Genomic DNA, 53,037 nt, shown 5'->3' on the forward strand with positions numbered 1-53,037 from the left:
TATTTATTGGCTACCCGGGAGCCAGCCCCAAGGAGATTGAGTCGAAGATAGTGACGCCAATTGAGAAGATTGTATCCAATGTAAAAGGCGTCGAATACGTTTACTCACAGTCATTATCAGAGCAAGCCATGCTGATTGTGCAGTTTTATGTTGGCGAAGATATCGAACGAAGCCTCGTGAAATTGTACAACGAGATAATGAAGAACATGGATAAGATGCCGGCAGGTGTCACCATGCCTTTGGTTAAAACCCGCTCGATAGACGATGTGCCCGTTATGGGCTTAACGCTATGGAGTGAAAATTACGATGATTACCAGTTGAGGCGCGTGGCGCAGGAACTTTCTTCAGAGATTGAGAAGATTACTGATATTTCTGAAACAAAGGTCATAGGCGGACGCAACCGTGAGATACAGGTGGTTTTAGATCGCGATAAGATGGCAGCCTTTCAGGTAGATCCATTGATTATTACCCAGCAGTTGCAGGCCGCTAATCAACAGGTGTCGGCTGGCAGTTTTAGCAGCAATAACACTGAGTATGCGGTCAGGACTGGTGAGTTTTTTACCAATGCCGATGAAGTAGCCAATGTGGTGGTGGGTATTTATCAAAACTCACCTGTGTACCTGCATCAGGTCGCGCATGTTGAAGATGGAGCAGCTTTGCCTAGTTCATATGTGGCTTTTGGCTATGGTCAGGCCAGCGAAAGCAAGCAGGTTTACCAAAGTGAATATCCGGCTGTAACTATTTCGGTGGCTAAGCGCCGGGGAGCTGATGCTATGCGCTTGGCTGATCGTATTACTGAAAAGATTGACGTGTTGCGTGAAGAGCTCTTACCAGCTGATATCAATGTGGAGGTGACTCGTAATTATGGTGAGACCGCTTCTGATAAAGTAGGAGAGCTGCTGATGCACCTGCTGGGAGCAATTATTGCCGTTACATTGGTGGTGATGCTGGCTATGGGATGGCGTGGTGGTTTGGTGGTATTTATTTCTGTACCCATCACCTTTGCCCTAACGATGTTTAGTTACTACTTCCTTGATTATACGCTCAACCGTATCACTCTGTTTGCACTGGTATTTGTAACAGGTATTGTGGTGGATGACTCCATCATTATTGCCGAGAATATGCATCGTCATTTCAAGATGAAGCAATTGCCTTTCTGGCAAGCGGCCTTGCGTTCCATTGATGAGGTGGGTAATCCAACAATATTGGCCACATTCACTGTGATTGCAGCCGTAATACCGATGGTGTTTGTATCTGGTATGATGGGGCCATACATGAGTCCGATGCCAATTGGCGCATCAATTGCTATGATTTTCTCCTTGTTTGTAGCACTTATGATAACGCCTTGGCTGGCTTACCGCCTGCTGAAGCACGATGATGGTGATGACAAGGAGAAGGATTACTCGTTGGAGAAAACTTTAATCTACAGATTATATAATAAAACCATGCGCCCAATGATTGAAAGTCCGATGAAGCGTTGGGTATTCATCATAGGCGTTACGGTTTTATTGATTGGTTCAGCTAGTTTATTTTTATTTAAAGTAGTAACTGTTAAAATTTTGCCATTTGACAACAAGAATGAGTTTCAGGTGGTGGTGGATATGCCCGAAGGCAGCACCTTAGAGGAGACAGCCAATGTGATCAAGGAGCTGGCGGCCTATTTGCGTAATCACGAGTTGGTGACGAACTACCAGACTTATGTGGGGACATCGGCACCTATCAATTTTAACGGATTAGTGCGCCATTACGATTTACGTCGTGGTTCTAATGTGGCTGATATCCAGGTTAACCTGGTTTCGAAAAAAGAGCGCGACCTGCAATCGCATGATATTGCTAAGGAATTGCGTCCTGGATTACAGAAAATAGGGGCGAGGTTTAATGCCAATGTGAAGGTGGTTGAAGTGCCGCCGGGACCTCCGGTAATGTCAACCTTAGTGGCAGAAATTTATGGACCTGATTATGAGTCGCAGAAAGAAGTGGCTCAACAAGTGAAGGAGCTTTTTGCAACTACCGAAAGTGTGGTGGATATCGACTGGATGATGGAGGATGAGCAGACAGAATATACCTTTGATGTTGATAAAGAAAAAGCCATGCTGGCAGGTATTGCTCCCCAACAAATTATTCAGGCCATGAACATGGCCCTGCGTGGAGCTAATGTATCATACCTGTATGCCGAAAATGATCATCGTCAGGTGGGCATAAAACTACGTCTGGACGAAAGTAATCGCACTGGAATTGAAGACCTGAAAAAGATAACGCTAAAATCGCAGCTGGGAGATATGGTGGCCATTGGCGACCTTGTGAATATCAATGAGCAGCAAAAAGAGAAGAGCATCTACCGGAAGAATCAAAAACAAGTTGTGTATGTGACGGCTGATGTGGCCGGAAGGCTCGAAAGTCCGGTGTATGCTATCCTTGATATGAGTGAACGCATGGATGAGATTCAACTGCCTGAAGGTTATGATATTGAGGAGTTTTATAACGGTCAGCCTTTTGTGGAGAATAACTATGGCCTCAAGTGGGATGGCGAATGGCAAATCACCTATGAAGTATTTCGCGACCTGGGAACAGCCTTTGCTGTTGTACTGGTGATTATCTACATGTTGATTGTAGGCTGGTTCCAAAACCTGAAAGTGCCGTTTGTAATGATGGTAGCTATTCCCCTGTCGTTGGTTGGTATTGTACTGGGACACTTTATGATGAATGCCTTCTTTACGGCCACTTCAATGATTGGTATGATTGCCCTGGCGGGTATTATGGTGCGGAATTCTATTCTGCTCATCGATTTTGTCAATATCCGGCTGAATGAAGGAGTGGCCTTACGTGAAGCTGTCATAGAAGCTGGTGCTGTGCGTACAACTCCTATCTTACTAACTGCCGGAACAGTAGTGATTGGTGCAGTGGTGATTCTTTTCGACCCTATTTTCCAGGGATTGGCTATTTCGTTGATGGGGGGTACAATTGCATCAACCGTATTAACTCTGTTGATTGTGCCGCTGATCTACTACATGACTGAGCGAAAGAGATATGAAGGTAAAGCAGCTGTTAATGAGCTTTCTGAGGAGAAAACGGATCACTCAGAAGTGCTTGAAGAAGTTGTTGAATCAAGCAATTAATTAAACAGGATGTGAAGTGTGCAAATTTAAGTCGAATGTGTGTTGCACACTTTACATCATTTATAAAGTGTAACTATGAAACTATTAATAGCTATAGCGGTAGCTGAATATAGAGAACGCCTTCAGGAGTTTTTTAGTGAGCATCAGGTATCGTATTATAATGAAATTGAAATGATGGGGATGCGCAAGCTGGAAAAGCAGCATCGCCTTGGTAATTGGTTTGGGCAAAAGTCGATGGGAGTAGATAATATAGCTTTTATCTCCTTTGTAGGTAATGAGCAGGCTGACAGTTTGTTGGAGAACCTTTTGCAATGTAAGGCTGAGATGCCGCATTGTAATATAAGAGCTTTTGTTGTTGATGTTGAAAAAGGAGTTTAAGAATATCTAATATTTACAATTATGCAAGAAAGAATTATTAGAGCAATCGCCGGAACGCTTATTCTGCTTAGTATTTTACTAGCCATATATGTTCATGTTAACTGGCTGTTTTTGGCAGGGTTTGTTGCTGTTAATCTAATTCAGTCGTCAATTACCAGATGGTGCCTGATGAATGATATTTTAACAAAACTTGGAGTACCAAAATAGTTGTGAGTTCACGCTTTATCGGAAGGTGAAGTGTGCGTTAGGTTTCCATATTTTTTGTTTGTGAATGAGAAAGGCCTTGGTTGCATGGAGCAATCGAGGCCTTTCGTTATGCATAATTAGTTGTTTAGCTTGAAATAGTTAATAAGTGCATTCAACTGGGTTGCTTGTGAATTAAGTTCCTCGGCATTGGCCGCAATTTCTTCACTGCTCGAAGCGTTGAGCTGAGTTGTATGATTCAGCCTCTGAATAGAAGCGTTTATCTGCTGCACGGCATCGCGTTGCTCGCTGGTGGCAGCCGATATTTCTTTAATTAAGCTATATGAGCTGTCAAGTGTTGGCAGCATGTTGTTGAGTTGTTGGTTGGAGTTGGACGAGAGATTGTTGCTTTCCTCTGCGAATTTTACAATCTCAGCGGCTGCATCCTGACTGCGTTCTGCCAGCTTGCGTACTTCACCAGCTACTACTGAAAAACCGCGGCCATGCTCGCCAGCCCTGGCTGCTTCAACCGATGCATTCAAGGCCAGTATATTTGTTTGCATGGCTATCTCCTCAATAATTGATATTTTATTGGTAATAAGCTTATTGGCCTGGCTGGCTTTTGCCGATTCGTGTGCGGTTAATCTGATACCTTCAAGAGCCTGGCTTGAATGCGATTCAGTCGTACCGGCATTGGCATTGCTTTGTTCGATATTAGCTACCATTTCTTCCATGGTCGTGGAAACCTCTTCGAGCGATGCAGCTTGTTCACTGGCACCTTGTGTTAGCTCCTGAGAGCTTTGGTTGAGCTGTTCGCTTGCAAGGTTTAGTTGCTCGGCACCATTCATTATTTCAGCAACTACTTCCCGCAATTTGTTATTCATTTGTTTCATGGCTTGCATCAAGCGACTGATTTCATCGTTACCAGTTGTTTCAAAAGAATGATACAGTTCACCCTTTGCCAGTGATTCGGCGAGGTGAAGCCCTTTGTTAACAGGTTTGATGATGCTTACCGATGTTATGCGGCTAATGATGATAGCGATTAGTATGGCAACAATTAGTATGGAACTGCCCCACAACGATGCAGAGCGCATTACATCTTGCTCTTCTGTGTGGATTTTGTCAACAATTGAATCGCTCAATTGCGCTACCTGGGCACCAGCTATCTGCATTGCCTTAATCTGCAAACCTTGTTCTTTGTTTTCACTAACAAATGATTCAAAAGCTTTCTCATATTCTCTGTAGCTATCATAAATCTTATTCAGCGATGCAATTGTTTTAGTGTTGTGGTTTAGTTTGGCAGCGTCCAAAACAGAGTAAAGCTTATTTAAGCGGCCTTTTACCTTTGTTACCAGGTTATTATTGATATCACCATTTGCATTAAGCGGGTTTGACACAAATTCCCAGGCAGCCATTCTAACCTGGCTGTGTGCATATAGCACATCTTTTGATAGCTTACTGGATTTGTTGAGTTGTTGGTCATAGCTAATAATCGCCCCGACTTTTGTGCCGGTTTTAGACCAGTTGGCTTTGGTGGTTTGTTTGTTGTTTTCAACCGTAACGTAATTGTTAAACGCTTTCAAGTAGCTGCTGATGGCCAGTCTAAGCGAATCTGTATTTAAATCTTTAACAGTGTTTAGGCTGTCTGTTGTTTCAATTTCCAATAATGCATTGTTAAGATTGTTAATGGTTGATTCAACTTTGGTTTCATCGGTAAATTTCATAAAGTAGAGGACGCCTATTCGGGCATTCATCAGGTGGGTTTGTGCATTTTTAAGATGGTTTGCCAATTCAACAACTTTGCTTGTTTTATTGATGCTATTACGCCCTATTAAACCTACCAGGGCTACGCAGATAATCATAATGGTGAAACCCATCATTAATCGATAACGAATGGATAGGTTTCTGATGTTAGAGATTTTCATTATTTATTTTTTGGTCTTTAGATGTACTTGTGTGCTGGGGAGCAAAAATAATTTTCTGATTGATATGTTTAAAAAGTTGGAAAAATGCCTAATGTCCATTAGTACAGGTGAGTGAGGTGTTTGGCTGTCGTGAATCACGTAAAATATTCCATCAATCGGTTGAAATAATTGACGAAATAATTCAGTAATTAAGTGCATATAAGGCATTTTTTCTTGTTCATCAGATTTTGTGTTACTGCTGAGCCGTATGTGGATGTTAATTGTTTTACAATCTTTCCATGTTGTGTTTTTGTCTTTGTGTTTATCGGTTGATTATCAGCCTAAAAGTCTTCAGGTTAAATAGAGGTTTTATAGTTGTTTTTGGATTTTAATTAAAAACATATACATTTGTCAAAATCATAAAGTGTAAAAATAACACTAAGTATAATGAGGCAAATTTCACAATATTTATCAGTCGACTGTGTTTTATTCGGTTATAATGGTTCAGAGTTAGAAGTGTTAATTGTTGATAGGACACTAAATGATGAAAAGAGTGGTGAGCTGGTTATTAATGATTGTACACTAACGGGTAATCATGTTTACGAAGATGAACCTATTGAAGAAGCGGCCAACCGTGTTTTGTTTGACTTAACGGGCTTAGACAATGTATTTCTGGAGCAGTTTAAAACATTTGCACATCCTAATCGCCTTAAAAGGCCCAACGATCAGCTTTGGTTAAAAAGTACAGGCCGAAACCCTGAGGCGCGTATTATTACGGTAGGCTTCTATTCGTTAGTGGCTACTGATAAAGTTAAGTTACAGTGGAAAGGACGTAATGTAAGGTGGGTACCTGTATCAGAAGTTGGGGAGTTGGCTTTTGACCATAATCTGATTCTGGAAGAGGCGCTCAGGACATTGCAGACGCGTATTAAGTATGAACCCATCACTTTTGAGCTGCTGCCCGATAAGTTTACCCTCACGCAACTGCAAAATGTATATGAAGCTATTTGGGGTATTGAGCTCGATAAGCGCAACTTCAGGAAAAAGGTGGCACGCATGAAATACCTCATTCAGCTGGATGAGAAACAGACCGGCGTAGCTCATAAGCCGGCTCGCTTATATGTTTTCAGCCGCGATGTGTATGACAAAACCAAAAAAGAACTATTTGATTTCACTATCTAAATCAGGAAAATGCTAAATCAGGAAAAGATCTCAATTAAAGAAAAGATAGGATATGCACTGGGAGATGGTGCTGCCAATATTGCATGGCGAGGTGTGGCCACCTTTTTACTTATCTTTTATACAGATGTGTTTGGAATAGCACCTGCCGCAGCAGGCGTTCTGTTGCTTGTGGCTCGTTCAAGCGATGGCATTAGTGATGTTGTAATGGGGGTCATTGGCGATCGAACAAAATCTAAGTACGGCAATTTTCGCCCATGGATATTATGGACGGCTATACCTTTAGCCGTTATTCTATCTCTGCTTTTTACAACTCCTGATTTAGGACCGACAGGCAAAATTATATACGCCTACGTAACCTACATTCTTTTTACACTGATATATACAGCCAATAATATTCCATATGGAGCTTTAATGGCTGTAATGACAGGGGATGATAAGGTGCGAACCAGTTTGGGCTCATATCGTATGGTTGGTGCATTTGGTGGAGGAATGCTGGTACAGGGAGCATTGCTTTATCTGGTTGCTCATTTCGGAAATGTGGATCCGCAAATTCAGGTATCACAGCTTAATGCAGATAAGTATGAAGTAACTGTTTCGTCGCCATACGAAGTGCCCAATGCAAATATCAAAACAGAGAATGGTATCGCTACTTTTACCTGGAAAGATGAGTTGCTTGGTGATAAACCTACTAAGGATAAAAGCTTTGCCATGGAGCAGGATAGCCAATACACATTTGTGGTGGAGGGTGAAGGTGATCTGAAAGCAGAAAGTTTTAGAGTCATTAATCAGAAGAAAGGATATAGCTATTCAATTTATCTGTTATCGGTGTTTCTGGCCGGCTTTATGATACTTACTTTCTTAACTACGAAAGAACGCATAAAACCTTCAGCCAGGCAGAAAGATAACCTTTGGAAGGATTTAAAGGATTTGTTAAAAAATAAGCCCTGGTTGATTTTACTGGTCGTTGGCCTATTGTTTAATGTATATAATGCTACTAAACAGGGTATTACTGTCATTTATTTTAAACATTACCTGCATGATGAGTTGATGGCCGCTTCCTATTTGGTTGCTTTAATGATTATTTCAATCGGCGGAGCAATGGCCACGGCACCATTAGCACGGGCGGTTGGGAAGCGAATGCTGTTTATATATGCACTTATCTTTTCCGGAATTGTTAATGCGCTCATTGTTTTCTGCGGACCAGATAATACTGTCGCCATCTTTACTTTGGGAATAGCGTCGGAGTTTGCAGCAGCCATTTTTCCCACCTTATTTTTTGCGATGCTGGGTGATGCTGCCGATTACTCAGAATGGAAGAATGGCCGCAGAGCGACTGGCTTAATCTATTCAGCTGGTTCGTTTGCTACAAAGTTTGGGGGTGGTATTGCCGGAGCCATTATAGGGTTTGTATTGGCCATGTTCAAGTACAATGGGCAAGATTCAGTGGCCATCCAGGGAGCTGTACCGGGAATCATTATGCTGATGAGCTGGATTCCGGCGATTGTGGCCATCATCGCCGCAGGGGTAATGGTGCTATACCCGCTGAATCAAACTAAAATGACCCAAATAACACATGAGCTTAACGAAAAAAGAAACAACGAATTGACTTTAGAGAATCAGGGATAAAAGGATAGGACGAACAGGAAGATTACATCTTAGTATTCTGAAGGCGCGCGTGTGGATGATTAAGATGAATCAGGAGTTCCATCTGGCAAATGAAGATAAAACTAAAAAAGGATGAAGTACGGATATTTTGACGACGAGAGAAGAGAGTATGTGATTACCAACCCACAAACACCGTGGCCTTGGATCAACTATTTGGGCAATGAGGACTTTTTTTCATTGGTCTCAAACTCTGCTGGTGGTTATGCATTTTATAAAGATGCTAAGTTCAGACGCTTAACACGTTACCGGTACAATAATGTGCCTATGGATAATGGCGGGCGTTATTTTTATATCAATGATGGTGGAACAGTTTGGTCACCAGGCTGGAAACCATGTAAAACCGAACTGGATAAGTATGAGTGTCGCCACGGCATGAGCTACACGCAAATAACTGGTGCTAAAAATGGCATTGAAGCTGAAACATTGTTCTTTATTCCGCTAAAAACGTGGGCTGAAGTGCAAAAGGTGAAGTTGACCAATACCACCTCCGGCGTAAAAAAGATTAAGCTGTTCTCGTTTATGGAGTGGTGCTTATGGAATGCTGAAGATGATCAGAATAACCTGCAGCGAAACCTCTCAACCGGCGAGGTAGAAGTGAAAGGTTCAACTATCTACCATAAAACAGAGTATAAGGAAAGGCGTAATCACTATGCTTTCTACCATGTTAATACGGCCATTGATGGTTATGACACCGATCGTGAATCGTTCGTAGGTTTATACAACGAGTTCTCCGAGCCAAAAGCGGTTATTGAAGGGCGGGCAACCAATTCAGAAGCGCATGGTTGGTCCCCGGTGGCTTCGCATTACATTGAAGTGGAGCTGCAGCCAGGCGAGTCGAAGGACTTTATATTTGTACTTGGTTACATCGAAAATAAGGAAGAGGACAAGTGGGAAGCCAAGAATGTGATTAACAAACAACCCGCTGAAGCCGTAATTGAACGCTTCAACACGGTTGAGAAAGTAGAAGCAGCTCTGAATGAGTTGCGCTTGTATTGGGATAAGCTTTTAGGTAAGATTGTGTTGCAAAGTGGTGATGATAAGCTTAACCGAATGGTGAACATCTGGAATCAGTACCAATGCATGGTCACCTTCAATATGTCACGTTCCGCTTCATTCTTCGAAGTGGGTATTGGCAGGGGCATGGGCTTCCGTGATTCCAACCAGGATTTAATTGGCTTCGTTCATCAGGTGCCGGAACGTGCCCGCCAGCGCATTATTGATATTGCATCTACCCAGTTTCCTGACGGGGGCTGCTACCATCAGTATCAGCCATTGACCAAACGCGGTAACGATGCCATCGGGGGTGGATTTAACGATGATCCAATGTGGTTGATTCTGGGTGTTGTTAGCTATATTAAAGAAACAGGCGATTTCAGTATATTGGATGAAATGGTGCCATTCGATAATGATATGAGCATTGCGCAAACGCTGTATGATCACCTGACGATATCCTTTAATCATGTGGTGAATAATTTGGGACCTAACGGATTGCCATTAATTGGTCGGGCCGACTGGAATGATTGTTTAAATCTGAACTGTTTCTCAAGCGATCCAAACGAGTCGTTCCAGACAACAGAAAATAATACAGAAGGCTCAAAGGCAGAGTCGGTGATGATAGCCGGATTGTTTGTGGTTTACGGACAGGAGTATGTGGAGCTGAGCAAGCGAATTGGTAGAGCGGATGAGGCTCAACGTGCACAAAAAGAGGTGAATAAAATGATTGAGGCCGTTAAAACAAAGGGCTGGGATGGCGAGTGGTTCTTACGTGCTTATGACTTCTACGGTAACAAGGTGGGTAGTGATGAAAACGAGGAAGGTAAAATCTTTATTGAATCACAGGGCTGGTGCACCATGGCTGGTATTGGAAAAGAGGAAGGATTGTGTGAGAAGGCATTGGATTCGGTTAAAGAACGCCTGGACTGCGATTACGGTATTGTACTGAATAATCCTGCATTCACTAAATATGTGATTGAGTATGGTGAAATATCTACTTATCCGGCCGGATATAAGGAAAACGCGGGCATCTTCTGTCATAACAACCCATGGATAATGATTGGTGAAACGGTGATTGGTCGCGGAGAGAAAGCCTGGGAATATTATAAAAAAATATGTCCGGCTTACCTTGAGGATATAAGTGACTTGCATAAAACTGAACCGTATGTATATGCACAAATGATTGCGGGTAAGGATGCTTACAAGCCTGGTGAGGCCAAAAATTCGTGGCTGACAGGTACGGCAGCGTGGAATTTTTATGCAGTTACCCAATACATTCTGGGTATCCAGCCCGATTACGATGGTTTAAAGATTGAGCCTTGTATTCCTGCCGAATGGACAGAGTTTACGGTAAAACGACAGTTCAGAGGTGCAGAGTACAATATTCGTATAGTTAATTCAGCAGGCGTTAATAAAGGTATTGCAAGCCTTGAAGTTGACGGAGTGAAGCAGAAAGGAAATACAGTACCGTTATTTGAAGCAGGTACACATGAGGTGCTTGTAACAATGGGATAATATGCTTTGCTAGGTATCCTTTTAAAAGGGTATCTGGCTTAATAGTACCGATTAATATTTGCTATTTAAACAGATAAGTTTATACCTTTAAACATCTTTATCCATCATCATGAAAGCAAATAAGGCATTGGTTAATAAGCTTGCCAAAGGCGATATCAAAGCATTTGATCTGTTGTTTGAGCAATACAGTCAACGCTTGTATGCATTTGCTTTTAAGTACCTGAAATCGGAGGTGGAGGCAGAAGGGCTGGTGCAGGAAGTTTTCATTAAAATATGGAATAAGCGTCAACAGCTGAACGCTGACAAATCTTTCCATTCCTATTTGTTTACCATCGCTTTTAACCAGATAAAAAAGCACTTTGAGAAAAGGCAGGTAATTCATAATATGGTAGATGTGCTCGCACCCGAAATTGCTGATGAGTCCACCGAGAAAGGGATTCTTTATCGTTCCATTCTGCATCAGGTGATTGACTTATTGAATGAGCTCCCCGAGAAAAAGCGAAAAATATTTGAGATGAGTCGCTTTCAGGGATTGCCATCGAAAGAGATTGCCAGGAGCATTGGTCTGGCACCTAAAACAGTGGATAATCAAATTTCAGAGGTGATTCATTACCTGAAAGAACGGGTAGATATTAATGATATAGCAGTTGTTTTAATGATTTTCATGATGTTCTAATGGTCACAAATAGAATTGATTAATGAAAAATATTTAAAAAATCTCCTTTTTCGAAGGGAGATTTTTTGTTTTACAGGATATAACTAATAAAGGCTGATTAATCCAATACTAAACAAGTAGTATTACAATTAGCAATTTGAATAACAGAATGACAGAGATTAAGAAAGACATACTAAAACGATATACATCGGGTAATTGCACTGTGAATGATGAGCGCTATGTAACCAGGCTGTTTAATGATGATAAGGCTGAAGATGAATTGAAGAGTGTTATGGAGAAAGACTGGGAAAGTAGCTCAAATGAACATGCTAATCACAATCTGACGCATGTTCTGAAAGCGATTCATGAGCAAATAAGGCCGATTCAGAAAACAAGCAAAATGGTGCGTTTGTATAAAGTGTACGCACGGATTGCGGCTATCTTACTATTACCTTTAGCCATATTATTTGTGGTTAAAAACCTGAACAGTGACTATGAGAGGTCCAATCAAACCTTAACAACTATTCAGGCTATGCATGGCACCAAAGTAGCCTTTACTTTACCCGATGGCACTAAAGGATGGCTTAAGGGTGGCTCTGAATTAAGTTACCAGACGCTTTTTAAGCAGAGGCACGTTAACTTAAGCGGAGAAGCGTATTTTGATGTAGCTCATGATAAGGCGCATCCTTTTGAGGTGATTGGCAGTGCATCAAAAATAGTAGTGTTAGGCACGCGTTTTACAGCTGATATGTGGCCAGATAATAGCACAACCGAAGTTGTTCTGGAAAGTGGAAAAGTAAAGTTTGTACCAAATAATAGCGAACCAACCATTCTGAATCCGGGAGAGCGTCTGCTTTATCAAAGAATGAGTAATCATGTGTTGGTTGAAGCGGTAGAAACAGAAGTGGTTAACAGCTGGGTTAAAGGCTTGCTGGTTTTCAGAGGTGATAACTTAAAGCAAGTGGCCGACAAATTGGGCGAGTGGTACAATGTAGAGGTGGTATTGGAAGGTGATTATCCAAAGGATTATATGTTCAGAGCCACTTTTAAGAATGAAAGCATTGAAGAGGTGCTAAAGCTGATGGCCTTAACGGCACCCATCGATTACCAGATTACAGAATCGAAACAAAATAAGCCAAGAGGAGGAAAAAAGATAAAAGTAACCCTGATAATAAATAACAATGAATAGATAAAAAGAAAGGAGAGTCAGAAGCACCACCTTACTCACTCTCCTAAAAAAGTTTGTTTCACTAAACATTTCAAATTTATGAAAAAAAATCCACTTGAGGTATGGGATTGCTATGCCTTGCAAAAAATCTACCGACGTATGAGAATATTGGCGATTCTTCTACTGGTTGGTGTGTCACAGATGTGGGCTACCAACTCTTATTCACAAGGTTCAACGCTGAGTTTAAAAAAGAACAATGCGTCAATAGAACAGGTGATTGATGCCATTGAAAAACAGACTGGCTACACATTCTTGTATAATCAACAATTAATTGCTGGCATTACCGATGTTTCCATTAATGTGAGTGATGAAGAATTGATGAATGCGCTTGATAAGTTGTTTGCTTCAACTGATGTGAATTATAGGGTGATTGATAAGCAAATTGTGTTAACCAAAAAGCAGGAAGCGATTACTCTGATGCAGCAGGAGCATACAGTAAAAGGTGTTGTAACCGATGTTAATGGCGATCCGATTCCGGGTGTGACTGTGGTTGAGCAGGGTAATCCTGTCAATGGAACAATAACAGCTGTGGATGGTACATATACGCTTTCGGTAGCTTCCCCGGATGCTACTATCAGTTTTTCTTTTGTAGGATTTGAACCACAAACCATACAGGTGGCGGGTAAGCCAACGGTTGACATTACCATGGTGGAGGAGGCCATTGATATGGATGAAGTAGTTGTAGTGGGTTATGGTGTGCAACGCAAAAGTGTTGTGACAGCTGCTATTTCATCGGTTAAGGCTGAGGAACTTGAGAAAGTATCGAATGGTCGTGTTGAGCATGCCATACAGGGGCGTACAGCCGGTGTGGCTGTGTTGCCAACATCGGGTGCCCCAGGTGCCGGCGTAAAAATTCGTATACGTGGTACCGGTTCTAATGGTAACAGTAACCCGTTATATATTGTAGATGGGATGAAAACCGGAGGTATCGATGACCTGGACCCGAATGATATTGCTTCAATGGAAATCTTAAAGGATGCTGCCTCAGCTGCCATTTATGGTACCGAAGGTGCCAATGGTGTGGTATTAATCACCACCAAAAGCGGGACCAAAGGAAAATCGCGTATTGAGTATAACTTCCAGTATGGCATACAAACTTTATCGACCAATGCCGAGATGATGAACGCTGCTCAATACAAACAGTTTATGGAAGAGGCAGGTGAGACCATTACTCCACCTGCAGGTGAAAACTATGATACCGATTGGTTGGACGAAATTTCGGAAGCAGCACCTATGCAGCGCCATAGTATTAGCTTTTCCGGAGGTAATGAAAAGTCAACCTATCTGCTATCGGGTTCATACCTTAAGCAGGATGGTGCCATTGGTGGCGAGGATGCGCGTTTTGAACGCTATACTTTTCGTATTAACACTAAAAACGAGATGTCGGACTGGTTGGAAGTGGGTAATAACCTGAACTTCTCTCACTCCAAAAGAAAGATATTACCTGAAGATGATGAGTACCGCTCAATTGTTAACAGTGCTTTACTGCTCGATCCATATACACCGGTCATTGAATCGGATATGAGCCGTATCGATGCCATTATTGATGCAGGTAATACGCCATTGCAAAACGCAAATGGTGATTATTACGGATTGAATCGATTTGTTACCGGCGAAACAGCCAATCCTGTTGCCTTTATGGAGAATACACATAATGAGCAGATTATGGATAAGTTGCTGGCCTCGTTCTATGGTACTCTAAAACCAATGAAAGGTCTGAATATTACTTCACGGATTGGATTGGAGTTAACTTATATTACCCGCAAAGAATGGTCACCAAAATACTACTTCTCATCAGAGCGTTCTAACAGTCTTAATGTTGCGCAGGACTGGGTAGATAAGTATTACAAAGCCCTTTGGGAAAACTTCGCTTCATACAATAAAAAGCTCAATAAGCATGATTTCACTCTGTTGGCTGGTATGTCATATGAAGATTATACACATCCTAACTATTACCTGAAATCAGAAATGCCTAAAGAAGGTTCTCAATATGCCTATCATGATTATTATGCAGATCGAGATAATAACATGGTGGGGGGTAACATGGAAGAGAATACAAAAGTATCTTACTTTGGACGTTTGAGCTACAATTATGCCGGCAAATACATGTTAGAAGGTTCGCTTCGTCGTGATGGAGCCAGTGTATTGCCAACTGATAACCGTTGGGCTTCATTTGCTGCTGTGTCTGCCGGTTGGTTAATCTCGCAGGAAGACTTCTGGAATGTGGAAGCTATTGATTACCTGAAGATACGTGCCAGCTGGGGACAGAATGGTAGCATCTTTAATGTGGTGCCTTTTGCCGACAGAGCTTTCTGGACATCACAAAACATTAATTACCCCAATGAGGATGAAGTACTATCAGGTGGTTCGCGCAGTCCGCGCCCAACAAACCCTGCTTTAGGGTGGGAAACGTCTGAACAAACCAACGTTGGATTAGATTTAAGGGCGTTTAATAGCAAGCTTAACTTTTCGGTTGATTACTATGAAAAGTTGACTGATGGCCTTATTAAGCCAAATAAAATGGCTCCATCGGCCGGTTTTGGAGAAGATGTATCGGCCAATTTAGGAACAGTTAAAAATTCTGGCTTTGAATTTGAAGTAGGCTGGAGAAATACGACATCTTTCGGCTTAAAGTATGGTGTAAATCTGAACTTGAGTACACTTAAGAATGAAGTGACAGAAGTAAAGGATGACACACCTCAGCCTGGTGCCAATGTGCGAGGTTATAACATGACCTGGTTTGAAGAAGGGTATCCTATCTATTACTTCAAAGGATACAAAACGGCAGGGATTGATCCAGAAACAGGCGCGCCAATTGTTGTTGATGTAAATGATGATGGTGAAATCACCGCATCGGATCAAACAAATATTGGTAGTCCTCATCCGGATCTGTTATATGGTGCCACTTTTAACATGGAGTATAAAAACTTTGATTTTAACCTGTTTATGCAAGGTATGTCGGGTAATGATGTATTCATGGCCTGGTTCCGTACCGATCGCAAGTTGAGTAATAAGCCTTCCTTCTTCTATACCGACCGATGGACAGGACCTGGTGATAATGCCAGCATGCCTAAACCTGATAACACCAGCGACTATATTTACCGTAGTGATTTAGTCGTTCAGGATGCATCATACATGCGTATCAAGCAAATTCAGCTGGGTTATACATTACCAAAATCCGTGTCAGAGAAAATCAAGCTGCAACGTGTCAGAGCTTTCGTATCTCTCGATGATTTCTTCACATTTACAAAATATGAAGGAATGGATCCTGAAGCTGGTTCTAGCGAAGATAACCGTCAGGGTATTGATAAAGGTCTGTATCCAACGACCAAGAAAGTGATGTTTGGTTTAAATGTTAATTTCTAATCCAAAAACAAAAAGCAATGAAAAAACTAATATATAGCATATATACTTTACTGCTGGTACTTGCTTTTGGAGCATGCGCTGACAGTGTATTGGATAAAACACCAATAGGAAAGTTCAATAGTGATGATTATCTCACAACTGAAGAAGAGGCTGAAGCAGCCATTATCGGAGTGTATGATTATCTGCAGATAGGTTACAATAACTATGGCGACTGGTCAAGTATTTTCTTTGTGAAAGGCTTGCAGGGCGATGACCTGAATCCGGGAGGGGGCTCTTCAGCTGACCAGCCTAAGCTGCAGCAGCTAAGTAATTTTACGTATGAGTACGATAATCCGGCTATTAAGGATGTGTGGCACTCGTTTTATAAAATAGTGAATGCCTCAAATGCCATATTAAATACCTTGTCTCCTGAACTGAGCAATGCAGAGCAAGTAGCTGCTGAGGCGAAATTTTTTAGGGCTTATGCCTATTTTGAGTTGGTAACCATGTGGGGCGATGTGCCTTTTTATTTGGAGAATACCACAGAAATTAGCGTAAACAATCCGCGTGAGAGTAAGGCGACTATTTACACTCAGATTCACAAGGATTTGGATGAGGCGATTGCAGTATTGCCCGTGAAAAGTAACCTTGCGGACGGCATGAAGTTCAGAATTTCAAAGGGTGCTGCCCAGGCGCTTAAGGGTAAAGTGTTTTTGTATCAGAAAAACTATGCCAATGCTCATCAGATGCTTCAAAATGTACTGGATGACGATAGCTATGAGTTAGTTGAAGACTACAGCACCATTTGGTTAAGAGAAGAACGTGCCGGTTCAGAATCCATATTCGAGGTGTTGTATTCGAGTAAGAATGCTCACGACTGGGGCGGACCATGGGATGGCACCGCCGAGTCCAATTTTATTGTTCAGCTTTGCGGTCCGCGTGGTGACAATTCCTTCAATAATATGGATGCAATTGGCTACACTAATGGTTGGGGCTTTAATGTGCCAACACAGAAAATAGGTGATCTGTTAAGAGCTGAAGCCGGTGACGAGCGTTATAACACATCCGCTATTTCTGAAGCTGAATTTGTGGCGGCTGGCGGCGAAGTGAACCGTGCCGGTAACAATAACTGGGATGCCTACGAAGGGTATATTCGTTTGAAATATTCCACCATTCCTTCTGAAACATCAGAAGGAGGGGTGACAGAGGTCAACTGGAACACGCCATTTAAACTCATTCGCTTATCTGATGTAATGTTAATGGCTGCTGAAGCATATAATCGCGATAATAAGGATGCACAAGCAGTCGCATTGATTAAGGAAGTGCGTGAGCGCGCTGGTTTTACTGATCATTCTTCTTGGGAAGGTTTAGCTGGTGATGCACTTTTTGAAATTATCAAGAAAGAACGCTCACTTGAGTTAGCCTTTGAAGGCCATCGTTTTTGGGACCTGGTTCGTTGGGGCGATGCTGCAACAGAGTTAGCGTCACGTGGTTTTCAATCTGGTAAGAATGAGATATTCCCTATTCCACAGGAAGAAATTGATTTGAATGCAGGCATATCTATCGAAGATCAGAACCCAGGGTATAATTAATATTAAATTATTGGACTTTTTTATTTCAAAGGCTGCCATAGGTGGCCTTTGATTTGTATTTTGCACATTATTTACACAAACAGTTTAAGATGAGAAACCTTAATTTACTTGCGCTTATTACCATGTTATTATTGGTCTCCTGTGCTGGCAATCAAAAGCAGCTTAGCGAAGAAGATCAATTTGTGGAAGATCTTTTAATGAAGATGACACTTGCCGAAAAGGTGGGGCAGTTGAATCAATACACCAGCCTGTGGGAGATGACCGGGCCTGCTCCTGCCGGTAATGCAGGCGCCGAGGCATTGCTGGAGCAACTAAAGAGTGGCATGGTTGGTTCCATGTTGAATGTGAATGGTGCCGAAGCTACCCGTAAGGCTCAGCAAACAGTGGTGGAGAATACCCGTTTGGGAATTCCGCTCATTTTTGGTTATGATGTCATTCATGGTTACAAAACCATGTTTCCAATTCCATTGGCAGAGGCTGCCTCCTGGAATCCTGAATTAGCCAGACAGTCATCTGAGGTAGCTGCCAAAGAAGCAGCTGTTTCAGGTCTTCACTGGACTTTTGCCCCAATGGTGGATGTGGGTCGCGATGCCCGTTGGGGCCGGGTGATGGAAGGAGCCGGCGAAGATCCTTATCTTGGAAGTGCTTTTGCACGCGCCCGTGTGCATGGTTTTCAGGGGGATAATTTAAGCAATGAATTTACCATAGCTGCCTGTGCCAAGCATTTTGCCGGTTATGCTTTTTCAGAGTCGGGACGTGATTATAACTCGGTGGAGATAGGTAATGAAACACTGCACAATATTGTATTACCACCTTTTAAAGCGGCAGCTGAAGCTGGCGTGACCACATTTATGAATGGTTTTAATACCATTAATGGATTGCCGGTTACAGCTGACAGCTATCTGCAACGTGACTTATTAAAGGGCGATTGGCACTTTGATGGCTTTGTTGTATCGGACTGGAACAGTATTGGAGAAATTGAAATACACGGGGCAGCTGCCAATTCAAAGGAAAGTGCTGAGCGTGCTATTAAAGGAGGCTCCGACATGGATATGGAAGGCCGGGCCTATATCTCACATCTTGAGGAACTGGTGACAGAAGGTAAAGTGGACGAAAAGCTGGTAACAGATGCTGCACGTCGTGTGTTACGCATCAAATATCGCTTAGGATTATTTGATGATCCTTACAAATATTGCAATGAAGAGAATGAGCGGCAGATGATTTTGACAGATGAGCACCGTGCTGCCTCTCGTAAAGTGGCTCGCGAATCGATGGTGTTGCTGAAGAATGAAAAACAAATACTTCCATTGAGTACAAATGCAAAAAGCATAGCTGTTATTGGCCCACTGGCTGATGATAAGGATTCACCACTGGGTAACTGGCGGGCCCAGGCTGAGAGCAACTCGGCTGTGTCATTGCTGGAAGGTGTTAAGGCAGCTATTGAACCATCTGTGAAGTTGAATTATGCACAAGGATGTGCACTTTCTGTTGGTACTCGTAACTTTAGTGACAGAATGACTTTTAACGAAACAGATCGTTCTGGTTTTGGAAAAGCCATTGCGGCAGCACGCCAATCAGAGGTGGTGCTGTTGGCCATTGGTGAGGATTGCTACCAGAGTGGCGAAGGACGTAGCATGACAGATATCAAACTGAAAGGGCTTCAGCAGGAACTGTTTGATGAAATCTATAAGGTGAACAAAAATATCGTGGTGGTACTGATGAATGGACGTCCATTGGCTATTCCTGAAATCGCCGAAAAGGCAGCGGCTATTCTGGAAACCTGGCATTCAGGCACAGAAGGTGGTCATGCCATTGCTGATGTACTGTTTGGTAAATACAACCCCTCAGGTAAACTGCCTGTTTCTTTCCCTCGCAATGTGGGGCAGTGTCCGCTTTTCTACAACTATAAAAATACCGGCCGGCCTGTTGGTCAAACGCCAGAATGGGTGCTGTATTCATGCTATAACGATGCGCCCAATACGCCTCTGTTTCCTTTTGGGTATGGCTTGAGTTACACCAGCTTTAGCTATTCAGATATGATCCTTGATAAGGAAATAATTGCTAAGGATGGACAATTAACTATAAACGTTTCGGTGACCAATGCAGGTAAAGTGGATGGAGAAGAAGTGGTTCAGCTTTATATTCAGGATATTGCGGCTACCTATGCCCGCCCTGTTAAAGAGCTTAAAGGCTTTGAAAAGGTACTGCTGAAAGCAGGTGAGACAAAAGAACTTACCTTTACACTGACAGAAAAGGAGCTTGGTTACTACTTCCCTAATGGCACCTACGTGGTGGAGCCGGGACAGTTTAATGTGTTTGTCGGAACCAATTCTGAGGAAGTGCAAAAAGCCACATTCTCGATTCAATAGCTGGCATAATTGAATCAGTAACTAATAAAATAAAAGGGTCACATTATTATTACAAGTGAATAATAATGTGACCCTTTTATTGTTTTCAGATTTGCGCTATTGGGGCGTAATATTAATTTCCAGACGGCGCTCAGAGCCTATGAATGCATTCATCACTTTGTAGTTTAAAGCAGCAGTCTTTTTGTCAAACTTTACGATGACACTGCTAAGTGGTTTCAGGTCAATTTCATTACCATCCTTATCCCGCAATACAAATGGTATATCCGAAATGTTATTTAGCTCAGCATAATACCAGGTGGTACCTTTCTTTTGGGTTTCTCTAAAAGTTGGTTTTAGTTGGATTGAGGCTTTAACCAATTCACGCATTATTGATTCTTTTCCTGCCAGAGTATGCCCATGCCAGGCTATGGTACGCCCCTCAAAAAGAGCTTCCTTAACACTTTGCATAGATTTCTCCCTGGCAAAAATCAAGGTTATGGGACGGTGCGCATGGCGTTCACTAAGGTTATACTTAAGATTAACGGGTGCATGAATATCAGAGTTGCTAAAAACGGTAAGATCTTTATCAATGCACCAGTCAATTGCAATGGGATACCATTCATTGGAATTAGCAACCTCAATGCCATGCAGCATGTTTTTAGATTTTAAAGTAGTGTAATAATCCCACCATTTTGTAGTATCAGGTTGTTGACGTTTCCAGCCCGGATGGTTCCATATTATAAAAGCCCCTTGCTTCACTGCTGCTTCAATCGAGAGGCTGGCATCCTTGTTTTCAATAGGATTGGCATCGTCTATGAATATGGCATTGAAATGACCTGGAGGCACTTCCCCTTTTGTTATTTCAGTCCCTTTAACCAATATCACATTCATCTCTTCTGCTTTTCGTTGCGCAAGCTTATAAGCAGTGTTGTTGTCCGCAACCGTGTAATCTTTGTGGGGCTGGTACTCGAGGTGATCAGTAATCGCAATAACATCCAGTCCTTCGCGCCATGCCTCTTCAACACGAACAGTTGGCCATACAGACCCATCGGAAAAGATAGTGTGGATATGGAAGTCGCCTTTTAAGGTATGATAGCCCGTTATGTCAGGTATCAGAATCTGCTGGCGCACATTAGGTTTAATAAACAGGTTGTTGGACTGGTGGTTGAGGTCAAACTGGGCAAATGCAGCCACATACAGCAGCAATAGAAGTGAGGTTAAAAGGGTTTGTTTGTTGATCATTGTGTCAAGTATTTGAAATTGTAAGTCATAATTACCAGCACAAATTAGCAGTTTTACGAACTGCTTGAAAATAATAGGCGTAGTTTTTATTAATGTTGCAATAAGTTCTCAGTCAGTATAACGAACTTATGACATCATTATAAAACAGAGTATGTGTATAAGTTAGTCTATAATTCCCCTTTTCTGAATTTGTCAATCATCTCTCCGGATATGCTGATGGTAGCTGAGTAATGCTCAGGAAGATGATGGCGGCTGAACCAGTCAGCCTCCGCAATTTCGTTGTGATCAATTTCAATGGTCTGCTGATCATCCGTCTCGGCTATAAACCCTACCATTATTGAGCCGGACAAGGGCCAGGGATGGTTTTTGTAGTAACGTATGTTGGTAACATCCAGGCCCACTTCTTCCTTCACCTCGCGGATAACTGCCTCTTCGAGTGTTTCGCCCACATCAACATAACCAGCCACCAGAGAGAAGCGTCCGGGAGGAAAATGATTACCCCTGGCCAACAGAATTTTATCCCCGCAGGTGATGGCCACAATAATAGCTGGTGATATAGTGGGATAAACAGTTGTGTTGCAAGCCTTACAAATAATAGATCTCTCGTTGGCACCTGGATCGGTGGCCGCTCCGCATCTGCCGCAGTATTGATGGTTTTGGTACCAGTTGTGCAAGTGAAAGCCCAGAATAATGCTCCAACCAATTTCCTGTGGTAAACGCCTGAATACATCGATATCTTGCAGGGTCAAACCAACAGGTAAAGCAAACGGTTTCTCCATGCATAAAAAGCAGTTTTGCTCATTCAGGCTAAACATGTAGATTAATGAACAGGTTTTGATGCTATCGCCAAAATCCTTTCGCTGAGGTACCACGGCCTGCGTGTCATCGCCCATGAGTACTATCGACTTGCCGGAGTAATGAAATACATAATCATCCTTTTCGACGGCTTTATTGCTGTCATATGCTGTGCTAAGCTGATTTGGATATATCTCGTTAATCATTGTGCTATCATTCAAAATTGAAAAAACGAAGATAGCGAATTGCGTGTTATTGCAGGGCAATTGGAAGCATGCATCTAAAATGCCTCCAGGTAGCAATTTAATCCTGTGTCTTTACCCGTTAATCCAAGTCGTTTTCTTAAGCGACTTCTTGCTACTTCTACTCCTCTTAAGGTTTGATGGGTTATGGCCGCTATTTCTTTCGAAGTCATATTTAACCGAAGCAGTGCACAAAGGCGCTTCTCCGATGAGGTTAGAGTTGGGTGTTTTTTAAGCAATCGCGAATAGAACTCATTATGTACTTTATTAAACCGCATTTCAAACTCTTTCCATATTTCTCTGTTAGTTTGTGATTGCAGGTTCATTATAACCCGGTGCAAAGTTTTCTGCGACTGTTCGTTAATCTCTTCTTTAAGTGTTAATAATTGCTTAACTACATCATTAATCAATTGATTTTTTTGTATCAGCTGCATTACGTTGGTCGTTAATTCCCGATTACGAGCATCAATGTCAAGCTCAAGCTTTGAGTACTCCAGTTTTAGTTTCTTTTTCTGTGTTTGATACAACCGGCCTATTAGGAAAAATATGATGACCAACGATGACAGAAGTAAAATAAGTATGGTATGGCGATGCTTTAATTCTGCTATTTTGTTTGTATTTTCTGTCTCTATTTTACCAACCTCCTGTGCAATCTCCAGCTGGTTGAGGCGGTTCATCTTTTGATGATTAAATATACTATCATTGATCTGGTTGTAACTGATATAAGCATCAAGTGCCTTGCTAAGTAATTCTTGTTTCTGGAAAATTTCGAAAAGCAGAAAATAGGAGGAGCGTTGTAATTGCAATAAGCTGCGGGTATTAGCAATTGAAAGTGTTTTTTGCGTAGTAGTAACAGCACTGTCAAGCTGGTTGTTAAGGTAATAATAGCGTGATAAAAGATAGTATGAGTTGGCTAATCCAATTACTTCGTCATCTTCCTTGCGTATCGTAATAGCTTTATCAATATAACTTCTCGCATTGCCATAAGCACCTTGTTCCATTTCTATAATGCCCAGATTAGTATAAATGGATCCCAATATGTACCTGAAATCGATTTTAATTGCCTTATCGAGTGCCACTTGATAATACTCTAATGCTCTTTTCGTTTGATTGAGTTTGTTATACGCGCTGGCAATATTATTATAGTGTTGTGGCAGAAACTGGTTGTAATTATCTTTTATTGCATCGTCAAGTTGTTGATATTCATTATAAGCGAGCTGATAATACTCAATGGCTTTGTCATATTTTTCGATACGATCGTAGATCATTCCAGTATTGTTATAGCATTTGAGCATGTTTAAACCATCACCCAGTTCCTGGTATGTTTCTGTGGCATTTAGATATTTTGCCAACGCTTTGTCATAAGCTGATAAGTAGTAATGAGTAATCGCACTTTCAAACTGAAATTTAGCTCGCCATCCCAGGTTATTGTTATTGTTTGCCAATAATTCACCCTGTGTAGCATATAGTGCCGACTTCTTGTAATCGTACTGCCGTGTATGAACGATAAGTTTAATCAGTAGTTCATAGCGTTCTTTAACTGTTTTAGCATTGCTCAATGCAAATACCAGATTGTCCTCTTTTGATGTGGCAGTTGTGTTTATAAATACAGAAGAGAAAATAAAAATGAGGATATATTCTTTAAAAGAATAGTGACAATGAATCATAAGTACGAAATGGTTTTTGTTCATCGGGTTGTCTTACAAAAGTACTGGAACATGACCAATTGTTCTTTAGAAACTCTTTTTTATTCGCAGAAGTACATATTTGCTGGTAAATCAAAATAGAGAGGAGGATATGTGCAATAAATCAATATGATAGCATATTGCCAGAGAGGTATTTTTGAATTTAATAATGCAATATGCTGAGGTTTTATTGAAGCATTGTGAGGTTCTCCTATGGTCTGTTTCTTTGGTTACCCCTCCTATTAAGCCTCTTTTGCAGGCAGCTATCCGGGGTACTTTAAACGTACCTGATTAGTGTCAAAATTATTTGGGAATCGAATCAACACTTAATCACGTTTATTCAAAATTATGCAAAAATGAGCAAAAATCTAAAGTACTATTTAGTAGGACTTGTCTTTTTATTCACTGCTTTAGTTGCAAATGCACAGCAGTTATTTAAAGAGGGGCATCTCCAAGGAACTTTTCGGGTGAAAGTCAAGCCCGAGGTTGAGCTGGTCATGTTGAAATCAGCTTCCACGTCAGGCGATACACCAAAAGTGGGTATTGTTGAAATGGATAATGCGCTAACACACTATCGGGCAACCAAAATGCGTCGTGTGTTTCCTTACAGTGAACAGCGCGATGCCAAACATCGTAAACATGGTTTGCACTTGTGGTATGAAATCGATTACTCTTCAGAAGCGGAATTAAATGAGGTTGTTAACTCATTTGCCAGCCTGGCTGTTATCGAGAGGGCGGAGAAGATTCGAGAGAAGAGTTTGCATACCTACAAGTTTGTTCCATATAAGGGAGGCAGTAGTAATTCACAACTCAAAAGCGCTACGAATGATTTTATGTTTGATGATCCATATCTGGAGCAGAACTATCATTATGCGCCAACAGGTGTTTTAGAGCGTTTTGATCTGGCCCACATCAATTTATTTGAGGCCTGGAAAAAAAGTACAGGAGATCGCTCGGTGGTTGTTTCTGTTCATGATCAGGGTATTGATTTGAGACACCCTGATTTAGAGGCTAATATTTGGAGAAACGAATCAGAGATTAATGGAACCGATGGAAGGGACAGTGACTTTAATGGTTATGTTGATGATAAATATGGTTATAACTTTGCATCCAATTCGGGATATATCAGTGGTGGTAACCATGGTACCCACGTAGCCGGAACCATTGGTGCAGTCAATAACAATGGTATTGGTACAGCTGGTATTGCCGGAGGTTCGGGTAATGATGACGGGGTGCGCTTGATGAGCTGCCAGATTTTTGATGGTAGCAATCAGGGTGGAATTGCCAACTCATTTGTGTATGCAGCCGATAATGGGGCAGTCATTTCTCAGAATAGCTGGGGGTATCCAAAACCAGGTGTTCGGGAGGAAGCTGTTGAAGCAGGTATACGCTATTTTATCGAGGAAGCCGGTCGCTTTGATGGCAGTCCATTAAAAGGCGGTATTGTCATTTTTGCTTCAGGAAATGCTGATATGGATGATGAGCTTTATCCCGGCTATATGTCTGAGGTGTTAACAGTAGCTGCCATTCACTATAAAGAAGAGAAAGCAGGCTACTCCAATTATGGTAACTGGATCAATATATCTGCTCCTGGTGGAGATATGGATAACGATGAGTTACTAACACCAGAAGAGGAAGAATACCCAATGCATCATGGAATTTTTAGTACCGTTGTTGATTCTTACGGATGGCTCGAAGGTACGAGTATGGCTACGCCTCATGTTTCAGGGGTAGCGGCATTGGTGGTTTCGCACATGAAAAATAAAGGACTGACCAATAAAGAGCTATTTTCGATTCTGGAAGGGTCGGTAGATAATATCTATGGGGAATTTCCAGAAGACCATAAGCATTATAATAAATTAGGAACAGGTTTGATTAATGCACTTTATGCACTTGATGATAAAACAAATAGTGGCCCGGCAACTATTACCAATTTAGCTATTAATGAGGCTAGTCAGGATTTATTTATTCTTGAGTTTTCAGTGCCTGCTACAGGCTATGGGCGTGCTCCGCAATCATATGAGATCTATTATTCCGAGCAGCCATTCTCTGAGAGTGATTTAGGGATGGTTTCGAGAAAAACAATTGCAGCTAAACAAGATGTGGTAGATGAGCTAACCACATATGAATTAGATAACCTGCAGCCATTAACACACTATTACGTGGGCTTGGTGTCGGTTGATAAGTGGGGAAACAAATCCTTATTGTCAAATTTAGTTGATGGACAAACAACCGCCGGACCGGAGGCTGTATTAGAGGTGGATTATACATATCCTGATCAGCATATGGTTGAACATATGATAGACGCAAATGTGTCAGCAAAGGCATCAGGACAATTTAAATTATATAACAAGGGTGAAGGTATCCTTAACTGGCTGACTAATATAGATTTCACAACAGATAAGGAGTGGAGTGAACCATTACCAGGTTTAAAGGGAGCAACTGTTTTCAGCTCAGGCACTACACCTTCTGTATATGCATCATCGCCATACCAGACAGTTGTTGAATATAATCAAGTGCCCGACACGGCTTTATTCAAGGGCTACTTAAACGCATCATCCTATTACTATATTGGAGAAGCATCGGAGGAAGATCCTAGTTCTTCTGCAACACGCTACCGTGTACAAACCGGAACCAATAGCGAACCAGGTAACGGCTTTAACCTCACGCATATTGCAGCCCGTTTAAACGTTGACTTAGGTGCTGATGAGGTGATTCTGCTTGAGATTTTTGAGGGGCGCGATATTCAATCGGCCAAGTTGCGTCATCGTCAAGCCCTAGAAGAAAATATATCAAGTCATACTTATAAGCATGCATTAAATACACAATTATTTTTTGAAGAGGGTAGTTATTTTTGGGTAATTATCCACCCGCCTACCGGGCATAAATACCCACTAGCGATTGCATTTGAGGAAGATAAAGGCTGGGGGCGCAACAATTGCTACTACAGTTCGAATTTTGGACAATCGTGGAATTCACTCGCTGATGTCTATATGGATGGTTTTGCTTATATGGTTGAAGCTATTAGCTACCTGTCACCTGGCAACACCTTTGTAGCATTACAGCAAGATGAAGGACGCATATCTGCTCAAGGTCAGGAAACGGTTATGTATGATATCGATGCCAGTAACATCATTAATGGTACCTATCATTTTAATGTGAATACTGTCACCAATGATCTTAACAATGAGTTATTGAGCTATCGTATGACGACAGTTATAGATGGCCATGAACCGGTGATTAGTGGTACAACACTTATTGATTTCGGAAGAGTAGTGATTGGGAAAGAGAAGCATATGGAAGCCTATATCACTAATGCCGGGCTTGGCAATTTTGTTTTAAACCGCAGCGAGCGAGGTGCCAATACTAAGGAGATATTGTTTAATGGGAGTACGGGCTCATATTCGTCCCCAAAAACAATTGAGGCCCTGTCTTCTGCCTTTTTTAAGATCGGATACAAGCCAACTACACCTGGTGTGTTTGATAACTACATCCGCTTCTACAACAGTAATGGTACTGAAGAGTATACTATTAAAGTAACAGGCTATGCTGTTAATCCGCCTGTTGGTACTTTGTTGCCAGAATCTGAGGCTTTTGATAATGTAACAATTGGCGATGAGTTGAACGGAACATTCACTATTCAGAATGATGGTGATTACCCATTACACTACTACATGCCTAAGTTTGCCGATAAACCAGGCGATTTTGAAGACGTAGATGCCAATGTGAGTTTATTTGGGTATTTCAGCGAAGAGAAGCAATATTCTCAGGATTGGGATGAAATATCAACTACCGGAACTATTGCCTCGGGCTTAACGAATGATAATGGAGATGTAAAGAGGGTGCATGAGGTGGAATTAAGCTTTGGTTTTCCATTCTTCGGTAAGGTTGAACGCAAAGTATATATATCACCATATGGACTATTGGCATTCACCAAGGATGGTTCGTTTAACCAGTTTCCAATGGCGCCTCTTAACGAATACAGTCCTACCCGTGCATTTTGTGCAATTGGGGAGCCGTTTATGTTTGATCCTAATATCAACAGTACCATCTATTATCAGGATTTTGGCGATCGTTTTGTTGTTCAGTTTCAGGATATGCCAATGGGAAGCCTGAATGAGCAGGATTTAACAATTAATCAGCATAAGCTGACTTTCCAGTTGGTACTGTATAAAAACGGTAACATGGAAGTGCGTTACCATGATTTAGATGGTTTTATGAGAACTGATTGGTGGTCAGTTTGGGCCCACGATAATGCCCAGGATGATGCTATTATCGGCAACTATTTTCAGGGAAGGCAAACAACTATACAGCAGGGAACGGTCATTAGATTTATCAACCCGGGCTTAGGATTGTTTAAATCAGTGACTAATCCGGCTGGAGTCCTGTTAAAAGGCGAATCCGTGGCTATTGACTACACTTTATCAACCGACATTCTCAATGTAGATGATTACACAGAATACTTACCTGTTCTAACAAACGAGCCTGGAAAACCATTTTTTAATTTCAGAGCGGATATTAACGTAACAGGTGGAGGCGAAGCCGACCTGAATACAGATGCTACTTCTTTCGAATTTGGAGAAAACTATCACCTTGCCAACATTAGTCAGAATCTGTTAATCAGAAATGATGGGCGTGCCCCGGGTATAATAACTGACATTGTTATCACAGGTGCTAACGCAGATAAGTTTGAGTTGCTCACCGAACGTATATTCCCTTACGAGTTGAAGGCCGAAATGATTGAAACCTTCGTCATTAAAGCTGTTTCTGATGTTGTAGGGGAGTATGATGCAGAGCTGCAGCTTACTTTTGATGATGCAGAAGTTATAACGATACCTGTGCATAGCGCTATTATTAATGCACCGCTTATCTCAACTGATAAAGCAAGTGTTGATGTTAATGTGATGTCGGGTGAGAAGGCATCTGCTTCATTGACTATTACTAACACAGGTTTAAATGTTCTGGAATATGGTATCAAAGGCTCTGCATTGGTTCATTTGGATGAGCCTGCTCTAAAATCGGGTGTGGCCATTAAAGATTATCAATACCAGGCTTTTCATCAGAAAAATAACCCTAATGTGCACTATGAGTGGATTGATATTTCAACAACTGGTACTAAGTTGAAATCAATGGAATTAGCTACTCAAAAAGACTTTTGGAATACTGTAGAATTGCCTTGGACATTTAACTATTACGGAACGGACTATAATACCATGTATGTTGGGTATTGTGGTGTGATATCATTTACAGAATATGAAGAGGCTTATACCAGGGGAGGTATCAGGGTACCATCTGAGGAAGGTCCCAATAACCTGGTTGCTCCGATGTTTGGTTTTGTATACAATGACTTGTACAACGATAAAAATGCCGGGGTTTATTACCAGGCTTTTGAAGATGAGTTTGTGGTGCAATATCAAGGATTTACTGATGGTTTTGGTATGTCAACAGGCCCAATATCGTGGCAGGTTATCTTCCGCCACGATGGTTCATTTAAGTTTCAATATAACTTCAATGGTGAACTGTTTTCAATGGCACCGGGTGTATCAGCTATTGGTATTGAAAATGCTACAGGCACAGAAGGTATTACTATAGCTTATAACTCAACATACATCAATGATGATACAGCAATTGAGTTTTATCCGTTTGAGAAGAAGGTGCTGAATCCGGGTGAAAGTGCTACGCATAACTTTATTGCCGATGCGACTAATATTTATGCAGGTGAATATACCGAAACAGTGACCATTATTAACAACACAGTGGCCGATGGTCTTTACGAGGTGCCGTTTAACCTGTTTGTTGATGGAACTATTGATTTAGATATTCCGGCAACAGTTGATATGGGCGAGATATTTATTGTAGACTACGAAGAAATCAATAGTCCACATAGTCCTGATGATGAAAGTTGGGTGCTGGATTTTGAATTGAATAACCATGGAACCAAAGCTTTTAGAATTGGAAAGATTTTTGCCAATAGCCTGGGTTATCAGGATGATTTGAGAGTAAGCCTTAATGCCTTGGTATCAGGGCGAATGGGCTTTGATTATGCCTACACAGATGTACAATCTCTTCCGCATATTTATTGGGGGCCAACAGGGCAGGAAGAAATGCCATTGCTAATTCCGGCTAAAGGAAAACTGGAGGGCTGGGTTTATTTGAACAATTCGCCAACAATGGTTAAGGAGCTTTCAGGAGAGATGGTGCTGATTGATTTTGAGGCTGTGAAAGACCTGACGATTGCTGAGAAAGATGCTTTACTGGAATCAGATATAGCTGAAGAGTATAAAATCAGAGTTGCCTTTACTGCCAAACAGGTTGAAGCACCTGCCATGAAGCTGGACAAAGAGGCTATATCGGCTTATGCACTCGATGATACATTTATTGGTAACGAAACGCTTAATATTAGTAATATTGATGGTAAGTACGACTTACGATTCTCATTGGATATCAACTATGAGTACATCTACATGTCGTTATCCGATACCTATGCGACTGATAATGTAATAACTTATTCTGATAATGCATCAGATTATTCGGCTCAATTAGAAACTGCCGGTAAACTAAAATCTAAAAGCATAAAGACTACAAACGAGAGCAGGGTATTAACGCAGTTGCTTGATGATGAGGTATTACATACGTTTGGCTGGGGGGCACCCGATGCCGAAGTGCATACCGTTACCCGATTGGTGGCACCAGAAGATGGCTTCTGCTTTAGTCAGCTGGAGCATTACTATACCTATCGTAATACTTTGGAAAGTTACTATACTGTTCAGGTGTTTGCCGGTGATGACGATTTCCTGAAAACAGGTTTGATTTACAGCCAAAGGGTTAACTATAGTTACGACAAGCCATTGTACAACAATCAAACAGTTAAAGAGCTGGTTGATTTGGAGAGGCCGGTAATGATCCATGGGGGTGAAACATTCTATATCCGTATCATATATGCTGAAGAGATGATTTCACCGGCAGCACTTGGGCGTATTGCACCCGAAGATGAAGACGGTAACCTCTTTGGTTCTAAAGGAGTGGTGTATAGAGAGGTATCACAACTTGGCGTGCCAGAAATTGGCTGGATGATAAAAGCCATAGAGACTGAGAAAATTAGTCCTGAATGGTTAGTGCCATCGCTATGGGAAGGAACTGTTGCACCGGGTGAGTCGATGAACCTTAATTTCGAAATGTTTGGTTCAAGAGTGTTCAATACCACCAACAAAGCCAAGGTTTACATTCAATCAAATGATCCGAAAAACAAGCAGGCTCGTGTTGCGGCTGAGCTCATCAAGAACAATGGACCAACTTATGGCATCGACCAGAATTTTGTCATTGAACTGGACGAGAATGAAACCTTTGACTTCATCTTGTATGCATCTCACTTAGGTGGTTTGGAGTACACGTTGCGCCTGGCTGAGGATTATCCGTTTGTAAGCGGCGAATTTGATGGACAGAATATGAAGCTGCATTTTGCACCTGACTACAACAGTGCCGGATTATACCGTGTGGTGGTTGAAGGAGAAGACTCTAAAGGATTAGTTAATAATTACACTTTCATCGTACGCATTAACAATGTTAACAGGGCACCAGTTGAAATCCAGGACTTGTACTTCAGATACGAGGTGGATAAGCACCTGCAATACACTATTGACTTAACAGAGTACATTGCCGACCCTGATGGTGAGGCCGTAACGTATACTGTTACCAAGGATAATGATAAAATTGAGATGTATCATAGTGGTAATGGGTTAATCATTAAGCCGTTGGAGTTAGGTGTCACCACCCTTACCATTATTGCAGAAGATCCACACGGTGCACGTTTGGTATCTGAGGCAACCATTGACTTGGTGGTGCGTGTGGGTATAGATGATGTGGAAGATGCACAGATAACGATTTATCCAAATCCAGTACATGATGTACTCACTATTAGCTCAAACATGGTACTGTCCGATGATCTTAACTACAGGATTCTTTCAGTGACCGGTGAGTCAGTTAAAAATGGCGTTATCCGTGCAGGTAGTCTGAATACCAACATTGAAGTGTCCTCATTAAGGAAAGGGCTTTATATGCTGGAGCTATCTTCAGACGAACTGTCAGTTACAAAAAAGTTTACAAAACTATAGCGACCTAAAATATGCATCCCGCAAGGGGTGCATATTTATAATCTGTGGTTGAATGAATTGGCCATACAACTTTGCTGATATTGATTGAGGCAAAGGTTAAGTTTCAATGGGAGTTTCATTTGGCCTTAGACGATAAATATAAACAGATGAAAAAGATATTAATATTATTTTGGGTATTCACCACCTTCTGCATAGCTGTTGGCTTTGCGCAGGACCGAACCATTACCGGTAATGTGTTTGAGCAAGGGACTGACTTTGGCATGCCGGGGGTAACGGTAGTTGTGCCCGGCACAACCACAGGAACGGTTACCGATATGAATGGGGCATTTACATTAACCATCGGGGCCGGTGTAAACAGTATTCAGGTGAGTTTTATCGGAATGCAAACACAAGTCATCACGCTTGATCAATCCAAACACTACACCATCTACCTTGAGAATGAGATGATTGGATTGGATGAGGTGATTGCGGTGGCATACGGTACCACCAAGAAAAGCTCATTTACCGGTGCGGCCAGTACGGTTAAAGGCGAAAGCCTGACTAAAATGCAATCGGCCAACCTGGCCAAGTCACTGGAAGGAAGCCTGGCGGGTGTGCAAATCACTCAAAGTTCCGGGCAGCCAGGAGCAGGCGGGCAGATTATTGTGCGAGGCTTAGGTTCTATTTCAGCATCAAAAGAACCTCTGATTATTTTGGATGGGGTGCCTTTCGAAGGCTCATTAAATCAAATTCCAGCACAAGATATTGATAACCTGTCTGTACTGAAAGATGCAGCAGCCAACTCAATGTACGGAGCTCGTGGAGCTAATGGTGTTATTCTTATCACCACCAAAAAAGGTAAAGCAGGTGATTTCAGGATTAATTTTGACTCGCGCTATGGCGTTAATTCGCGCGGGGTACCTAATTACGATATCGTTACCAATCCGGCTGAGTATTATGAGTTAAGCTGGGAAGGTTTACGAAACAGTTACCTGGGGCATCTGGGGTATGCACAGGCAGGTATTGCTGCTTCCAATGATTTAATCACCAATAGTTTAAAGTATAATGTCTATCGCGGTGTGGCTGATAACGAATTGATTGATCCTTTTACGGGGCGCATTAATCCGGCAGCTACCGACAAAAAATGGGGCAATGAATGGGAAACAGAACCATTTAACTCTGGTATACGTGAAGAGTATAACCTGAGCTTTAGCGGTGGTACCGAGCGCTCGACTTATTACGCATCATTTGGCTACTTGTCTGATAAAGGCATTGTTGACGGGTCGGAGTTTGATCGCTTAAATGCACGCTTGCAGGTGGACCAGCGTTTTAATAAGTGGCTTAAATTATCGGGTAATGTGGCTTATACAGGAACCATTCAGAACTCGGTTTCGGCCAGTGGAGCCAGCCAGAGCAACCTGTTTATGTTCACACAGTCGGTAGCTCCTATCTATCCGGTGTATAGGTACGATTTAAGCACTGGCGAAAAACTGCTGGATCACAATGGTAATCCTGTTTATGATTATGGCGAACAAACCGGGCGTCCGTTTGGAACCATGGCTAACCCGGTGGCTACAACTAAAGCGAATATCAATGATAATAAGGCCGATAACTTTAATTTGCGTGGTTCGGTTGACTTTAACATCATTGAGGGTTTAACCTTAACCGTTAACGGGGCCTATGACTTGTATTTTAATACGATGTCAACCTTTCTAACGCCCATTGGAGGTGATGCAGCAGCAGCTGGCGGTTTGGGTTATAAAACATCACAGCGTTATACGGCTACCAACTTTAACCAGTTGTTGAACTATAGCAAGTCGTTTGGAGCTCACACCATCAAGGCCTTGCTGGGGCACGAAACCAAGACCAATAAAAACAATAACCTGTCGGGTAACATGGCTAACTTTTTCGATCCATCGAATCCTGAGTTTGCCAATGCTTCATCATACCGAAGCCTCACATCGGGTTATAGCGAGTATGCATTGGAAGGATACCTGAGTCGTGTGGAGTATGATCTGTCTGATAAATACTATCTGTCGGCCAGCTTCCGTCGCGATGGGTCATCTGTTTTTCACCCGGATAGTCGCTGGGGTAACTTTTGGTCGGCCGGAGCATCGTGGCGTATCTCAGAGGAGGATTTTATGAAAGGTATTTCCTTTGTTAATAATCTGAAGCTGAGAGCCAGTTATGGTACCCAGGGTAACGATAACATTGGTACTTGGTATGGTTACGATGATCAGTATGTTGTAAGAGATGTAGGTGGCCAGGCTGCTGTTGTATTTAGTGCACGTGGTAATCCTGATTTGACCTGGGAGAAAAGTAACAACTTTAACGTGGGTATCGAGTCATACCTGTTCGACCGCGTTAATCTGTCATTCGACTTCTTTATGAAGGACACCAAAGATTTGCTGTTTCAGTACCAGTTGCCACTTTCCGAAGGCCTGCCAAGTTACCAGTGGCGTAATCACTTGGATATGCGCAATACCGGTGTTGAACTGGATATGAATGTGTATGTGCTGAAAAAGCAGGACATGAGTCTGAGTGTTAATATGAATGCACTTCATTATAAAAATGAGCTGTTGAAGCTGCCAAGTTCGAAAGATCAGGATGGCTATGCTGAAGGTGTGTTCTGGCGCGAGTTGGGTGGTTCTATCTACGATTTCTATGACTTCCAGTATGCCGGGGTAGACGCGGAGACTGGTCGTGCATTGTATTATCGATATGAATACGATCATTATGGTAATGCCACTATCACAACGGTAGACAATATTGAAGAGGCTACGATGCAGAAAACAGGTAAGAGCTCTATCCCTGACTTAACAGGTGGATTAGGTTCGACGTTTACCTACAAAAACTTTGATGCTTCGTTCCAGACAGCTTTTCAGATTGGTGGTACCGTAATGGATAGTAATTACCAGTCGCTGATGGGTAGCCGACCGGGTACTAATTACCATCGGGATATATTGAAGCGATGGACGCCCAATAATACCGATACCGATGTACCGATACTCGAAAACGATTACCAGTCGAATATGACCACCGATCGTTTTTACACCTCGGCATCGTATTTCAGCCTGCGCAACATCACCTTTGGTTACACCTTACCGGTAAATATATTGGAGCGGGCCAATTTCAAGAGTTGCAGGGTGTATCTCACCGGCGATAACCTGTGGTTGAAGTCGGCACGCAAAGGCCTGGATCCGCGTCAAAGTTTGAATGGCGCTGTCGGGTTTAATTATTCGGCATTGCGAACAGTTTCATTTGGTATCTCACTACAATTATAATTAGTAAGCATGAGTTTGAAGAATTTTAAAATAGGGGCCTTCATCCTGATGATGTCATTGGCATCGTGTTCCAATGAGCTGGACACGGACTACACAACAGGACAGGGAGGAGACAACCTAAAGGATCTAATAAGGGAATATCCCAATAAGTTAAAATCACTTGTTGATGGGCTTTACTTGTTTATGGTGAGTTATCAGGGCGATCACGACACTTTTAACTACACCATGACCTTGCATGCTACGGATATGATGGCACAGGATATTTCACAACCTACCAGCCATTATTTCTCGTGGGATTATTTGCACCGCTACCGTTCGGCACCCAATGTGCGCACGGCCTATATCTGGAATACTTTTTACACGGCTATTGCCAATGGTAACCGCTTGTTGGATATCGCCGATGAACTTTCGGAATACATCATTGGCTACGATGAGGACTTTTACAACAGCTGCCTGGCCGAGACCTACGCAGTCAGGGGGATGGCGTACCTGTATCTGATTCAGTTGTACCAGGAAGTAATCACAAAGGAAACTGTTAACCTGCAGGCACCAGGCGTGCCATTGTACTTTTCAACTTTGGATGGTGTTGCTGAGGAAGAGGCAGAAATGCTAAAAGGTCGCAATACTGTGCAACGTGTATTTGAACAGATAGAGCATGATTTGACTTTGGCATTGCAGTTGGCTGCCAATTACGATAGGCAAGGGGAAAAACGCTCCATTGATAGCAATGTCATACATGGTTTGCTGGCGCGCTATTATATGCTGTCGCAGCAGTGGCAAAAGGCGGCTGACCATGCCCGAAGTGCTTATGCCGGGTATGAGCTGATGAATGTTGAACAGTTGAAGAGTGGCTTTATGGATGCAGATAATCCTGAATGGATTTGGGGTTATCGCCATACCATTGAGACGCAGACAATGCTTGTTTCGTGGTTCTCGCATATCTCAAACAACAGTCCGGGCTATGCAGGTATCCTATCGCCACGCTTAATTGATTATGAACTGTACCAGAGTATACCTGATGAAGATGTGCGTAAGCAACTGTTTAATGGCCCTGAAGGTATCTCTCAGGAAGACTATCAGCGCTTTAAAGTGGATATTCAAACAGCTCCCAATATTCAAAACCCATACGCCAGCCTGAAGTTTGGCCGAAAGGATGACTGGACACAGGATTACCCCTATATGCGCGCTGCCGAAATGATACTGATTGAAGCAGAGGCTTATGCACAAATGGGAGACAACTCAGGGGCTACTCAAGCTATTCGTCCTTTGATGGAAAACCGTCAGCCAGGCTGGGATATGGACGAAGTGGATGTTGAGTATGTGTATCATCAGCGCCGTATTGAGCTATGGGGCGAAGGCTTTTCGTATTTCGACCTGAAGCGATTATATAAGGGCATCAATCGGGCATATGACAATTCAAATCACAGTATACCCGGTCAGTTTGAGGTGGCAGCGGGCGCTGATAACTGGGTGTTCCAGATTCCAAGACGCGAGATTCAGGACAACCCGCATATTGATGAGAGCGAACAAAACGATTAACCCTGCAAAATAATTGAAATGAAACAAGGAATAATTAAAATATGTATACTGTCGTTAAGTGCTTTGCTATGGTTTAATTCCTGCGAGGAAACGGTAGATGCAAATAAGTATAACAAGGTATCGAAAGACGAGTTGCCAATTTTAGATATTGAAGTTGATAGCGTCTCATTTGATCGTGCATTTTTACAGGCTGACATCATGCTTAATGGCGATGAAAATATATTAGAAAGTGGTTTTATGATTAGTACTTCTGATACGTTTCCTGTAAATTCTATTAAAATATCAATTGGTGAGCGCAATGATTTATTTACTACGGGTGTAGTTGATGAATTGTTTGAATTAACTACATATTTCTGTAAAGCCTATACGTATTCAAAAAATGGTTATGCATTTAGTGAAGTTAAGACCTTTACAACGCTTGAAGCTCCGAAATTAGAAATCAGTGACATATGCGGAAGTTTTAATCAGATAGATCATAGTATTCGAGATGGAGTAATCAATGGTGAAGAAAATGGCTATTGGGATCAGTTCGGTTACATGACCATCAGTCAGGTTGAAAATTCGGATAATGAAATTGAATTATTTAATTTTTGGGGCTATGGTCGTACAATCACTGGCATTGTGAATATTAACGAAAGAACAATCAAATTTGATCCACAAGAAATTGCTGCTCATAAAGATTATGGATTGATTAAAATGCATAAGTGGTCATACGATGAATCAAATCAAATGCTAATTCACATAGATGACAAGGTGGAAGCCCATATTTTTGATGCAAATAAAATTGTGATTAATATGTGGGGGGCTTTTGCACATCACAACAATGCCTACTTGATTTTTGATGCATGCACAAAAACAGAACTGATTAAAAAAGAAGAGCAATGAAAAGAATACAATATTTATTAAGTCTGGTAATACTTGCTGTATTAATAGGCTGCAGCAAAGACGATGGTGATAAAAAATCACCCCATGTTACAATAATTTCACCTGTTGAAAACCAGGAGTTTGCGCGCGGAGGTATCATGAAGCTGGATGCGGTATTTGAAGATGATGTGGCGCTGAACGAGTGTCGCGTTAACCTCGAATTTGTGGAGGCATTGCCAGTGGCACCGGGGGCTTCTTTAAAAGGAATTGATACGCCCTGGGAACCTGAAGAGATGGTGATTCCCTTGTCGGAAACGGTGCAGGAAGTGAAAGAACTGGTGTTATTTGGAGGTAATATTCCTTATAACATTCAGTCGGGCTATTACCGCTTGAAGTTTGATATTTATGATTTAGCGAAAAACCCGGCCAGGGCAGAGCTCGTAATAATAATAGAATAGTGATAAATGCAAATGAGGTGTTGAAGTTCATTAGTGACTTAAACACCGGATTGGATTGATAAATGAGAGCTTAGGTTGAGGGGCTGTTCATCTGTAAAGGTGAGCAGCCTTTTTTTTGTTATATAACATATCGCTGCCATTGAACCAACAATTCAAAGCTTCGTTGTTAGAGTTATATTTGTGTAACTTTGCTCAAAACCTCATACTATGGACATCAATTATCTACAGATTATTTCAGCCTTTATCGTATTGTTTGCGGTGATTGACATCTTAGGTTCATTACCTATTATTCTCGATCTTCAGAAGAAGAGTGGTCCCATCAAGGCTTTTCAGGCCACATCGGTTGCCTTTACCATCATGATTATTTTCTTATTTGTAGGTGAAGCACTACTGGGGTTGTTTGGGGTCGATATCTCATCCTTTGCCATTGCTGGCTCCTTTGTGCTGCTCATTATGGCTTTTGAAATGATTCTAGGCGTTGAAATATTCAAGCATGATTCGCCATCGGGTGCATCCATTGTCCCCATTGCCTTTCCGCTGATAGCAGGGGCCGGTTCGTTTACCACCTTACTATCGCTGCGGGCCGAGTTTGATACCATCAATATCATCATTGCCTTGCTGTTGAACATTATTGTGGTGTATGGTGTGCTAAAGGGTACCAAGCTGGTGGAACGGGTCATTGGTCAGGGTGGCATCTATGTGCTCAAAAAGTTCTTTGGTATCATCCTGCTGGCGATGGCCATTAAGTTGTTTATGACCAACTTTGGTAATATAGTCCTTGATTTTATAAAGAAGTTAAACGTTTTATAATATGCAAATAACAATCTCCTCAACCTTTGATGCTGGTAATGTAGAAGTCATCAAAGCCGACAACCCTAATGACATCCAATTAAAGATCAGAAAGGATACCGAATCTGATTTCCTGCAATGGTTCTATTTCAGAGTGCAGGGAGCTAAGGACACAGCCTGTAAGCTTAACCTGCTCAATGCCGGTGATGCGGCTTATCCCGAAGGCTGGGACAATTATCAGGCTCGTGCATCATACGACCGTATCACCTGGTTTCAGATTCCCACACAGTACAATGGACAAACCCTAAGCATGGAGCTGACACCTGAGCACGACTCGGTATATATCGCGTATTTTGCACCTTTCTCATATGAGCAGCACCTCGACCTCATTAATGAGGCACAGCAATCGCCTAAATGCACGCTGGAGTGCATTGGTCATACCACGCAGGGGCGTCCCATCGATTTTCTGAAAATTGGTGATGACGATGCCTCGAAGAAGAAACTGTGGGTGATAGCCCGCCAGCATCCCGGCGAATCTATGGCTGAGTGGTTTATGCTGGGACTAATTGAGCGCCTTTTAGACGAAGAGGATGCCACTGCGCTTACGCTGCTTCAAAAAGCTAACTTCTACCTGGTGCCAAACATGAACATTGATGGAAGTATTTTGGGCAACCTGCGGGTTAATGCCAGGGGAATTAACCTGAACCGAGAATGGGCCGAGCCAAGTATCGAGAACAGTCCGGAGGTATACTATGTAAAGGAGAAAATGCGCGAAACAGGTATGGACTTTGTGTTGGATGTGCACGGCGATGAAGGTCTGCCATACAACTTTATTTCTGGTATCGAAGGTATTCCGTCATTCGACGATAAGCTGAAGCAGCTGACCGATAGCTTTATTGATAACTGGATGGCCATTAACCCCGATATGCAGAAGGAATATGGCTACCCGAAGAATGAGCCGGGTAAAGCCAACCTGCAGATTGGTTCTAAAAACCTGGGTGAAGAATTTCACTGTCTGTCACAAACCCTGGAAATGCCATTTAAGCAAAACGCCAATATACCAGATGAAGAGTTAGGGTGGTCGCCCGAACGCTCTATTAAATTGGGTGATTCGCTGGTACCTGTGCTCTTGAGCATTGTTGATGATTTATAGTGTTTAGCTATTGATAATATTTACAAGCGCAGATGATTCACATGAATTATTTGCGTTTGTTTTATTAAGTGGGATTATTGGATGAAATAATTGATTGTTAGGGGGGAGTTCTATCTGAATTAGTAATGTTTCAGATAACTGTTATCGTTTGATTTTGTAAAGTTACCCAGCTAAAATACCTTTGCGCCAGGTACAAGCGCCCAATGCATTAACACAAATAATACAATTCCATATACATTTCTCTTATTATGCGCCAATACAATCACATCTATACCTTTAAGTACGACACGCATAATAGCGGGTTATGTCAGTTGGAAGCCCGGCAACTTTTTGGTGAGGAAGCCCGGCAAAAACTGTTGTTTACAAATGTCTGGATTGACCCGTCCATCAGCCCTTTTGTTAAAAACAGGCTGGATATTATGGCCACGGCCGACGATTATGAGCAGCTGATTGATTGCATCCGTCAGAAAAATATTTGCACTGATGGCTTTAAGGCCGAATACCTGGTGCTTGAAGGTGATGCCACCGGCTATAACGAGCGCCTTAGTAAGCTAAAGGATGTGGGCTATTGCATTGAGGGCGATCCCGATTATGTGACACCCACCATCATCTATTCAATTGCCTACTACCAAGACACCTGGTACTTTGGCGAGCTGGTGAAGCACAATACCGACTGGTTTAAGCACAAGAACAAACCTGTTTCGTTTAGCAGCGCTATCAATATGGATATTGCTAAAACACTGGTGAGCATTGCCTCCCAGGGTGACAAAAACAAACGGCTGTTAGATGCAGGTTGTGGGGTGGGCACCGTCATGCTCGAAGCCTGTATCTCGGGGTTTAACATTGAAGGCTGCGACATCCATTGGAAAGCTTGTGTATCAACACGCAAAAACCTGGCCCATTATAACTATATGGCTAATGTGTACCGCACCGACCTGAAAGATCATAGCACACAGTATGATGCTGCCATTATAGACTTGCCTTACAACTTATTTAGTCATTCCGATGATGATAACTCTTTACACATCATCCGTTCGGCGGCCGAGTTGGCCACACGCTTAATTATTGTATCAACATTGGATATTAAAGCGATTATTAATCAGGCAGGTATCAAGGTGGTTGATGCCTGTCTGGTAGAGAAAAAGGGTAAAAAGTTTGCCCGAAATATATGGGTGTGCGAAAAGGAGACGGTGACGCTTGCAACAGAGCTTGTTTGAGCTCCGATTTGTGCCAGTAAAACCAGCAGCAGCCATAAATATGCCAGCCCGAAAATTAAAATCGGCTGTTAACTGTTAAAGTCGTATCTTTGCAAAATATTACACAACGGCGTAGCGGTTTGATAGCAATGAGCTCGTAAGTCACCACTATTAGTATCGAGTCGTTATTAAACACAAAATATGCAAGTGAAATTTGAAGATTTAAACTTACATCCTGCCATTCTCAAGGCATTAAAGGATGAAAACTATACTCACCCCACCGCCATCCAGGCCGAAGCTATTCCCTTTATTCTTAAGCGTGAAGATGTACTTGGCAGTGCGCAAACCGGTACTGGTAAAACAGCTGCCTTTGCCATTCCTATCATTCAACATGCCATGCAGGATATCGATGGTCAACGTGGAAGAAGAAAGATGTTGGCCCTGATTGTAACACCAACCAGGGAGCTGGCTATTCAAATTGGCGAAAGCTTTAAAACCTATGGTAAGTATACGAAGCTGCGAAGCGCCGTGATTTTTGGCGGTGTGCCACAAGGTCCGCAGGTTCGAACGCTCAGGCAAGGGGTTGATGTGCTGATAGCCACACCGGGGCGTCTGCTCGACCTAAAGGATCAAGGCGTTATTTCTTTCCGCGATATTAAGTATTTTGTGTTGGATGAGGCAGACCGCATGCTGGATATGGGCTTTATTCATGATATTAAAAAGCTGCTGGTGATGCTGCCCCAGGAGCGGCAATCGCTGTTCTTCTCGGCCACTATGCCTCCAAAGATACTTAAGCTGTCGCAGCAGATATTGGTGAAGCCGCAAAAGGTAACGGTGAATCCCGTTTCGTCAACTGCCGAAACCATTCAGCAGCATGTATATACCACTAATAAGGAAAGTAAGAAGAACCTGCTGCTTCACATTCTGAAGGACGAGGACATGGAACAGGTACTGCTGTTTTCGCGCACCAAGCACGGGGCCGATCGCATCGTACGTAACCTGCGTCAGAAAAAGATTACCAGTGCTGCCATACATGGCGAGAAGAGTCAGAACCAACGGCAGAAAGCTCTGAAGCAATTTAAAGCAGGCGAGATACGCGTATTGGTGGCGACCGATATTGCAGCTCGTGGTATTGATATTGATAAGCTGCGCTACGTTATCAACTATGATATTCCCAACGAGTCAGAAACCTATGTGCACCGCATTGGTCGCTGTGGCCGGGCTGGTGAAGAAGGGGTCGCTATCTCATTATGTGAGCCGGAAGAGAATGCCTATATAAGAGCCATTGAGAACCTGATAAAGCAAAAGATTGAGGTGGTGCGTGATCATCCTTTCCCGCAGACCGACAAACCAATGAATGCTGAAGAAAAGAAGGAATTTGAGAAGGAAAAGCAGCGCAGGAAGCAAGAGTATTTTGCCAACCGGAATAAAAAGCGCGGCTCTCAAAACCCTGGTTTTAGAAGGAAAAAGCGATAGAAGTTATTGCATATTGGTGTGTTTTTCAAATTGATAACGCAACCATTTTGTTGGTATCGCCATCTTAAGGAAAGAAACCAATAAATAGCCCCGATATGAGATACTTGAATGTTATTGCAGTTGTAATAGTCAGCTTTGTTATCTGTTCATGTGAGAATAATACGAATGAGCCTGAAGTAGCAGATTTTGTTTTTAAGGCTGAAAAGGATAACCAAACCTGGTTAGCTACACGCAGCTGGGGTTATCTGAATGAGAAGTTTGACGAACTATCGATTTCAGCAACAGTTGAAGACCCGGATTACTATCAGGAAGAAGCAATGACTATTAAAATTAATAAGGCAAGTATTGAGCCAGACAAAAAACTGATGGACTTTGATGCCAGTTTAGCATTCATTATTGGTGGTGATGGTGTGGCATGGCGTTATGAGAGCATTAAAGGCGAGCAGACTTACCTTATTATACATCATGTTGATGAGGAGAATAAGCGAGTTAGAGGCGCGTTTCAAATTAAGTTTGCCGATTCCTCATCTGATGGCGAGCCAATAATAATGACTGATGGAGTATTTGATGTCGCCTACGAGCATACTAATAGCTACTAATAAACCTGCCGTGCCTGCCGACCTGCTTTGTTACCTTTCTGGCTTTCAGGCAATTTTTACGAAGGAATGTTAAGCTCTGTAAGAGCGATGTGTACCAGAACAGGCTTTAGCCTGTTTCCTTTGCCGTGAGGTAAATACAGGGCTGAAGGCCCGGTGTGTTTGTTTGACGCAGGAAGGATTTCAAAAAAAATAAAGCCCCGCTACGATGTTTTTACAGTTGTAGCAGGGCATTCGAATATGTGTCAGTAGGTATTTTTTGTGCTTAGCGCAACATCCAATTTAAACGCCATGGAAATAGCTAAAGGCTAGTAGCCATCAGCTAGTAGCTTTTTATCATTAGATAAAAGGTAAAATCTATTCCCCCAGCATCATGCGAATGATCTCCCTATCAGTTTCGCGCATGCCCACGCTACCCAGGCGACCAATGTTTTTGATGGTATTTTCAACACCTTTAACAACAATGCCGTCGCCACCGTAAAATTGCTGTCCATTTTTATACATGTGATAGCCTAGTATGCCAGCTTCAACTGCCGATGCTATTTTACCGGCACACGACGGTTTGGCGCCATCGCACACAATGCCCGATACGATGGCCAGAGCATTTACAATGGTGTGTGCCACTTCTTTGTATCGTCCGCCGTAAAGGAAGGTGATACCAGCCCCGGCACCAACACCAGCTGATACCGCTCCACAGAATGCAGATAGTCGCCCAATGCTAGTTTTCTGATGGATAGTGACCAGGTTGGCTACAATCAATGCGCGCAGCAAACTGTCCTCATCAGCTTTTAGTTCTTTGGCGTATTCAATCACCGGTACCGAGGTGGCCAGTCCCTGATTACCACTGCCCGATACAATCATCACCGGTAGCTCACAGCCACTCATACGTGCGTCGGAGCCGGCCGCCGCCATGGCTTTGGCACGTACTTTTATGTCATCGCCCCAACTATTCAGTAGTACCGAGCCCACATTGGCACCCCAGTTACCTTTAATGCCCTCCTTGGCAATGGCTGTGTTATGTGCTATTTGCAGTTTCAATACGTCTCTTACTTCGTCAACATTCACCGATTCGGCAAACTCAACGATATCTTCCACACTCATTATGCTGCGGTCGGTTTTGTGCTTGTTGCTCACGTCATCGCAGTGGTGATTGTAAATAGTTGCTTCACCATCTTTTACAATTCGAACAATGTTGGTATGATAATGTGATATTTGCACTGAAGCATGTGACTCACCGGCATACACATTCACCACTAAATCGAAAATAACACCACTTTTGGAAGCCACCACTTTTACCTCTTTGTTTTGCAGGAAGTGGGCCATTTCGCTGCGCTGTTCGTCATTCACCTTCGATATCACCTGCAGCACCTTATCGGCATCACCGGCGACTATACCTGCTATTGCAGCCGCCTCAATGCCTTTCAGATTGTCGGTATTGGGCACCACCACACTCTTCACATTTTTAATAATGTTATCACTGGCTTCTACCAATACACGATCAGGCATTTGCCCCAGTATTTTGCGTGCCATCGCGCCGGCATAGGCAATAGCGATAGGCTCTGTGCAGCCCATGGCCGGCATTAACTCTTCGTGCAATATATTAATGTAAGCGGTGTATCTGGTATCGGCTTTATTCATGACTGTATTTACTTTAAATCAGACTGTCTGTACGTAATTTGGTGCCGAAAATAAAAGGAATATCGGGTATAGAATATGATTATTAGCATGCATGAATTTTATCATGATTTAAAGTGTATTGCCTTTAGTCCAAACAAAAAGCCGCTCGGTGATGAGCGGCTCTTGTATCATATGCTTAGTTGATTATTTCTTAACTGCCGGGGTTGAGAACGGAGGCGGGGTAATGGTTTTCTTTTCTTGGATACGCGATAAAACCTCTTTAACTGCTCGTTCCAACTGAGGATCAATGCCCTTCTCCATCGATTGTGCATCCATCCTAACATCAATGGTTGGGGTAATACCAACGTTTTCGCCTACCCATTCGTTGTTGATAGGATCAAACACGGCATTATCAGGAGCTGTGAGTGCGCCACCATCTACCAGACGGTAATGTACCGATGATTTAACCAATCCGCCCCAAGTGCGAGCACCAACTACCGGACCTATCTTCTGCTGCTTAAAGGCCCATGGGAAGAAATCGCCACCTGAGCCTGCCATCTCGTTAATGATAAGGACCTTTGGACCTTTAATACCTGCCGGTAACAGAATTGGCGAACCATTAGGAACTTCATTAGTCAGGGCTGCGCGCAGGTCTCGCTTCATCAGGTCAACCATGTAATCATCCAGCAAGCCACCACCATTGAATCGCTCATCAATTACAGCACCCTGTTTATCCTGCTGTGCAAAATAGTAACGGTTAAAGGATACGAATCCGGCATTGGACGTGTTGGGCACCCATACATAGGCCAGCTTACCATCCGACAGCTTATCAACCAATCGACGATTGTCCTCAACCCAGGCGCGCTGACGCAAAGCACGTTCACTTGATATAGGCTTTACCGTAATGGTCCAGCTGCCTTCAAAAGCTGCTTTAGAATTGATGTGCAAAACGGTTTGTACACCACGTGTGCCGTCTAGTGCCATATAAGGATCATCAGCAGTGGTTAATTCTTCTCCATTCACACCCACTAGATAATTACCTTCTTTCACTTTTAAACCAGGGCGTTGAAGCGGACTCGACAGGTCAGGATTCCACACTTCGGTGGTATAAATACGTTTGATTTGCCAATGTGAGGAATGGCCATTGAAGTCGGCACCTAACAGTCCCACTGATGCTTTTTCCACTTCGGGCATGTCGCCACCAAAAACAAAGCTATGACCTACCGATAGTTCACCGTTCATCATATCCAGCACATAGTTCAGGTCGCTGCGATGTTTGATATATGGCACAAGCGGAGCATAGCGCTCATATACTTCATCCCAGTCGCGTCCGTGCATGTTCGGGTCGTAGAAGAAATCGCGTTGATAGCGCCAGGCTTCTTCAAACATCTGTTGCCATTCGGCCTGTCGGTCAAGCTTGGTATTCAGGTTTGTCTTAAGTGTTTTACCGTCTTTACCATTTGGCTTATCGGTTCCCATCACTTTCCACGATGTGCCCATCTTTGCCAGCATCTGCTTGCCATCGGCCGAGATGGACACTGAGCGCGCATCTGTCACAAACTCTTTAGATTCACGCTCTTTTAAAGTGAATTTATGAATGGTATTGCCTTTATCTTTTGATTCGCTGATAAAAACTGTTCCTTCGGGCCCTGCCAGCATATATTGGTATTGACGCTTAGGCATTGGCATGGCCATTATCCGTTGCTCAATGTCTTCAAAATCGATGGTTATGCCTTTGTCTTCTTCAGCTTCTTTGTCTTTTGATTTCTTTTTGCTGTCTTTCTTGTCAGCATCGGCTTTGGGTTCCTCTTCCTTCTTTACTTCCTCTTCATCGCTACGTGGCTCAAACGGTGATTTATCAGCTTTGTTAAGGTTGATAACATAGGCCGTGTAGCGGGCATTATCAGGCGACATAACACTGGTGTTGACATAGCTTGACTCAAGGCCCAGGTCGGTACTGGCCAAAAAGTACAGCTGTTTGCCGTTGCGATCCCACGCAGGCGAAAAGGCATCGGCCATGGCGTTGGTAACCGGCTTTACGCTGTTATCTGCCGACGACCAGATGTAGATGCGACGGAAATGGTTGGCTCCAGCCTTGGCATAGGCCAGGTATTTGGAATCCTTAGACCATGTAATACCCATGTCGCCACGTTCGAAGTTGTTACCGGCCACATCAATGGTTTTAATACTCTTGGTGATGATGTCGAGTACTCTAATACGTACGTCGTCATCCACAAAAGCAATGTATTTACCGTCGGGTGACCAGCAAGGCTCCCAAATCATCTTGGATTCGCCAATGCCAATGTTTTCAACATCACCCAAACCATCCTGTGTGGTCAGCATAAGTTCATATTTTCCGTTTTTATCAGAGAACCAGGCAATTTTGTCACCTTTTGGCGACCAAAGCGGTTTACGTTCAGCAGCCTTTGAGTTATTGGTGATGTTACGCACATTTCCATGCTCAACCGGCACCGTAAACACTTCGCCGCGTGCTCCCATAATAGCACGTTTGCCACTGGGCGAAAGTTGGGCAAAGTCAATTTTTTTGCTCACATCTTCCCATCTGGTATCGGCCCAGGGGAAGTCGCCCACTACATTGATGCTTAGCTGTGTGCTGCTTTGTGTATCGATATTGAACAGGTGAATGTAACCGTCCTGCTCATAAACCAGCTCCTTGTTGCGACCAGCTAAATATTTGATGTCTGTTTTATCGAAGTTTGTAACTTGTTTTAGTTCTTTGCTGTTGGTGTTGTAAGTCCAGATATTGCTAACCCAATCACGGTCGGAGAGAAAGTAAATTTGCTCTCCCAGCCACACGGGTTGAATATCTGTTGTGCGTTCATTAGGTAGCAGCTCTTCTTCCCAGGTTTCGAGGTTAAGAATGATCAGTGGTGTATTTTGTCCACCCCGGTATGCGCGCCATTCCACATCCCAGCGCCGCATCTTGTCAAGCGCCAGGTATTTGCCATCGGCTGAATAGGAAGCTTTTGTGCCCCATTGTTTGCTTAGTAATTTCGACGGGCCACCATCTTTACTCACCGTCCATAAGCGGTGGTATGAGCTAGGTGCTGTTTCCCTGTCCGAAGCATACAGGATAGACTGTCCGTCGGGCGTCCAGCCTCTCACTTGCGATGCAGCCGGATACCACGTCAGGCGGGTTGCAGCTCCGCCTTCTACCGGCATAGTATAAACCGCATCAGTACCAGAACGATTCGATGTAAAAGCAATGGTTTGTCCATCGGGCGAGAAGTAGGGATCCTTTTCTACCGCCGGTGTACTGGTTAAGCGAATGGCATCGCCTCCAGTTTTGGCTGCCAGCCATAAGTCACCGCCATAGGTAAACACCACATGGCTATCGTTAATGTCGGGTTGGCGCAATAGTCGCGTGCCTTCAGTTTGTGCATATGATGCTAAAAATGCGTTCAGCAATAAGCCTAACAGAATGAGGTAAGTTGATTTGGTACGTTGTAGAATCATGTTAAAAAATTGAGATTTAGAATTGTTTCTAAGGTCAATGAAATAAATGGGGTATGATATCCTTTGGAACGGACGTTCTAAAATATGTATTTTAAATCTCTGTCGCAAGGATATTTATACAAGTGAATTATTATTTTTGTTAAACGGAAGAAAGGCAAAGTGCTGTTTCTTCTGAAATACTCAACTTTTATTTAAACCTGACTTAATGAAACAGACAAGCATACACATAAGAGGCCTTCGTAAAAGTTTTGGCAAAGGTGCTGATGCAAAAGAAGTACTGAAGGGTATTGACCTGAGTATAGAAAGCGGCCAGATAATTGGTTATATTGGACCCAATGGAGCTGGGAAAAGTACCACGGTCAAGATTCTTTGTGGTATTCTCACCAGTTTCGAAGGAGATATTGAAGTGATGGGCATTCCGTTGCGTAACAATGCCATTGAAGTGAAACGGAAAATAGGCTATGTGCCCGAAAATGGTGCGCTTTACGAAGCACTGACGCCTGCTGAATACCTTAATCTGGTAGGAACACTGTTTGATATGTCTTCGTCGTTGATAGGAGAAAGAACTGACTCATTGCTTAAGTACTTTGAGATGTCACAACACGCCAATCAGCGCATGGATACCTTCTCAAAAGGAATGAAGCAGAAGATATTGATTATTGCCGGTCTGATTAATAACCCGGATATTCTGTTTCTGGACGAGCCCTTATCTGGTTTAGATGCCAATTCGGTGATATTGGTAAAGGATATGCTGACCCGTCTGGCCAAACAAGGCAAAACCATCTTTTACAGCTCGCACCTAATGGATGTGGTTGAGAAAATATCGGACCGCATTATCCTGATTGATAACGGGCAGGTAATTGCCGATGGTACGTTTGAAGAGCTGCAACAAGATAGCAAGGCGTCGCTTGAGCAGGTGTTTGCCAAGCTCACAGGAGGTGAGGAGCGAGTAGGTGAATCGGGTATTTTGGATGAGGTTTTTAAAAATTAGGCGATGACTGTTATCCAACGAATTTTATCTGCACCGCTTAATATTTTTTTAAGCCTGTTAGGCGTCAATGAACGTCACTTTAAAGTGTTGCTGGCAGCTAAGCTAAAAATGGATTTTCGTCGTCCACCCAATAGTTTTCAGTCGGCTGGCAAAAAACAAACGCTTATCAAGCAGTTATTTATCTATGCTTTTTTGGGAGCTATCATGCTGCTTAGCTTGTATCGTATACCTGACTTAATGCTGCAGTTATCGGTATTCTATGCTTTCCTGATTGTGTTTGCAGGCACTATTATGCTCACCGAGTTTACATCGGTGCTGTTTGATGAGAGTGAGAATCATGTGCTATTGCCAAGGCCTGTTTCGTCGCGAACATTATTAATTGTACGCCTGATACACGTATTGATTTATATTGGTAATATCACCTTATCCTTGAGTTTGCCATTTAGTATTTACCTGGCTATCAATTATGGTTTTATCGCTTTAGCCTTTTTATTAGGTGTGTTTTTATGCGCCTGGTTCATCATGTTGCTGGTGGTAGGAATTTATATGAGCCTTTCGCGATTGGTTAGTGCCAGCCGTTTTAAGGATGTGCTCAACTATCTGCAAATAGGTTTGGCGATAATCATCATGGCTAGTTATCAGTTGGTGCCCAATTTTATTGAAGATGCCAATATGGAGCAGCTCACTTTTACACATGCCTGGTGGACACAGCTAGTGCCTTCGGTATGGTTTGCTGGTTTTGTACGCTTTTTATCCGGTATGGGTGAAGGAAATGATGTAGTGTTATTTCTGATTACCATTGGCGTCACTATCCTTGAAAGTGTAATACTGGTGCGTACCTTATCGTCTGGTTTCAATGCCATTATAGCTGAGTCAGGAGCTGGCACAGTCACCAAAAAGAAAGAAGTTATCAAGGTAAATGCAAAGCAGCCATGGCTCGAAAAAGTCATTGACCTGTTGTGTGTTTCTTCAGTGGAGAAGATGGGCTGGGCATTTACCATGAGCCATATTAAAAGCGATCGCAAGTTGAAGCAGCAGTTATACCCTATGTTTGCCTACAGCATCATTATGGTAATTGTTTTTCTGAAGCCACAGGTAAATAACTTTGGTGCATACATGGCAGAATTGGGGCAAAGCTCCAAGTATCTGATGTTTTTTCTGGCCGGTTTTTTCGGAACCATTGGGATATCCATCATACCGTATACTGATACGCCTAAGGCCGCCTGGATTTATGAAGTGGCTTCTACCAATAAAAAATACCATATGCAATCCGGGGCGATAAAGGCAGTTTTGTTTACCTTCTTTTTGCCTTTGTATGTACTTTACCTGGTGCCCATTATCTGGATTTGGGGGGTAAGTGTATTGCCACACATTATTTTAGGAGCAAGTTTGAGTGCTGCTTTAGCCATTTTACTGGTGAAGTTGCAAAAACAACCGCTACCATTTTCACAGGCCCGTGAAATGGTGAATAAAGGTGAATATACCCTTAAGATGTTGTTAGGAATGGCAATGGTTGGTGTAATCATAGGATTGGTTTACCTGGTGTCTCTGGCACACATTGGCCTATCAATAGGTTTGTGTGTGATGATGCCGTTTATAATAGTACTATGCTACCGGCTGATTCGGTCACAAAAAGTTGCTATCAGAGTCTAACTGCTACTTATTCAGTGTTTTGCTTAGTTAGTTATTTGTTTAAACCTATCAGCCCATTTATTTTCACTAATTGTGGCGATTGATTGATAAAGTACTTTATCCCATATTCGAAATAAAAAAAGATATGGATAAAGTGCTCAGTCAAACGCCAAACGGACGTGTGTTTATTTGTCCCAATTGCAATAAAATTCATGTAGAGTTTCATAATTTCCTTTTCTCCTTCGATGAGGAGGAGTACCGTTATTTTCAGCGATGTTTTGCCCGTATGGATGGGTGTTACTACGAAGCTGTTAACTCTGATATTGTTTATACGCGCAAGATAATTGTACCCATTGGTCATAAGCATGCATCAATGATGTTAAACCGTTATGAGTTACACGAATTAAAGTCATTACTCAAAGGTAGTGGAGCATCAAAGTCCCCTTCAGTTTTCTTATCGGTTGAGGAAATTGGTCTCGAGGTGGGGAGTAATTAATGGAGCTACTCATCATCAATTGTTAACTATTTGTTGGGATTGGCTGTGTGTAAATTATTGAAAAAGAGATTTATATGGTGATTTGATGAGCAGGTTGCCTTGAAACTATTGGTTGAAAAGCCCCACTAATGGCGATTGATGGGCATGCTTCATCAGGATACATTTGTATCAATCAAAACAATCAACAAAATGAAGAAAACAGCAATAGTTTACGGCTCCAGTACCGGCAATACGCAGGCTGTAGCCGAAATGATTAATTCGCAATTAGATAAGCAGGCTGACCTGATAAATGTAGATGAAGCATCCGCTTCTGATTTGGCAGACTATGATTTTCTGTTTTTAGGGACCAGCACCTGGGGTTTGGGCGATTTGCAGGACGATTGGGAGGGATTTATTACCGAGCTGCAGGGAATTGACCTGGGTGGTAAACAGATAGCCCTGTTTGGTTTGGGCGATGCCGATGCTTATCCTGATACTTTTGTGGATGGTATGGGAACTATCTATCAGGCCATTGCTGATAAAGGCTGTGAGGTGGTGGGCATGGTGTCGGTTGATGATTACAGCTACGATGCTTCAACAGCCGAATTGGAAGGGCAATTGGTAGGACTGGCCATTGATGAAGATAATGAAAATGATAAAACCAGCAGTCGTGTTGAGGCCTGGATAAATGATTTAAGACATCATCTTGATTAAAGATAAATGTTGGTGGCGCATACTATAGAGTTGACCTTTGACCCAATTTGCTTTGCCACTGGGCAATTAGATGAATAAGCCATTAAGCCAGTTGATTCCAATGTTCATTTGTAAAATACCAGATAAACGTATCCGGGTAAGTTTATTAATGGCTTGGCTTATTCATTTTTATTAGATTTTAAACCATCAGATAGCATGAAAGTATTTTGCCATCATATTTATGAATATAAAAAAGGTCTGCGCAACCTGATATTGCATACCATGGCCAGCAGCGATGTGCCTCTCGCCATCAAGAAATTAGAGGCCAATGATATTCAATACCTCGTTCAGCCAGTGACTAAAAATAAGGTGAATGTGTTTTTTGGGGCTAATGAGTGCGTGGAGGTAATCAAGTGCTTTTGTCATAAGCGCCTGAATGAACTATCGGCCGAAGAAGATTTTATTTTAGGGACGCTGCTTGGTTACAACCAGGTTATTCAATGTGCGCGCTACCTGAAGAGAAAAGAAGAAGCCCCTTTGATAAAACTACCCTTTACCATTATTATTGTTTAATATACTCATGGCTAGTCTATAACCCTCGTATTTTAATTTAAATCTATCCAGTCCTTGTTTGATGGA

Annotated in this window: 32 protein-coding genes (1 of these 32 cut by a window edge); 26 read left to right on the forward strand and 6 right to left on the reverse strand. The window is 42.5% G+C overall.

Annotated elements, in window-relative coordinates; genetic code table 11:
* The 3 genes from KEM09_RS11760 to KEM09_RS11770 form a co-directional block, all read left to right on the forward strand.
* Positions 1-3,116, forward strand: the 3' portion of a protein-coding gene (locus KEM09_RS11760; protein WP_212228534.1) for an efflux RND transporter permease subunit. The gene continues 154 nt to the left of window position 1, outside the view; only the last 3,116 of its 3,270 coding nucleotides appear in the window; its start codon lies off the left edge, out of view; it ends in the stop codon at positions 3,114-3,116.
* Between the two features lie 75 nt (positions 3,117-3,191).
* Entirely contained in the window at positions 3,192-3,494 is a 303-nt protein-coding gene (locus tag KEM09_RS11765; RefSeq protein WP_212228535.1) for a hypothetical protein, read from the forward strand.
* A gap of 21 nt (positions 3,495-3,515) precedes the next feature.
* Positions 3,516-3,701, forward strand: a complete 186-nt coding sequence (locus tag KEM09_RS11770) for a YgaP family membrane protein (RefSeq protein WP_212228536.1) — start codon at positions 3,516-3,518, stop codon at positions 3,699-3,701.
* A gap of 116 nt (positions 3,702-3,817) precedes the next feature.
* On the opposite strand, the gene KEM09_RS11775 is transcribed toward KEM09_RS11770, so the two are convergent.
* The gene (locus KEM09_RS11775) at positions 3,818-5,602 is read right to left on the reverse strand and encodes a HAMP domain-containing methyl-accepting chemotaxis protein (RefSeq protein ID WP_212228537.1); all 1,785 of its coding nucleotides are present in this window, start codon (positions 5,600-5,602) and stop codon (positions 3,818-3,820) included.
* Between the two features lie 426 nt (positions 5,603-6,028).
* Between KEM09_RS11775 and KEM09_RS11780 the strand changes: the two genes are divergently transcribed.
* The 8 genes from KEM09_RS11780 to bglX all read left to right on the forward strand — a co-directional run bounded on the left by KEM09_RS11780 (position 6,029) and on the right by bglX (position 20,125).
* Positions 6,029-6,763, forward strand: coding sequence for an NUDIX hydrolase (locus KEM09_RS11780; protein WP_212228539.1), 735 nt, complete (start codon positions 6,029-6,031; stop codon positions 6,761-6,763).
* 9 nt (positions 6,764-6,772) lie between these two features.
* A complete protein-coding gene (locus tag KEM09_RS11785) occupies positions 6,773-8,389 on the forward strand; it encodes an MFS transporter (protein ID WP_212228541.1) in 1,617 nt (538 codons plus the stop codon).
* A 111-nt stretch (positions 8,390-8,500) separates the two neighbouring features.
* The gene (locus KEM09_RS11790) at positions 8,501-10,936 is read left to right on the forward strand and encodes a glycoside hydrolase family 94 protein (RefSeq protein WP_212228543.1); all 2,436 of its coding nucleotides are present in this window, start codon (positions 8,501-8,503) and stop codon (positions 10,934-10,936) included.
* 109 nt (positions 10,937-11,045) lie between these two features.
* Entirely contained in the window at positions 11,046-11,612 is a 567-nt protein-coding gene (locus tag KEM09_RS11795) for an RNA polymerase sigma factor (RefSeq protein ID WP_212228544.1), read from the forward strand.
* A gap of 148 nt (positions 11,613-11,760) precedes the next feature.
* On the forward strand, positions 11,761-12,780 hold the full coding sequence (locus KEM09_RS11800; protein ID WP_212228545.1) for a FecR family protein: 1,020 nt from the start codon (positions 11,761-11,763) through the stop codon (positions 12,778-12,780).
* A 78-nt stretch (positions 12,781-12,858) separates the two neighbouring features.
* Complete coding sequence (locus tag KEM09_RS11805; RefSeq protein WP_212228546.1) at positions 12,859-16,185, forward strand: TonB-dependent receptor; 3,327 nt, start codon at positions 12,859-12,861, stop codon at positions 16,183-16,185.
* A 17-nt stretch (positions 16,186-16,202) separates the two neighbouring features.
* Positions 16,203-17,756: a RagB/SusD family nutrient uptake outer membrane protein gene (locus KEM09_RS11810; RefSeq protein WP_212228547.1), complete on the forward strand. Its 1,554-nt coding sequence runs from the start codon at positions 16,203-16,205 to the stop codon at positions 17,754-17,756.
* Positions 17,757-17,845: 89 nt separating this feature from the next.
* Positions 17,846-20,125: a beta-glucosidase BglX gene (gene bglX, locus KEM09_RS11815; RefSeq protein WP_212228548.1), complete on the forward strand. Its 2,280-nt coding sequence runs from the start codon at positions 17,846-17,848 to the stop codon at positions 20,123-20,125.
* 96 nt (positions 20,126-20,221) lie between these two features.
* Here bglX and KEM09_RS11820 read toward each other — a convergent pair whose 3' ends face one another.
* The 3 genes from KEM09_RS11820 to KEM09_RS11830 form a co-directional block, all read right to left on the reverse strand.
* Entirely contained in the window at positions 20,222-21,346 is a 1,125-nt protein-coding gene (locus KEM09_RS11820; protein ID WP_212228550.1) for an Sb-PDE family phosphodiesterase, read from the reverse strand.
* A gap of 167 nt (positions 21,347-21,513) precedes the next feature.
* The gene (gene nudC / locus KEM09_RS11825) at positions 21,514-22,347 is read right to left on the reverse strand and encodes an NAD(+) diphosphatase (protein ID WP_212228552.1); all 834 of its coding nucleotides are present in this window, start codon (positions 22,345-22,347) and stop codon (positions 21,514-21,516) included.
* A gap of 74 nt (positions 22,348-22,421) precedes the next feature.
* Positions 22,422-24,050: a tetratricopeptide repeat protein gene (locus KEM09_RS11830; RefSeq protein ID WP_212228554.1), complete on the reverse strand. Its 1,629-nt coding sequence runs from the start codon at positions 24,048-24,050 to the stop codon at positions 22,422-22,424.
* Between the two features lie 374 nt (positions 24,051-24,424).
* Between KEM09_RS11830 and KEM09_RS11835 the strand changes: the two genes are divergently transcribed.
* The 10 genes from KEM09_RS11835 (at position 24,425) to KEM09_RS11880 (ending at position 43,516) form a co-directional block, all read left to right on the forward strand.
* A complete protein-coding gene (locus KEM09_RS11835) occupies positions 24,425-32,179 on the forward strand; it encodes a S8 family serine peptidase (protein WP_212228556.1) in 7,755 nt (2,584 codons plus the stop codon).
* A 146-nt stretch (positions 32,180-32,325) separates the two neighbouring features.
* On the forward strand, positions 32,326-35,442 hold the full coding sequence (locus tag KEM09_RS11840; protein WP_212228558.1) for a SusC/RagA family TonB-linked outer membrane protein: 3,117 nt from the start codon (positions 32,326-32,328) through the stop codon (positions 35,440-35,442).
* A 9-nt stretch (positions 35,443-35,451) separates the two neighbouring features.
* Complete coding sequence (locus tag KEM09_RS11845) at positions 35,452-36,981, forward strand: RagB/SusD family nutrient uptake outer membrane protein (RefSeq protein ID WP_212228561.1); 1,530 nt, start codon at positions 35,452-35,454, stop codon at positions 36,979-36,981.
* A gap of 18 nt (positions 36,982-36,999) precedes the next feature.
* Positions 37,000-37,866 carry a hypothetical protein gene (locus tag KEM09_RS11850; protein ID WP_212228562.1) on the forward strand — a complete coding sequence of 289 codons (867 nt, stop codon included), beginning with the start codon at positions 37,000-37,002 and terminating at the stop codon, positions 37,864-37,866.
* Entirely contained in the window at positions 37,863-38,303 is a 441-nt protein-coding gene (locus KEM09_RS11855; protein ID WP_212228563.1) for a DUF4625 domain-containing protein, read from the forward strand. Before KEM09_RS11850 ends, KEM09_RS11855 begins: the two co-directional genes overlap by 4 nt.
* 207 nt (positions 38,304-38,510) lie before the next feature.
* Complete coding sequence (locus KEM09_RS11860) at positions 38,511-39,113, forward strand: MarC family protein (protein WP_212228564.1); 603 nt, start codon at positions 38,511-38,513, stop codon at positions 39,111-39,113.
* Position 39,114: 1 nt separating this feature from the next.
* Entirely contained in the window at positions 39,115-40,245 is a 1,131-nt protein-coding gene (locus KEM09_RS11865; RefSeq protein WP_212228565.1) for a M14 family metallopeptidase, read from the forward strand.
* 248 nt (positions 40,246-40,493) lie between these two features.
* Positions 40,494-41,462, forward strand: coding sequence for a TRM11 family SAM-dependent methyltransferase (locus tag KEM09_RS11870; protein ID WP_212228566.1), 969 nt, complete (start codon positions 40,494-40,496; stop codon positions 41,460-41,462).
* Between the two features lie 180 nt (positions 41,463-41,642).
* A complete protein-coding gene (locus tag KEM09_RS11875; RefSeq protein ID WP_212228567.1) occupies positions 41,643-42,917 on the forward strand; it encodes a DEAD/DEAH box helicase in 1,275 nt (424 codons plus the stop codon).
* 95 nt (positions 42,918-43,012) lie between these two features.
* On the forward strand, positions 43,013-43,516 hold the full coding sequence (locus tag KEM09_RS11880; RefSeq protein WP_212228568.1) for a hypothetical protein: 504 nt from the start codon (positions 43,013-43,015) through the stop codon (positions 43,514-43,516).
* A 354-nt stretch (positions 43,517-43,870) separates the two neighbouring features.
* Here KEM09_RS11880 and KEM09_RS11885 read toward each other — a convergent pair whose 3' ends face one another.
* A complete protein-coding gene (locus KEM09_RS11885) occupies positions 43,871-45,151 on the reverse strand; it encodes an L-cysteine desulfidase family protein (RefSeq protein WP_212228570.1) in 1,281 nt (426 codons plus the stop codon).
* Positions 45,152-45,334: 183 nt separating this feature from the next.
* The gene (locus KEM09_RS11890; protein WP_212228572.1) at positions 45,335-48,607 is read right to left on the reverse strand and encodes a S41 family peptidase; all 3,273 of its coding nucleotides are present in this window, start codon (positions 48,605-48,607) and stop codon (positions 45,335-45,337) included.
* Positions 48,608-48,812: 205 nt separating this feature from the next.
* Between KEM09_RS11890 and KEM09_RS11895 the strand changes: the two genes are divergently transcribed.
* From KEM09_RS11895 to KEM09_RS11915, 5 genes are all read left to right on the forward strand, one after another.
* Positions 48,813-49,598: an ABC transporter ATP-binding protein gene (locus KEM09_RS11895; RefSeq protein WP_212228574.1), complete on the forward strand. Its 786-nt coding sequence runs from the start codon at positions 48,813-48,815 to the stop codon at positions 49,596-49,598.
* Positions 49,599-49,601: 3 nt separating this feature from the next.
* A complete protein-coding gene (locus tag KEM09_RS11900; protein ID WP_212228576.1) occupies positions 49,602-51,251 on the forward strand; it encodes a hypothetical protein in 1,650 nt (549 codons plus the stop codon).
* A gap of 79 nt (positions 51,252-51,330) precedes the next feature.
* The gene (locus KEM09_RS11905; protein ID WP_212228578.1) at positions 51,331-51,726 is read left to right on the forward strand and encodes a DUF6686 family protein; all 396 of its coding nucleotides are present in this window, start codon (positions 51,331-51,333) and stop codon (positions 51,724-51,726) included.
* Between the two features lie 189 nt (positions 51,727-51,915).
* Positions 51,916-52,419, forward strand: coding sequence for a flavodoxin (locus tag KEM09_RS11910; protein ID WP_212228580.1), 504 nt, complete (start codon positions 51,916-51,918; stop codon positions 52,417-52,419).
* 195 nt (positions 52,420-52,614) lie between these two features.
* Entirely contained in the window at positions 52,615-52,971 is a 357-nt protein-coding gene (locus KEM09_RS11915; RefSeq protein WP_212228583.1) for a DUF2023 family protein, read from the forward strand.
* Positions 52,972-53,037 lie beyond the last annotated feature (66 nt).

It is taken from the genome of Carboxylicivirga mesophila, from assembly GCF_018271975.1.
GTDB classification, from domain to species: Bacteria; Bacteroidota; Bacteroidia; order Bacteroidales; family Marinilabiliaceae; genus Carboxylicivirga; species Carboxylicivirga mesophila.

What these genes read in the sequence shown, in the direction of transcription:
- KEM09_RS11765 (WP_212228535.1), top strand. Translation starts at nt 3,192, where the DNA reads ATGAAACTATTAATAGCTATAGCGGTAGCTGAATATAGAGAACGCCTT.
- KEM09_RS11770 (WP_212228536.1), top strand. Translation starts at nt 3,516, where the DNA reads ATGCAAGAAAGAATTATTAGAGCAATCGCCGGAACGCTTATTCTGCTT.
- KEM09_RS11775 (WP_212228537.1), bottom strand. Translation starts at nt 5,602, where the DNA reads ATGAAAATCTCTAACATCAGAAACCTATCCATTCGTTATCGATTAATG.
- KEM09_RS11780 (WP_212228539.1), top strand. Translation starts at nt 6,029, where the DNA reads ATGAGGCAAATTTCACAATATTTATCAGTCGACTGTGTTTTATTCGGT.
- KEM09_RS11785 (WP_212228541.1), top strand. Translation starts at nt 6,773, where the DNA reads ATGCTAAATCAGGAAAAGATCTCAATTAAAGAAAAGATAGGATATGCA.
- KEM09_RS11790 (WP_212228543.1), top strand. Translation starts at nt 8,501, where the DNA reads ATGAAGTACGGATATTTTGACGACGAGAGAAGAGAGTATGTGATTACC.
- KEM09_RS11795 (WP_212228544.1), top strand. Translation starts at nt 11,046, where the DNA reads ATGAAAGCAAATAAGGCATTGGTTAATAAGCTTGCCAAAGGCGATATC.
- KEM09_RS11800 (WP_212228545.1), top strand. Translation starts at nt 11,761, where the DNA reads ATGACAGAGATTAAGAAAGACATACTAAAACGATATACATCGGGTAAT.
- KEM09_RS11805 (WP_212228546.1), top strand. Translation starts at nt 12,859, where the DNA reads ATGAAAAAAAATCCACTTGAGGTATGGGATTGCTATGCCTTGCAAAAA.
- KEM09_RS11810 (WP_212228547.1), top strand. Translation starts at nt 16,203, where the DNA reads ATGAAAAAACTAATATATAGCATATATACTTTACTGCTGGTACTTGCT.
- bglX (WP_212228548.1), top strand. Translation starts at nt 17,846, where the DNA reads ATGAGAAACCTTAATTTACTTGCGCTTATTACCATGTTATTATTGGTC.
- KEM09_RS11820 (WP_212228550.1), bottom strand. Translation starts at nt 21,346, where the DNA reads ATGATCAACAAACAAACCCTTTTAACCTCACTTCTATTGCTGCTGTAT.
- nudC (WP_212228552.1), bottom strand. Translation starts at nt 22,347, where the DNA reads ATGATTAACGAGATATATCCAAATCAGCTTAGCACAGCATATGACAGC.
- KEM09_RS11830 (WP_212228554.1), bottom strand. Translation starts at nt 24,050, where the DNA reads ATGATTCATTGTCACTATTCTTTTAAAGAATATATCCTCATTTTTATT.
- KEM09_RS11835 (WP_212228556.1), top strand. Translation starts at nt 24,425, where the DNA reads ATGAGCAAAAATCTAAAGTACTATTTAGTAGGACTTGTCTTTTTATTC.
- KEM09_RS11840 (WP_212228558.1), top strand. Translation starts at nt 32,326, where the DNA reads ATGAAAAAGATATTAATATTATTTTGGGTATTCACCACCTTCTGCATA.
- KEM09_RS11845 (WP_212228561.1), top strand. Translation starts at nt 35,452, where the DNA reads ATGAGTTTGAAGAATTTTAAAATAGGGGCCTTCATCCTGATGATGTCA.
- KEM09_RS11850 (WP_212228562.1), top strand. Translation starts at nt 37,000, where the DNA reads ATGAAACAAGGAATAATTAAAATATGTATACTGTCGTTAAGTGCTTTG.
- KEM09_RS11855 (WP_212228563.1), top strand. Translation starts at nt 37,863, where the DNA reads ATGAAAAGAATACAATATTTATTAAGTCTGGTAATACTTGCTGTATTA.
- KEM09_RS11860 (WP_212228564.1), top strand. Translation starts at nt 38,511, where the DNA reads ATGGACATCAATTATCTACAGATTATTTCAGCCTTTATCGTATTGTTT.
- KEM09_RS11865 (WP_212228565.1), top strand. Translation starts at nt 39,115, where the DNA reads ATGCAAATAACAATCTCCTCAACCTTTGATGCTGGTAATGTAGAAGTC.
- KEM09_RS11870 (WP_212228566.1), top strand. Translation starts at nt 40,494, where the DNA reads ATGCGCCAATACAATCACATCTATACCTTTAAGTACGACACGCATAAT.
- KEM09_RS11875 (WP_212228567.1), top strand. Translation starts at nt 41,643, where the DNA reads ATGCAAGTGAAATTTGAAGATTTAAACTTACATCCTGCCATTCTCAAG.
- KEM09_RS11880 (WP_212228568.1), top strand. Translation starts at nt 43,013, where the DNA reads ATGAGATACTTGAATGTTATTGCAGTTGTAATAGTCAGCTTTGTTATC.
- KEM09_RS11885 (WP_212228570.1), bottom strand. Translation starts at nt 45,151, where the DNA reads ATGAATAAAGCCGATACCAGATACACCGCTTACATTAATATATTGCAC.
- KEM09_RS11890 (WP_212228572.1), bottom strand. Translation starts at nt 48,607, where the DNA reads ATGATTCTACAACGTACCAAATCAACTTACCTCATTCTGTTAGGCTTA.
- KEM09_RS11895 (WP_212228574.1), top strand. Translation starts at nt 48,813, where the DNA reads ATGAAACAGACAAGCATACACATAAGAGGCCTTCGTAAAAGTTTTGGC.
- KEM09_RS11900 (WP_212228576.1), top strand. Translation starts at nt 49,602, where the DNA reads ATGACTGTTATCCAACGAATTTTATCTGCACCGCTTAATATTTTTTTA.
- KEM09_RS11910 (WP_212228580.1), top strand. Translation starts at nt 51,916, where the DNA reads ATGAAGAAAACAGCAATAGTTTACGGCTCCAGTACCGGCAATACGCAG.
- KEM09_RS11915 (WP_212228583.1), top strand. Translation starts at nt 52,615, where the DNA reads ATGAAAGTATTTTGCCATCATATTTATGAATATAAAAAAGGTCTGCGC.